Source organism: Paenibacillus sp. S02 (assembly GCF_019454065.1).
GTDB lineage: Bacteria > Bacillota > Bacilli > Paenibacillales > Paenibacillaceae > Paenibacillus > Paenibacillus polymyxa_B.
Map to the genome: position 1 here is coordinate 3,933,216 of NZ_CP073682.1, position 57,671 is coordinate 3,990,886.

Genomic DNA, 57,671 nt, shown 5'->3' on the forward strand with positions numbered 1-57,671 from the left:
AAGTAACGTACAAACGTCGAGAAAATGGCGACTTCCTCATTGCCCCGAATCCATTGCCTTAAAATACTAAGCATAGCAACAGTCGCAGGTCCGACACCTATAAAACCCAAGCCTAGAATCGTCGCAACCGTCCAAAGCAAATTAAGGTAGACCAGGCGCAGCAGGCGCATGCACCATTTGTTCATGTTTTCTACAAACCGTACCATTTTGCATCCTTCCCGTCGTCATTAGTAAACGCCGTCTTCACCAAATTTCTTGGCCAGTCGATTGGAGCCCATAATCAGGATTAAACCTACTACACCTTTAAAAAGTCCTACCGTCGTACTGAAACTTAATTGTCCATTCTTTAAGCCCGCAGTATAAATGTAGGTGTCAAAGATTTCGGCAACCTCGCGGTTTAATGAGTTCAATAGCAGATACATATGCTCAAAGCCCAAATCCAACGTGCTACCGATCTTCAAAATTAATAATGTAATAATGACTGGGCGGATCGCAGGCAAGGTAACGTGCCATGTCTTTCTCAGGCGTCCAGCTCCGTCCATCTCTGCTGCCTCATACAATTGCGTATCTACCACTGTAATCGCAGATAGATAAATGATGGTAGACCAGCCGAGTTCCTTCCAAATCACTTGCCCGATGTAGACGGTTCGCAGCCATTGCGGAGAAGTTAAGAAGCTGATCTTCTCACCGCCCAGCGCGGCAATCATTTCATTCAGCACCCCACCGTCTACGGTTAGGAATACATAGGAAATCGAAACAATGATAACCCATGACATAAAGTGCGGGATGTAGATAATGGTTTGAATAATGTTTTTAAAAAACATCTTCCTAACCTCGTTCAGCATGAGTGCCAAAATGATGGGCAATGGAAAAAAGATTACAATGTTCAATGCGAACAAAACCAGCGTATTGCGAAGCAGCATAAAAAACGTAGGCTCGGTAAACAAACGAATAAAATGCTTCATTCCTACCCATGGACTGCCCGTGATTCCCTGAAAAGCTTGATAATCCTGAAATGCAATCACCAATCCCCCCATAGGAAAATACTTAAAAATAATGAAGTACACCAGTCCGGGTAAAACCATTAAATAGAGCAACTTGTGTTTCTGCATTCGTAAAAGGCTTTCCGTCGTTCTTTTGTTCTTTTTCATTTTCATGTTTGGTGCGGGGACACTTGAAACTTTCATTAGTTCGACCTCCTTCAAACGTTCCTGTATACGTTTTCAAGAGTACGCGATTTTCGGCATTCCGCATATAATCATCAAATGATAGCGTTTACAAAATGGGTGTGCAGCCTACTTTTCAACCTTTTCACCTTAGCTAATGATTACAACACAACCTAATGATCATCCGCTTTTCTCCATGATTAGAGAACACCTCAAGATTTGATTATATACGGAATTCTTTCCTCTTGATAAGGTTGACATGTAAACGATTACGAGGAGGTCAACCACATTGACACAACCATTACGAAAACAAAAATTACGAAAAAAAGAATCGCTGGGTAGCCGTATTTTCAACATTGTAAACAGTACACTATTGATTCTCATTGCCCTCACTTGTCTCTTACCTTTTTTGAATATCATCGCCAGCTCTTTTGCCTCAACTGAAGAAGTGATAGCCAAGAAGTTTATTTTATTCCCAGTTACTTTTTCCTTGGATGCCTACCGCTATATTCTGTCGACTCCCACCATTTTTAGAGGTCTCGGGGTTTCGGTCGGAGTAACGATCGTCGGTACAGTTGTAAGTATGATATTTACTGCTTTTATGGCTTATGGATTATCCCGAAGATATCTACTCGGCCGCAATACGATTAACTTCATTGTAGTGTTTTCTATGTTGTTTAGTGGGGGGATGATTCCGACATTCCTGGTTGTAAAAAGCATGGGGCTTATCAATTCGTATTGGTCCTTGATTCTTCCCGTGGCCATTAATGCGTTTAACCTGATTATCATGCGTAACTTCTTTCAGGCGCTGCCAGATGATTTGGAGGAATCAGCCAAGATGGACGGGTGCAACGATTTTGGTATCTTCTTTAAAATTATGTTGCCGTTAGCCCTGCCTTCTATTGCAACCATCTCTCTATTCTACGCTGTTGCCTACTGGAATACGTATATGCACGCCATTCTCTATATTAATGATTCTGCCAAATGGCCGATTCAAGTCTTGCTACGTCAAATTGTAATCGTTTCCAGTGGTATGCAGGCAGAAGGAACTGCTGTGGATGTCATCCCGCCTGCGCAGACGATTAAGATGGCGGTCATTGTCATTGCGACCGTTCCGATGTTAATCGTGTATCCATTTGTGCAAAAGCACTTTGTCAAAGGAGCTTTATTAGGAGCAGTTAAAGGCTAATTGGCTTGCTTCATCTTTCGGTAAGCTCCCGGTGTAACCTGTTCCTTTTTCCGAAAAGAGCGGATAAAGTTTTGCGAATTATGATATTGCAGTCGCTCAGCGATTTCTTTAATCGTCATATCTGTCTCAACGAGCCATTTCTTGCCCATTTGTAACCGGTAGCCCATTAGATATTCACTAAACGTCGTTCCGTATTCTTTTTTGAAAATGCTGCTTAAATAATTCGGATTGTAATGAAGTCGGTCTCCAATGAGTTCTAATGATAATTCCTGGTCATATTCAGCACGGATAATAGCAGCAATTTTCTCCGAGAGACAGCGGAATTGCTGGTTGGTCTTCTCCTTCATGCTTTTTACCATGGGGAAAATAACTTGCTCTATCAGCATACGTTCTATCTCTTCCGGGTTACGGATGTCCAGCAAACGATGATACAAGGCATGATTGTCTTGCGTCAGCAGCACTTCAATCCCTAATAGCTGCTCCAATTGGATGAGGTTATTCACAAACCGTACCAACAGCACTTCAAAGTTCATGGAATGATTGTTTTTTATCATCATTTCCTCCAATAAAGAGTGCACGGTATGGTATACCTGCTCTTCGTCCCCTATTCGGATGGCATCAAACAGTTTTGATTCCAATTCCGTAGGATAATGAAGCAGCACCGGACCTGAAATGACCATGGAAATATCTTCATAAAAAATAATCGACTCTTTGCCTAAATTTAAACGGTGATGCAAAGCTTGCTTGCTCATCTCACAGGCTTCTTTACTTTCTAATAAGTTATCATACGCCGTACTAATGCCGATGCTGATGGATACATTCAAATACTCTTTTACGTTTCGAACCAAAAGGGTCGCATCATCTAGGACTTGCTTTCTCATTTCCTGTTCGCTCTTACCTGTCAAAATTAATATAGTGGCCTGAGTGTTATCGTTCAAAATGATGGGAAGCATTCGCTGCTGCTCTGGAATCGTTTCTTCTACGATTTTATTAATAGCCAGCAGCAAAACATCTTTATCCGAGGGCTCTCGATCTCCCAGATTATCCAGCTGGACTAACAAGGTAATATACATTTGATTCTCGATCTGCGGATAACCCAAGCGTGGCATTTTTCGTGCCAATTCCTCTGCAGAAATACGTTTGCGGAACAGGTTGAGAATCAATTGGGTTTCCAACTGTGGCATTTCGGACTGAATGAGACTTTCCAAGCTTTCCTTCTCGGTTACAATGTTGTCGATGGAACTAATAATCCATTCAATTTCATTTTTAGAAGGTTCATTTTTGAAAGCGAAATTAGGATTTTTAGGCAAGCTGCGTTTTATTTGCTGAAATGGCTTTGTAAAGTAAATGGCAATGAAGTACGCCACTACCACCATTAAGAGCGTTAATACAAGTCCCATCATGATGATCCCAAATTTGGTCGTTTGAAAGGCATCCGCAATTTCTTTCTTATCTAATACCGTTAAATAAGTCCAATTGTTATAGGCAGATTTGGCATAAATGACTTGTCGCGCAGGCTGCTGATCCGTTTTCTCCAAAGTTAACATACCTGTGTTGTTCGGCTTCACTGCAGCTTCTGAAATGTGCTGAAGCTGTTGGGTGGACAATAATTGTTCAGCAGGCTGGGTTTCATACATTAAATCGCCTTGTTTATTCAAAATAAAAACAGCCATATGATCCTCGGTTTGAATCGTATGATTTAACGTTTGCAGCGAAATATCCGACAACGCAATGGCTTGCTTCTTCTTAGAGAATACAGGCAAGGTATTAACAAAACGAATTCCTTTATCTGTTTTAACCCAGAATAGTCCCTTCTCTTGGTGGTCGATATAGGTACTAATCAGCTTTTCTCGTTCCGTTTTCGTCAAATAGGACAGGCTTCCATTGGAGATTCTCCAATTCTGATTTAGACTGATTAGCGAATATTCCGTTCCCTCTAATCCCATCGTAGCAATATAATTGAGCTGAGTATTCACATTCCGATACGCTATAAAATCTTTTTCTGTAATGGGATTTTTCACAACATCATTAAAGGAACTGGTCGTGCTATACGTATTAAAAGCATATTCAATCGTTTGAATTTTCTGCTCCAGACTATTTCTGATCTGTGCCATGTAGCTTTGCTTGGTATTGGAAACTCTCTCCACAACGGAGCTAATTGTTGTAAAATAGATGTAGCTGCCAAAACTGGCCACCAATCCTATTCCCAAAACCAGAATCGTAATAAAAATAGTATAGAACATTCTTCCTTTTTTCATTGCGCTCCCCCTCTGGCTCTTTGCATCACAACAAAATTATAGCGCTTTCATAACAAGGTTTAAATCATTTTTTTCACGTGTGCATTATTTTTTACATCCGTATCATTCCAATTTAAGTCGATTTTGTTTGGTTTGCGGCAGTTAAAAAGAAATTTGGAGGAATTACTTATGTTACATGTTGTTAGTCCTAAAGAACCGATTGTAAAAGAAGAATTTCCGTCAGACACTTCCTTTCTCTCCCTCTATCCCGTAGCAGTTCGTGAAGCTCGTCCTTTTATATTGGTATTACCTGGCGGTGGCTACGAGCATTTGGCCTCACATGAAGGAGAACCTATAGCTCGGTGGTTGAATGATCTAGGTATTCATGCGGGTGTGCTGGAGTATCAAGTCGGCAATTTCGAGATTACTTCCTTGTTGGAGGATGTAGAACATGCTCTGCAATGGATTCGCCAAACACCGCATGATTGGCTAGTCATTCCTGATCAAGTGGGGCTCATCGGTTTTTCTGCAGGCGGTCACTTGGCCTCCATTGTCTCCACTATAGGGACGGTAAAGCCAGATCTTCTGTTGTTGGGATACCCTGTAATTTCATTTCATGAGCCTTATACACATATTGGAAGCCGTACACATTTTTTAGGGGAACAGCCGACGCTGGAGCAGCTTCAAGCCTTTTCATCCGATCGACAAGTAACTTCACAGACACCTCCAACTTTGATGTGGACTACAGCCAATGATGGCGCTGTACCGGTAGAAAATAGTCTGTTGTTCGCTTTTTCATTATCCAGAGAACGTATTCCGTTTGAACTGCATGTATTTGAGGAAGGGCGACACGGCTTGGGACTGTCAGAGGACAACCATGAATGCCATCAATGGCTTGATCTAACGGAAACTTGGCTTCAAAAACATGGATATGCTCCGGCAAGGCAACAGATGACAACTCGACTGTTTATCGCTGGGGACTCCACTGCAGCTCAAAAAGGGGCTAGCGAAAAACCGATGACAGGCTGGGGCGAACACTTGCAAAGCTACTTGGCACCGTCTGTTCATGTGGACAATCGTGCTGTCAATGGACGAAGCACCAAATCTTTTATAGCAGAAGGCCGGTTAGCTGATATTGAAAAAGATATTCAAGCTGGAGATTATCTGTTTATTCAATTTGGACACAACGATGAGAAAAAAGAAGACCCCACTCGCTATACCGATCCTGATGGAGAGTATCGTCAAAACTTAATTCAATACATTCAGTCCGCTCGGGAGCGTGGTGGAATTCCAGTGCTATTGACCTCTGTAAGCCGCCGCCGATTCACCGCAGACGGTGAACCTGATCCGCTGGCTGTAGGAGCCTATCCTGCTGCCATGAAACAAGTAGCCGCGGAAACTAAGACACCCCTGCTCGATATTTTTGAAGCTTCTCAGCAGCTGTATCGTTCAATGGGTGAAAAAGAGTCACAGCAGCTATTTATGCATTTGCCTGAAAAAGCGCATCCTAATTACCCCGCTGGTGTAACGGATAATACCCATTTTTCTGACGAAGGAGCCAAACAGGTCGCCCAGCTTGTAGCAGAAGCAATTCGACAGTGTGCGGAACTGTCTGCATTAAAACAGCGTATGGTAGAAAGGAATCTAGACAGCGATGAGAGGCTTGCACACCAACTTGTCAACTGATATCAAGAACTAAATAGATACAAACACGAAAAACGGACTTGGAGCTAATCACTCTGACGTCCGCTTTTTATTCCGTGTGGATCAAAGACTATACAGCTAGGAGAATGGTTCAAAAGTATGGTAAGTTAAAAAGTAAATACTTAAATTGTTATATTTTAATTCTTTTGTATTTTATAGGACTTTAGAATTGTTTTGTTGTATTATTTTGACAACATTTGTCGAATGAAGTGAAATCCATAACTTTACATGGTATATTTTAGGAGCTCATATCATACATAAGGAGGTTTTTTTTATGAATACTAAGAAAATATTATTATCAACAGCTATGTCTCTGGGACTTATTGGGAGTATTATCGTCCCTAGCGCGTCCGCATCTGTAGGCCCTTCTCCGGTAATTACGCCTGTCGTAGAAGTTAACGGAGTATACTACAGAACGGCTACGTTGCCACGTAATTATTCCTATGCGTTGTCAAATTACCCAGGGGATACTTATAAAGTGGCGAGCGGAAATATCACCGTCTCCGCTTCCGGGGTGGTAACCACCACTACTGCAACGAATGCAAGAGTTGAGATTTACGGCGGTAACGGTAAATTGAGAATGGTATACACCGTTAAGGTGTCCTAAGATAAAAGCAGTATAAATAGCACTGTCCGTTTATTCGGGCAGTGCTATTTTTATGGACGGGCTGATGTCACCCCATCCTCATAGATATTCAATGCCCTGTTTCTTTGAACTCTAAAGATCATATTTAGACCGATTCCAATTAAAACGAGATCCGTAACTTTATCAATAATATTTTGTACTCTCGGAGACATTAACCATCTCCTTACATAACCCAGCAATAATACGATTGTGGCAAACTAAATAATGGAAACAACTGCACAAAGCAAAAAATGAAGGCTTAATTGTAGCCAGGCTTAATAAATTAGAAAAAATAGTGAAATTAGTTATCCTTTATATGTGCTTACGGACCATTAGAGAAACTTTATTCTTATATTTATTGTTGGTTACAAGGTTCACTATCTTGAGTTAGCCTATTAGTAAATATTTATAGAAAAATATATCTAGTTCTGATAGACTATTGCTACTATATTTTTATACTGGAGGATATTGGGTTCATGAAAAATAAAGCTTTTTTCTCTCTTTTGGGTGCTTTTATTATTTTTATATCGGGATTAACAGCATGTGGAGTATCATCAAGTAAAGATCATTCATTATTATCTAAAGAAGAATTTGAACAAATGTACGTCAATGCTGATCAGTTTGAAGACCGCTCTATTGATTTTTATGGACAAATCACTAATGGTCCTAAGGAGAATAGAAATGGAATTTATGTTCAAGTGAATGCTGATCCGAAAAATAATGAAAAAAACACTTTTGTTTACGGAGATAGTTTCTCCAGCTTCTCTAATGCAAAAGAGAATGATTTTATCCACGTAACCGGTACTGTCATAGAAAAATATCGTTATAGAACGACCCACGGCAACTACACCTCGGCTCCTGCCATCTCGGCAAATAAAATAGAAAAATCTATGTTTATCGATCCTACATTGAGCACTATAGAAGTAAATAAGTCAATAAAACAAAAGGGCTATATCATGACTCTTCAAAAAGTCGAGTTTGCTGAAGAGGAAACACGGATTTATATGGCAATCGAAAACAAATCTAAAAACACGATAAATTATTATGACTTCTATACTAAATTGGCTCAAGGAAACAAACAATACGAACCAGTGACTGATAGTGTAAGTTATACTTATCCTGCGCTACAGTCTGAAATACTACCTGGTATGAAGACAGAAGGAATTCTGACATTCTCAAAAGTAGACTCTTCTACGGACTTAACCTTAATTGTAAAGGGGTCTGCAGAGGATTTTTCCATTGAATATAATCCGTTCAAGTTTAAAATCTCAAAAAAATAGTCTTTTGGGAGCTTCTCCTAGCGTATAGATTGCATCCCCTAGAATAGATATTGTTCCCCACTGGGTAGTTTAATATATTCTATTCTAAGGGGGCATTCTTCATGGCAATGAAAGATTAAAAAAATCAAATCACATTTAGAAGAAGTGAAGAAAGAGAAGGTTCGCTGCAAATTATAATCGTTCCCTCATAAAGGGGCTATTTCTCTCCATTTTCTCACCCTCTATAAACGACAAAAAACCCTTGCTACGCAAGGGTTTTTGAGGAAATGGGCCCTGAGGGACTCGAACCCCCGACCAATCGGTTATGAGCCGACCGCTCTAACCAACTGAGCTAAGGGCCCTCAAAAAAATATGTATATTCACGTTACATATTCATAACAGCAACGTTAATTAATATACAACATTTTCTTGTGTTTCGTCAATAGCCTTTCGAAAATTTTCTTTTTAAAAAATATTTTCGTGGACTTACGGAATAAATCGGACACCATAACGACCTTTGCGCGAGCGGTACACCTCCACTGCGCGGGGATCATTGTAGCCATACATCCAGCCGTCGTGCTCCAACCTTTTTGCCAGACATCCTGCCTGAAATTTAGTCGTGTACAGTCTGCCATAGTAAATCCAATACATCCGAGCTCCCTCTTTTCACATGATGGTAGGAGTTAGTGTAACCGGATCGAATTCGATTTACACGGCCTGAGCCATAACAATCTACAATGGTTAGCAACGAGTACGAATCGCTCTAATCATTAGCTCTGTTGGCCCCTATAGCTCATCTTATTTGCCAAAGGAAGCCGGATCCTGACGCCAGGAACGCAGCAGTTCCATCTCTTCTTCCTGAATAGTTCCTTCACGCAAGGCAACGTTCATCAGGGCTGTATAATTGGACAGGCTTTGCAGCTCCACACCTGCTTCTTCAAAGGCTTGAGTCGCTTTATCTAGCTGGTAGCTGAAAATAGCTAGTACCGCTAACGGCTGAGCGCCTGCTTGTGCTACGGCCTGTGCTGCTTTAATGGAGCTGCCTCCTGTAGAAATGAGATCCTCGATGACCATAACCTTTTGTCCTGCGCTGATGCGGCCTTCAATTTGGTTCTCTTTCCCATGTCCTTTGGCTTTGTCCCTCACATAGGCCATTGGCAGATTTAGCTTTTGCGCCACCCAGGCCGCATGAGGAATCCCTGCTGTAGCTGTCCCTGCAATGACTTCGGTTTCGGGATATTGCTCACGAATGAGGGCAGCAAATGAGTCTGCGATCAGCTCGCGTACCTCCGGGTAGGACATGGTCAGACGATTGTCACAGTAGATTGGCGATTTAATGCCGGATGTCCATGTAAAAGGCTGTTGCGGGCGCAATGCCACCGCCTGAATACGTAACAGATGGGATGCGATTTGCTCGGGGATACTATTGAATGTGGTCATACTTGTATCATCTCCTCAATAATGTGTTCCGCTGCGGCACGTGGGTCTGCTGCTGCAGTGATAGGACGTCCAACAACAATGTAGCTACTGCCTTGGGCAATGGCTTGCCCAGGTGTAAGCACACGCGACTGATCGCCTGCAGCACTACCTGCAGGGCGTATGCCAGGAGTTATCGTCTTAAAGTCTGATCCACATACAGCACGAATGGCAGGCACTTCCAAAGGTGAAGCTACCACACCATCCAGTCCCGCCTCACGCGTCAGTTGTGCGTAACGAACCACTGTATCCTGTACCGTGCCAGGAATACCCAACTCCTTATTCATAGTCGTCTGATCCGTGCTGGTCAGCTGTGTGACTGCAATAATGAGCGGCATGGAAAGCGAGCTGTCTGCGGAAATAGCTGCTTCTGCACCTGCTTTAGCGGCTGACATCATATTAACGCCCCCAGCAGCATGTACGTTGAACATATCCACACCTAGGCGGGTAATGCTTTCTGCCCCTCCCCGCACCGTGTTAGGGATATCATGCATTTTCAAATCCAAAAATACGGAGTATCCTCTGGACTTTAGCTGTTCTACAAAAGCTGGCCCTGCATTATAAAACAGTTGCATACCTACTTTTATATAACAGGGAATCCCCTCTAGCTGCCGAATTAACTGCTCAGCCTGTTGTGCATTGGGATAATCTAGTGCAACCATCAGCCGTCCTGCCATCTGCTGAAATGCTCCATTCACCGTTCTACATCCCCTTTTCACGTCAATTCGGGTACATTTGCCCGTGATAAAGGACATCCGTCAGCCGAAGCTGATGAATGTCCTTCCCTGTGCTACTTATTTCCCCACATCTATTCGTAACGCATTAGTTACTCAGGACCGGCATGGATTCGGATGTGAAATTGATCGTTTCCAGCATTCTTAGCAAAGCGCGTACTGTATCCAGTGAGGTCATGCAGACAATGCCATTCTCAACCGCTTCGCGGCGGATACGGAATCCATCACGTTCTGGCGTTTTGCCTTTGGTCAGCGTATTGAAGACAAAGTTGGCTTCACCCGTACGGATCATATCCAGGATGTTCGGGTTACCTTCGCTCAGCTTGTTGATCGTGTTCACTGGAATATTGGCCTGCTTCATAGCAGCCGCCGTTCCACCTGTTGCAATAATTTTATAGCCCAGTCTGTAAAAGCCCTGCATCAACTCAACAGCTTCTTCTTTGTCCTTATCTGCCACTGTAATGATGATTGCTCCAGTGGACGGAATTTTCATGCCAGCCCCCACAAGTCCTTTGTACAGTGCTTTGGCATACTGAATATCGCGTCCCATGACTTCACCTGTCGATTTCATTTCCGGACCCAGCGTCGGCTCTACACGGCGCAGTTTGGCAAAGGAGAATACCGGAACCTTAACCGAGACATAATTACTTTCAGGCCATAGACCTTCTGAATAACCTGCATCTTTAAGCTTACCGCCCAAAATAGCCTGTGTGGCCAGATTCGCCATCGGGATATTTGTTACTTTACTCAAGAAAGGAACCGTCCGCGAGGAACGAGGGTTAACCTCGATCACGTACACCTGGTCTTGATGAATGACAAACTGGATATTTACCAAACCGATCGTTTTTAATTCTTTGGCGATGCTGATTGTAATTTCCACAATTTTTTGTTTCAGCTCGGCAGACAAGTGCTGTGGTGGATACACCGCGATCGAGTCACCTGAGTGAACCCCGGCCCGTTCTACATGCTCCATTATGCCTGGTACCAGTACTGTCTTGCCGTCGCAGATAGCGTCGACCTCAACTTCTTTACCCAGCATATAACGGTCGATGAGCACCGGATGCTCTGGATTGATTTTAACTGCTTCTTCCATGTACCGCAGCAATTCCGTATCTGAGTACACGATTTCCATAGCGCGCCCGCCCAGAACGTAGGATGGACGTACCAGGACTGGATAGCCTAGCGCCTGTGCGGTTCCTACTGCTTCATCTACCGATGTGACCGTGTTGCCTTTAGGCTGTGCGATAGCCAGACGAGACAAAAGTTGCTCGAACTTTTTCCGGTCTTCCGCTTCATCGATACTTTCCAGACTCGTACCCAAAATATTCACGCCTGCCGCACTCAGCGGAGCTGCAAGATTAATGGCCGTTTGACCACCGAACTGGACGATAACCCCAATCGGTTTTTCCTGCTCGATGACATTCATTACATCTTCGAAGAAGAGCGGTTCAAAGTAGAGGCGGTCGGATGTGTTAAAGTCCGTAGATACCGTCTCCGGGTTGTTATTGATAATCACTGCTTCGTAGCCCGCTTTTTGAATAGCCCATACCGCATGTACGGTGGAGTAATCAAATTCAATCCCTTGCCCGATCCGAATCGGTCCGGAGCCGAGTACGATAACTTTCTCTTTGTTAGATGGAATCACTTCATTTTCCACCTCGTAAGAGGAGTAGTAGTACGGAGTTGTGGCTTCAAACTCGGCTGCGCACGTATCTACCATTTTGTAGACCGGACGCAGGTTTTGAGCTAGACGGAATTCACGTACCTCACGCTCGGTTGTCATACTGTCTTTTTGGCCCATACTGCGAATCTCGGCGATAGAGCGGTCGGTAAAACCTTTACGTTTGGCCTGATAGAGTGTTTCGTAGGTCAGCTCAGACTCTCCAGCGATGATGGCTTCGAACTTGACGATTCCCTCTACCTTATCGAGGAACCACCAGTCAATTTTCGTCAAATCTTGAATCTCCTGCTGCTGCCAGCCGCGACGGAACGCCTCAGCTACCAAGAACAAACGCTCATCATCTGCTTTAATCAGGCGATCCTTGAGCACGTCATCAGACAGCTGTTCGGCTCCCTTAAGATGCAGACGGTTTACACCGATTTCCAACGACCGTACCGCTTTATGGATGGACTCTTCGAATGTGCGTCCGATGGCCATGACTTCACCTGTTGCTTTCATTTGCGTGCCCAGCTTGCGGTTGGCAGAAATGAATTTGTCAAATGGCCAGCGTGGTATTTTGCTCACGATGTAATCCAGTGTTGGCTCAAAGCAAGCATACGTTTGTCCCGTTACCGGATTCACAATTTCATCCAACGTATAGCCCAGTGCAATTTTGGCAGCCATTTTAGCAATCGGATATCCGGTTGCCTTAGAAGCCAGCGCCGAGGAGCGGCTTACGCGCGGATTTACTTCAATTACATAGTATTGATAGCTGTGCGGATCAAGCGCAAACTGTACATTACAGCCGCCTTCGATATTGAGGGCGCGGATAATTTTCAGAGAAGCGGAGCGCAGCATTTGGTATTCGCGATCTGACAGCGTCTGACTCGGAGCTACGACGATACTGTCACCAGTATGCACGCCGACTGGATCAAAGTTCTCCATATTACAAACAACGATGCAGTTATCATTGCCGTCACGCATGACCTCATACTCGACTTCCTTCATACCTGCGATACTTTTTTCCACCAAACATTGTCCGATTGGACTGTATCTTAAGCCAGAGCTGACGGTTTCACGCAGTTCTTCTTCTGTAGAGCAGATACCACCGCCTGTTCCCCCTAGTGTATAAGCAGGGCGAACGATAATTGGATAACCGATTTCATTAGCAAATTCTAACGATTCTTCTAAGGTTGTTACAATTACACTCTCTGGTACAGGCTGTTCCAACTCGCGCATCAAATCACGGAACAGATCACGATCTTCAGCTTGTTCTATCGAATTCAGTTGAGTTCCCAGCAGCTTGACGTTTTCACGCTCCAGCACTCCGGCGCGAGCCAGTTCCACTGCCATATTCAGACCTGTCTGTCCTCCCAGCGTAGGAAGCAGACCATCTGGACGCTCTTGACGGATAATCTGTGTTACAAAATCAAGTGTAATCGGCTCGATGTATACTTTGTCTGCCATGTTGGTGTCTGTCATGATGGTTGCCGGATTACTGTTGATCAGTACTACCTCGACGCCTTCTTCTTTGAGCGCTTGACAAGCTTGTGTACCAGCGTAATCAAATTCTGCTGCCTGACCAATAACGATAGGACCGGAACCGATCACAAGTATTTTTTTAAGTTCTGTATTTTTCGGCATATTAGCGCTCTCCTCTCACTGCGGCGGCGATAGCAGCCTGACGCGGTTGCTTTGGATGATTTCTTTTGTGCTCACGGATCATGTCCAGAAAACGGTCAAACAGGTAGCCATTGTCGTAAGGTCCTGGTGCAGCCTCTGGATGATATTGAACCGAAAACGCGGGATACTTGGTATGTTTAAGACCTTCAATCGTTTTATCGTTGTTATTAATATGCGTCACTTCAAGCTCAGTTCCTTGGATCGAATCCTCATTTACCGTGTAGCCGTGATTTTGCGATGTGATAAAGCAGCGTCCGCTCTCCAGTTCTTTCACCGGATGGTTACCACCGCGATGTCCGAATTTCAGCTTTTCCGTATCCGCTCCCGAAGCTAAAGCAAACAACTGGTGTCCCAAGCAAATTCCGAAAATCGGGTATTCCCCTAACAGTTCAGCTACCGTACGAACGGCATGGGGTACGTCTTTTGGATCTCCAGGGCCGTTAGACAGCTGGATACCGTCCGGGTCCAAGCGGCGAATTTCCTCAGCCGTCGTATCATGTGGTACGACAACCACATCGCAGTCCCGTTTATTCAGTTCGCGCAAAATGCCGCTTTTTGCACCGTAGTCAATCAATACAATCCGCTCTCCGTTGCCAGGACTGCTGTACGGATGAGGTGTGGAAGTCATAGGAACCTGATTACGCAATTCTTCAATGGTAAGGTCAGACATCATTTCTTTCAGTTCTTCCAGCGGCTGGGAACCAGTCGTCAAAATGCCCTTCATTGTGCCGTGATGGCGAATAATCCGGGTAAGCATGCGGGTGTCGATGTCGCTAATGCCAATGATGCCATATTCCTTCAGCAAATCGCCCACGCTGTATTGTGCACGCCAGTTGCTTGGCGCCGGCTCGTAATGTCGAACAGCAAAGCCATGGACATAAGGCCTTACCGATTCAAAGTCATCCCGAGTAATTCCGTAATTGCCAATCAGCGGGTAAGTCATCGTTACGATTTGTCCGCAATAAGAGGGATCAGTCAGCACCTCTTGATAGCCTGTAATCCCTGTGTTGAAAACGACCTCGCCTGTTTTTTCACCTTCCGCACCAAATGATGTGCCTGTAAACAGCGTGCCGTCCTGAAGTAACAATCTTGCCTGCATCCCGTCTCACTCCTCTATATTGTTTCCTGCTATTAGGTTCTATTTTTTTAGTGGTTCTATTTATTTTGCTTCGTCAGCAGACCATACCAGTTTGCCGTCTACCCAAGTTTTCACGGGCCAGCCTTTGAGCTTCCAGCCTGTAAAAGGAGTGTTGCGCCCTTTGCTGGCAAACGTTTGCGGATCAACTGCCTGCTCCTGCTCCAGATCAATCATGGTCAGGTCAGCTGGAGCCCCTTCTTCCAGGCGTCCCGTATCAAGGCGGAAGACACGCGCTGGATCAGCAGTCATACGACGCACTAGAAAGTCCAGCGTCCACTGTCCGGTAGCTACGAATTTTGTGTACAACAGCGGGAAGGCCGTCTCAAATCCAACGATTCCGAATGGCGCCAGTTCCATACCTCTTGCCTTCTCTTCCTCACTGTGCGCTGCATGGTCGGTTACGACGATGTCAATCGTACCGTCTTCCAGTCCCTCGATGCATGCCTGCACATCACGTGGGGAGCGGAGCGGAGGATTCATTTTCCAGTTCGCATCCAGCCCAGGGATGTCCTCATCTGACAATACCAAGTGATGTGGGCATACCTCAGCCGTTACCTTGATGCCAAAAGATTTCGCGTGGCGGATTAACCGCACTGACTGCTCCGTGCTGACATGGCATACATGATAGTGTGCCCCGGTTGCCTCGGATAGTAAAATGTCTCGTCCGACGTGAATGGCTTCGGATTCGTTCGGAATGCCTTTAAGTCCGTGGCGCTTGGCAAATTCGCCGTCCGTCACCGCCGCTCCTTCAACAAGCGTATTATCCTCACAGTGTGCAATAACCGGCATATCCAGTGCTTTGGCCCGCGCCATGGCATCCTTCATCATTTGCGCGCTTTGCACCCCGACACCATCGTCAGTAAAGCCGATTGCACCCGCTGCTTTGAGCGCTTCAAAATCTGTCAGCTCACGCCCCAGTTCGTTTTTCGTAATGGCTGCGTAAGGAAGAACCTTGGCAAGCCCGGCTTCCTGTCCCTTTTTCAATACCAGCTGGACTGTGTCCACATTGTCAGTCACTGGACGTGTGTTTGGCATGCAGGCAATCGTCGTAAATCCGCCTTTCACCGCCGCACGGCTGCCCGTTTCAATCGTTTCTTTATATTCAAAGCCAGGTTCTCTCAGATGCACATGCATGTCGATTAAACCGGGGATGACCAGTTTTCCATGGGCGTCGATTTTTTCAACTTCGCGTTCCTGCTCAGATGCCCCTTCTTCTATAAGTAGGCTGACTCCAGCATCTGCATTTGCGATAGCCAAAATTTTTCCGTCGGCGATTAGGATGGATTTCAATTCAGCCTCGCCCTGCTCGTTCAATACGCTTGCATTCATTATTAATTGTTTCATCTGAAATATTCCTCCGCTCAGTTTTCTGCAACTTTTTCCCACGATCCTACTGACAGCTTCTACAGCTTCATTGCCCGTTCCATAACCGCCATGCGGATTGGAACCCCGTTTGCCATTTGCGGAAAAATTCGCGATTGTTCGCTTTCCACAACTGCACTATCAATTTCCACATTCCGATTCACTGGAGCTGGATGCATGATAATCGTTCCGGGCTTCAGGTTCGCTGCTCTTTTCTCTGTCAAACCGTACTGCTCTCGATACTCATCCGCTGAGCGCAACATCCCTTCAGCATGCCGTTCCAGTTGTACCCGAAGCATCATGACCACGTCCGCCTGTAGTGCCTCTTGCATCGGAACATAAGGCGCGTACGCCGCAAGATCAGGTGCTTGCATATTATCAGGAGCGCAGAAGCTAACCTTGGCTCCGAATTTTTGCAAGGCCCACAGATTCGAGCGAGCGACACGGCTGTGCAGAATGTCTCCTATGATGGATACTCTCAAGCCTTTAAGCTCACCGAAAGTTTTGCGCATGGTGTACAGGTCCAGCAGAGCCTGCGTTGGATGCTCATTGTTGCCGTCCCCCGCATTAACCAGTGGGACACTGACCTTCTCAGCGAGCTCTTGCAGCACCCCGGCTGGCTTTAACCGGATGACTCCTGCATCAATGCCCATGGATTCGAGCGTACGTACTGTATCGTAAATGGACTCCCCTTTTTCCACACTGGAAGCCGCAGCGGAAAAGTTCAAAACCTGGGCGCCCAGCCGCTTCTCTGCCATTTCAAAAGAAAAGCGGGTGCGAGTGCTGTTTTCAAAAAACATGTTGGCCGCAAAGCGTGATTGCAGTACTGGAACCAGTTTTTCTGGTTGAGACTCCCAATAATGAGCGCGATCCAGAATGGACTCGATTTCATTTCGACTAAGTTCCTTTAACCCGAGCAGGCTACGTTCTTTAAGTTGACTGGCTGTTGTGATCATAGCTGTTCCCCCCGGTTCTGAATGATTGTCACTTCGTCCTTACCGTCCGTCTCTTGAAGGGCTACTACGATTTCCTCAGATTTGGAGGTCGGGATGTTCTTGCCGATGTAATCCGGACGAATCGGAAGCTCACGGTGTCCGCGATCCGCTAGCACTGCCAGCTGAATCATTTGCGGTCGTCCGCAGTGCATCAATGCATCCATCGCCGCGCGGATGGTGCGGCCTGTATACAGCACATCGTCAAAGAGAATGACTTTCTTATCATGAACCGATACGTCAGCAGGATTCATCAAAAGCTCTTTTCCATTTCCTTTAGCTTCGGCTACGCTACTCCGGTCATCCCGGTAAGCTGTGACATCCAGCTCTCCCCATGGAATTGGCGCGCCTTCAATCTCAGCAATTTTTTCAGCCAGGCGTTCTGCCAGATGAACTCCGCGTGTTCGAATACCAACTAGCACACAATCGTCAATACCTTTGTTTTTCTCCAAAATTTCATGTGCAATCCGTGTCAATGCCCGACGAATCGCAATTTCATCCATCAGTACATGTGTTTCATTACTCATGCTTCCAGCCTCCTCAGGTGATGTTCCCTTCAGACCTGGTCCCGTGTTCGGATACAAAAAAGACTCCTTGCCCAAGTTTGGCAAGGAGTCTCGTGTGAACAGTCTTCTACTGTTCTCCGATCTCTCGGACACACTGAAGACATACCGCCGCAGCGGATGCACTGATCAGTGATCCATTCACGTTACCTTGCCAGCCTCACGGGACTGATTTAAAGGTGCTATTCAGGATTTCCTTTGTCCTGCTTCTCATAGTGTGAGATGGTTAGCCATCTCTTGGACAAAGTTCATCGCAACTACAAGAAGTATGACAGATTGAAAATCGTGTGTCAACACCCGTTCAACCGGAACCACCGGAAGCACTCTAATAATTATACAACTTCATTGTATAATTATCCATAGTTGTTTTTACCCATACCTTATCCCACAATAAAAAAACCGCCATTTAGGCGGTTTAACTTAATAATTTATTCAGGTTTGTGAATAGGAATGCAAATTATCATTGTTTTAGCGACTACGCAAGGATGCTAACACATCCTCCATATCAGGAGGGATCGGTCTGTTGAATTCCATGTATTCTCCAGTGGATGGATGCTTAAAGCCCAGTACCGCCGCATGCAGCGCCTGACCATCCATACGAACCCCTTTGCTACGCCCATACATAGGGTCGCCAACCAATGGGTGTCCAATAAATTTCATGTGAACACGAATTTGGTGTGTGCGTCCTGTTTCCAATTGAAGTTCAAGCAGGGTATAATCCCCCAAGCGTTCAATGACGAGAAAATGGGTGACTGCATGCTTGCTGTTACGTTCCGTCACTGTGAACAATTTGCGATCACCCGAATCGCGGCCAATCGGAGCATCTATCGTTCCCTGATCGTGGCTCAAATGACCGTGAACTAAGGCTATATATTTCCGAGTCACACTATGATCCTTAAGCTGTGCTGCAAGTGATGCGTGAGCCTGATCATTTTTAGCCGCCATCAGCAGTCCTGATGTATCCTTATCAATACGGTGAACAATACCAGGACGTAATTCCCCGTTGATGCCGGAAAGATCGTGGCAGTGGTACATCAGTGCGTTAACCAATGTTCCCGAAGAGTGTCCCGGTGCAGGATGCACAACCAGACCACGTTGCTTGTTAATAACAATAACATCCGAGTCCTCGTAAACGACATCCAACGGAATATTTTCCGGTACAATATCTACACTTTCTGGCTCCGGTACCGATAATACAATACGATCTCCTTCAGCCAGCTTGTAGTTCGCCTTGATCGCCGTACCGTTCACCAGCACCCGACCATTTCCGATCCACAGCTGTATCTGAGAACGAGACACTTCCTTCATTTCTTCAGCGATATATTTGTCTATACGTGTTTTGGCATCCCCGGAATCCGCTGTCCATTCCAGAGATTCACTCTCCAGTTCGTCCTCATAAGACAGACCTGCGGCTTCGCCGTTTTCATTCACTTCGCTCATGCTATGACTTCCCTTCAATGCTATCATTGCCATTTCCCTTTTCCCGACGCGATTCCAGCAATGTATCCAAAATAATCAGTGCTACACCGATGACAATCGCCGAATCTGCCACATTAAAAATGGGGAACGTATAGCTTCCAAAATTAAATTGTGCAAAATCAACTACTTCCCCTGAAATAGCTCGATCCAAAAAGTTACCGACTGCTCCCCCCAGCACCAAACTTAGCGCAACAGGAAGTAGCTTTTGTCCAGCCTTGACTGTTTTTCGCAGGTACCAGATGATACCAATCACCACTACAATTGTAATCACGATAAAAAGCCAACGTTGACCTTCCAAAATCCCAAAAGCGGCTCCACGATTACGATGGGAGGTGATTAAAAAGAAATTGCCGATGACTGGTATTTGCTCGTACAATTCCATCCGTGTAGCCACCAAATATTTAACTCCCTGATCAATCAAAAAAATAATTAGCGCAATACCAAAATAAATCACAGTCCTTCGTCACTCCGATCCGCTTATATCCGTTGTTGAACCCATTTATTGTAGCATAAGCGTTCTCAGATCGTCCACGAAACCCGCAAGCTATCAAGCACTGATCATCCATAAAATGAACTCCTTCGCATTTGATTAGAATTTCCTATGTAAAAGAGGTCTTCCCGGTGCAAACTACAAGGAGCATACTCGACACAACGCATGCGCATGTAAACCTAGAACAAGGAGAGGATTCCATGTCCCCATTGACGGAACAACAATTGCAGGGCTTGCGTAACGAACTGCTGGAACGCAAAAAAGAAATTGAGCATCGTTTGCAGGACAACGGCCATTACGGACTCGGCGATTCCCAACGCGATCAAACCGGCGAGCTTTCTCCTATTGATAACCACCCAGGAGATCTGGCTACCGAAACCTACGAGCGAGCCAAGGATATTTCCTTGCTGGAGCACGACGAATTCCAATTAGAACGCATCGAATCAGCTCTGATGGCCATGGAAAAGGGGACGTATGGCATTTGTGCCGCCAGCGGTAAACCCATTCCCTATGAGCGCCTACTGGCTGTTCCCTATACCATTTACTGCAAAGAGTACAGTCCCGAAACAGAAGTGTCTAACCGCCGCCCAGTAGAGGAAGAATTTCTCGCTCCCTCGTTCGGCAGAACGAGTCTGGATGAGCGGGATGATCAAAACGGCTTCGACGGTGAAGATGCTTGGCAGATAGTCGAAAATTGGGGCACCTCTAACACACCAGCCATGGCCGAAAGTGGAGAAATCCACAGTTATGATGATATGGAAATTGAAGCAGGCGACGATAATATGGGCTTCGTAGAACCATACGAAAGCTTTGTTGCTACTGACATTTATGGACAAAATGTTTCCGTTATTCGTAGTTCCATTTATCAGCGTTATATCGAAGATGGCGAGGGCGAAGGTCTACTGGAGCCGGATACGCACGAAGACGAATCGTGAACATCAAAGTGGAGATCGCTGCCTAATAGGTAGTAAGCTCCAATTGTCGTTGTACAATCCGTACAATATCAGCGATATAATCACCGATAATCGGCAAATTCAACGCTCCGAGCACTTGCAGCACATAAATAATGGTAGCGGCAAAAAAAGTAAAACCTAGCGCGATGCCGATTCCCCGGGAAACGCCTGATATTAGATTTAGCCAGAGTAATCGCCAAGGCTTATTCAGCAGCAAAGCATAATCTGCAATACGTGTCCGTTCCATCTGCTCTGACACAGCACGTATCAGCTTTTCAACACGACTTAATTGCTCTGCCTGATTACCTGTTTTGCTTTTATCTGCGGCTACGGCAGCTCCCTCTCCGTTCATCCCTCGGAGACTTCTCCCCTGTCTACGCCTTGATCGTGCCGTCATATGCACAATCCCCCTTTTCCCATGGCTGCCCTGAACGCAGCAAACGAGCCGAAGCACGTAACGGAGAAAAACCGTTTTCGATGCTTAGGCTCGTTTTTATATGCTGCCTGTTATTGTATTATGGGACAGGGGGCTTGTAATTATTCTCCAATATGAACGCCGATGGTTTTACCGTTCACATCCACATGTTCTGCCGGTTCGGCTTGACCAAATGTCACAGTAGTAACCAATACGTTCTCACGCAACACAGAGTCGAAGCTTTCGATGGCCTGACGCAGCTCGTTATCTACATCCAACGTCAACGCCACATATTTTTCAATCGGCAGATCCAGTTTTTTACGATAATCCTGTACCGCACGAACTACTTCACGTACCCAGCCCTCTTGCTCCAGCTCCGGCGTAATGTCTGTGTTCAACGCTACCGTTAAGCCATAACCGGAAGCAGAAGCGAAGCCTTCTTTCGCTTTTTTCTCCACCAGCAGTTCTTCGGCCGTAACTTGCAGCTCTTCACCTTCTGGAGAAGCGACGTTTAACACTCCTTTTTCTACAACAGAACGGGTATCCTCAGCAGACATTCCTTTGAAAAAGTTTTGTAGGAAACCGACATTTTTGCCGTATTTCTTGCCTGCTACTTTCAAATTCAGTTTCAGTGTAAAATCTACAAAGCCGCTATCGTCCGTCTCAACATGAATATGCTTCACGTTAATCTCATCTTTGATGATTTCCTCATAGCCACTCAGTTCAAAATCCTGATCCATGGACAGAATCAACTCGGACAACGGTTGACGCGTTTTCAAACCCGTTTCGTTGCGGACGTTACGCGCCAATTCGACGACACGACGTGCCGTTTCCATGTCTCGTTCCAGTTCCAGATCGATCAAGGACTCATTGGCAGTCGGATAATCATCCAAATGAACACTTTCCCCGTTGCTCAGATTGAGGTAAATATCCTCTGCAAGCAGTGGTGTAAACGGCGCAAGTAGTTTGGCAGTCGTTAACAGCACTTCGGTCAGTGTACGGTATGCATCCAGCTTATCTTCTGTAAGACCATTGCCCCAGAATCGGTCGCGTGAACGACGGATATACCAGTTGCTCAGCTCATCTACAAAGGACTCAATCGCTTTGGATGAGTTCAAGAAGTCATTTACAGCCAGCGCTTTGTCCACTACCAAAATCAGGCTGTTCAGACGGGACAAAATCCAGCGATCCAACTTATGAGCCGATGGTTTGAACGGATGCTGTGCCGGATCAAATCCGTCGATATCCGCATACAAGGTCAGAAAAGCGTGTGTATTGACAAGCGTATCCACCAGCTTCGATTTAGCCTCACCTACAATGCCTTTGGAAAAACGTTTGCTATTCCATGGTGCACTATCAGACAGCAATGCCCAGCGGAAAGCATCTGTACCGTACTCGTCAATCACTTCCCACGGATCAATAACATTACCCTTGGATTTAGACATTTTCTGTCCCTGCTCATCCAGTACATGGCCTGTCGCCATGACAGCTTTATAAGGAGCTTTGCCAGTCAGCATAGTCGAAACCGCAAGCAAGCTATAGAACCAGCCACGAGTCTGGTCAATCCCTTCGCAGATCATATCTGCCGGAAATTGCTGCTCGAACGTTTCATTATTTTCAAAAGGATAATGATGCTGTGCAAACGGCATGGAGCCACTATCGAACCATACGTCGATTACTTCCGGTGTACGAGTCATTTCGTATTTACCGCATTGGCTACGTACCTTAATATCATCTACATATGGTTTGTGCAGCTCGATGTCCGCTGGTACATCGCCAATCGCACGTTCCCTCAATTCAGCAATACTATGTGGAGCGAACTGTTCTCCAGTTTCCTCACAAACCCAGATGTTTAGCGGTGTACCCCAATAGCGATCGCGACTGATGTTCCAATCCACCAGTTCCTCCAAAAACTTGCCAAAACGTCCTTCACGTATATGCCCTGGGTACCATTCGACTTCGCTGTTGTTGGCAATCAATTGATCCTTGATCGCAGTTGTTTTGATAAACCAGCTGTCCATAGCATAGTACAATAATGGAGTATCGCAGCGCCAGCAGAACGGATAGCTATGCTCGTATTTTTCCTTGCTGTACAGCAAGCCTTTTTCGGACAGCATTTTCACAATATCTACATCACAGTCTTTCACAAAACGGCCTGCAAAATCAGTGATTTCCTCTACATAGTTACCTTGGAGATCCACCACGTTGATGAACTCAACACCATTTTCACGACATACCCGGTAATCATCCTCACCATGCGCCGGAGCCATATGAACGATACCTGTACCGCTGGAGTCTGTTACGAACTTCGCACCCAGAATCTGATTACCCTTCTCAACCTGAAAATACGTAAATGGCGGGGTATACGTTTGGCCAACCAGTTCTGAACCGGATAGTGTGCCAATCACTTCATGATCGCCTTTAATTACGTCCTCAACCAGATTTTTAGCAACGATGTATACACCGTCTTCCTGCTTCACACGTGCATATTCCAGTTCAGGGTTGACAGCGAGCGCCACGTGACTCGGCAAGGTCCAAGGAGTTGTCGTCCAAGCCAGTACATATTCACCACTGCTATGCAACTTGAATTTCGCCGTGGCACTCAGATCCTTCACATCTTTGTAGCCCTGCGCTACTTCATGAGAACTTAGCGTCGTCTGACAATCCGGGCAATACGGACTCACACGATGACCACGATACAACAGATCTTTTTCATGAATTGTCGCCAAAATGTTCCATACGCTCTCGATATAGTTATTATCCAATGTAATGTACGGGTTATCGAGGTCTGTCCAGTATCCGATCGCTTCGGTTAGATCACGCCATTGTTGCTCATACTCAAACACGCTTGCCTTACATTTTTTAATAAACTTTTCAACGCCATATTCTTCAATTTCAGGTTTGTGGGAGATTCCCAGTTGCTTTTGTACACCCAATTCTACCGGCAAGCCATGCGTGTCCCAGCCTGCCTTACGTACGACGCGGTACCCCTTCATTGTCTGATAGCGGCCTACAAAATCCTTAATTACACGGCCCAGCACGTGACCGATATGCGGTTTACCGTTAGCTGTTGGTGGGCCCTCATAAAATACAAAATTTGGCTTTCCTTCACGATTTGTGATGGATTTGCGGAATGTGTCCTCTTGTTTCCATTTGCTCAGGATGCGCAGGTCACGGGACCGTGCTTTTTCTTTAACATCCACTCTGTTCATACTGTCATACTCCCTCTCTGCTCATCATTGATTTCCATAGCATTTCCTAAAAAAAGCAACAAAAAAAGCCCCATCCCTGTAAAGGGACGAGACTGTGCTCGCGTTACCACCCTGATTCCGTAAAAACAGACCATTCTAAAAATACAGTCTCATCACGGCTCTCTGAGCCCCACTCAACTACAGCAGGGCGCCATTATAACGCATGGCAAACGGTGATTGCTTACACACGCCATAAATCTTAAGCGCTTCAGCTCACTTCTCCGGGAGGATCTTCGGTCATGTTCTGAACGTTGGCTTGCACCGGAAGGCCAACTCTCTGAGGGACAAATCATGACGTACTCGTTCCCATCAACGAATTAAACATGTTAAATTCATCGAATATTAAATCAGCAACATCGTTGCCTTGAATAACAATCATCAGCCGACAGACGGATAATCATTGAATTCAGTATAGTATTTACAGTTATAGCCTGTTTAAAGATAAAAGTCAACCCTAACAAAGCCTAATAAAAGCTTGTCAGAAATGAAATTAGTAAATTTCTTTCATCTCACGCTCGCGCTCCAGTACTTCCCGTTCCCGGTTTTCAAGGGCTTCCCAGCCGTCTTGACTTAACAAGTCAAGCTGTGCTTCCACCAGTGTACGAAACCGTGCTCGGTAAATCGATGCCTGCTTCTTCAGTTCTTCAACCTCCAACGCGATCTTGCGGGATTTAGACAATGCTTCGTTCACAATACGGTCCGCATTTTTTTCCGCTTCCTTCACGATCAGTTGGGATTCTTTCTTGGCGTTGTTACGAACTTCATCAGCCGCTTCCTGCGCCACGATAATCGTCTTACTCAGCGTATCCTCAATCGTCGCGAAATGATCGAGCTTCTCCTGTACGTTCAACAACTCGGTGCTCAGTTCTTTATTTTCACGAATAACGCCCTCGTAATCTTTGATCACCTGATCCAAAAATTCATTAACCTGATCCTCATCATAACCGCGAAGCCGGCGGGCAAATTCCTTGTTATGTATATCCAATGGCGTTAATGGCATGCCGTCCACCTCCTATAAGATTGACAAAAAATACATTTTCCGCGTCACGACGCTCACTATCATCTATCGGTCATCATACCCCGTTTTGTGAATACTGTACAGAGCAAAATCGTTCCAGTTCTTCGCTATAGCTTAATTCTTTCGACAGAAAGCTCGTGATTCCTGCCTACAGCTATACAAACTTACCAATTTTGACACGGAATCTTCCCTTTTTTGTCATCCCGTCTGTTTCAAGCACTTTGAAACGCCCAAAACCCTGCATGGAAATAACGTCCCCAGCTTTAAGTGGAGTGGATGGATTCTCCTCCACCTTCCAATTTACCCGGCACCGTCCCGCCCGAATCGGTGTTAATATTTTACTGCGGCTTAGCTTGTACACGTCGCTGGCAATACCGTCCAGGCGCAAAGAAGCGACCGTCAGATCTAGCACCTCTAATGCAACTTCCTTCGTTCGCAGACTCGCTACAGGCAACAGTTCTGTCCATACATGAACACGATGTACCTGCTGCAAATGCATTGTCATAAAATCACCGATCTCTGAAGCTACCAATACATGGCACCCATCATCAAGTACATGAATGTCCCCGATTTTCCCACGTTTGATTCCAAGCCCCAGTAGGGCACCTAGATAGTCACCGTGCTCAAGGGTACCTATTTTATGATCGTCAGATGTGATGGAAAGGACCTGAATCCCCATCTCCTCACCGTCCAAATACGAATAATCGGGCGCAATAAGCGCCCGCTTTCGTTCTGAAGCCATGTATCCTCCATCAATCCTAATCGTGACCTTGTCTTCCTTCGAAGCAAGTGTCTCCAATATGTACTGCTGGCGCGGGTCCAAAAAATCAGTCAGCTTCTGCTCATGATAAGCTCCCGCATGACTGATCCATTCGGAAGCGCGATCCACATAATCCCGTTCATCCGGGTGAAAATGCTCATAAATCTCAGTTCGCATAACTCCTCCTAGACGAGATTACCAATTAAAGAAATCAAACCGTATGACGCAAAACGCAGAGCGATCAGCGCAACGATGGGAGAAATATCAATCATCCCGAAGATTGGCGGTATAAACCTGCGAAAAGGAGACAAATACGGCTCCACAAACTTGGCAAGTAAATCACCAATTACACTCTCTCTGGCATTAGGAAGCCATGACAGCAGAACATATGCAATGATCATGTACGAATAAATCTGAAATAGCCAGTAAATTACCTCGATCAAGAAAAGTTCACCTCATTCTGTTAAGTTCTTGTTCAGTATCAGCCAGTATTTCCGTAATAGAGCCTTGAATCTCAACCGTATCTGGTGTACACAGAAAAATATTGTTCCCGACCTTGGAAATTCCACCACCCAGTGCATACACAGTACCACTCAAAAAATCAATAATGCGCAGCGCCTGATCCTTGCGAATTCGTTGTAAATTAACTACGACGGTGCGATGGGAACGGATATGGTCGGCAATTTCCTGTGCTTCATCATAAGAACGCGGCTCATACAGGACAACTTTCACATTTTTCTGTGAATGGATGCTGACAACATTAGTGCCCTTCTGGTTCTTACGTTTATCAAAGCTTGGGGTTTCAATTTCTTGATCTTCTGGCGTATTCATAACCTCTCGCTCTATAACTTCCTCTTCTTCCTGAAGCCCCAGAAAGTTCATGAACTTATTCATTACGCCCAATGGAAATCCTCCTCTCGTCCGACCAGTACGGAACCAAGCCGTAGCCAGGTCGCTCCCTCTTCAACCGCCACTTCAAAATCATTGGACATTCCCATAGACAAGTGAACGATGGGTTCTCTGGTCAAGGCTTGTCCATTTAACCTATCCCGTAATTCACGCAATCCCCGAAACACAGGCCGAGTTTTTTCCGGGTCTTCCTCATGAGGAGCCATCGTCATCAAGCCAATCACGTCCACATGCTCCAACTCGCGAATTTCTTCCAAAAAGGGGACAACCGCCTCAGAGGACAAGCCATATTTGGATATTTCCCCAGAAATATTGACTTGCACAAAAGCCTTAACTCTCAGTCCCAGAGCGGCTGCCTTCTTGTCCAATTCCTGAGCGAGCGATAAGCGGTCAAGCGAATGTATAAATTTAAATTTTCCAATCACATCTTTAACCTTATTCGTTTGGAGATGACCAATAAAATGCCACGTTCCCCGGTCACCCAACTTGCTCCATTTATCCGCAGCATCCTGCCAGCGATTTTCGCCCACATGCTCTAAGTCGCTATCCAATACCGATGTCATTGTCGCCGCCGAAACATATTTCGTGACAGCGATCACATTAACTTCATCACGCGAACGTCCGCTTCGGACACATGCCGCTTCTACACGGGCATTCACTTCTTTAATTCGTTCCTCCAAAGACACGGGAGGACTCACCTCTCTTCCAGACCAATCCAACTCGCCATTCTTCCTGTGACGCCGCCTTCTTTGCGATATGAAAAAAACAAATCGCTACGGCTACTCGTGCATAAGGTAGTACATTCGATATGGCTCGGCAATATTCCTGCTTTCATCATAATGTGTCGATTGCATTGTTTCAAGTCAAGTAGTGTTTTTCCGTCGGTTAAGGGGAAGTAAACAGAACCTTCCCATTTATCATTACCCGGGCAATCATGCTCCAAAACCCGAATTTGGCTCATCACGTGCTCATCCACCTCATAGGATTCAGAACCAATGGAAGGACCAATAGCTGCTAGTATATCAGACGGAAGAGATCCATATTCGTTTTGCATGGTCTGTACCATTTTCAATGCGATTTCCGCAACGGTTCCCTTCCAGCCTGCATGCGCCAACCCAATCACACGGCGGACTGGATCACAAAAATATAATGGTACACAGTCTGCATAAAAGGACGTCAGCAAAATGCCAGGTACATTCGTCAAAAGTCCATCTGTGTCCTGAAAAGCGGATGCACGATCCATAAAGCCCCGCCCGCGATCAGCAGCCTTGACCACAGCAACATGATGACCATGAACCTGTTCACCGCACGTCCACGCTTCAGCAGCAAAGCCAAGCTGCTCAGCAATGAGCCGACGGTTACGAATAACTTGCTCGGGGTCATCCCCTACATGAAACGCACAGTTCAGACTAGCGTAGGGCACCTCACTGACACCGCCATGACGACCTGTAAAACCCGCTGTTAATCCCTGAACCTGCCGCTCCCAAGATTGTATATATAACAACTCCGGTACGGGACGTCCGCCATTTTGCATTAGCGTAGCCCCCGTAGCCTCGGTGTTCACTACAAATGGTTCCATTCATTCTCACCTCTACTGCCCAGTGTACCAAAAAGCCGCCGCCGTGTCTTCACAACACACTAAAATACGTAGATCTGCAAGTTCATAAGCCCCGTCGGTCACTCCGCTCTTGACGTTCGATATACAACTTTTCCTCCCCTTCACCCGGCGGCTCATGCAATCCTTCCAGTCGCACAAGCACAACATCCGAACCAATTTTCACAATGTTGCGCCACGGAATGACCAACTCGCTTCCGCCTCCAAACCAGCCCATAAAACGGCTGCTGCCTGGAACCACAATGGCTTCAATTTTCCCCTGCCGCACGTCAATCTCCAAATCACTGATTTGTCCCAGACGTCGTCCATCTACAATGTTTATGACATCCTTGGTCTGAAACTCGGAAATTTTCATTGCTCTTACTGACGTTTCAGGTGCACTCACACGCATCACATCCTTTATTTCACTATATGAGCGGAAGAGCCTAAAAAATGTCCTGTAAACGCAAAAACGATCCGGGTAGGATCGTTTTTATCGCTGAATCATTCAAGCATTCATTTCATTAGGACTTTACATGTTTTTGCATTTGCTGTATAGCCGACTTCTCTAATCTTGAAACCTGGGCTTGAGAGATACCGATCTCGTCGGCAACCTCCATTTGCGTCTTTCCTTCATAAAAACGCATAGACAATATCATCTTTTCACGCTGGCCCAGGCGATGCATCGCTTCCCGCAGAGCGATTTCCTCAATCCATGAGACGTCTTTATTTCTGTCATCACTGATCTGATCCATCACATAGATTGGGTCGCCCCCGTCGTGATATATCGGCTCGAACAGCGAAACCGGATCCTGAATCGCATCCAACGCGAACACAACGTCTTCTTTAGGCACATTCAGTGCCTCTGAAATTTCAAAAATCGTTGGTTCTCGCGAGTTCAGATTCGTCAGACTGTCCCGCACCTGAAGCGCCTTATATGCAATATCCCGTAACGAACGAGATACACGGATCGGATTGTTATCCCGCAAATAACGGCGGATCTCTCCGATAATCATCGGCACCGCATAAGTGGAGAACTTTACGTTTTGCGAAAGGTCAAAATTATCAATCGCCTTCATTAGGCCGATACATCCTACCTGAAACAAATCGTCCACAAACTCTCCCCGATTGTTAAATCGTTGAATCACACTCAGGACGAGTCGGAGATTGCCGTTGACCAATTTTTCTCTGGCTGATCGTTCATTATTTTGCTGAAGTGATGTGAACAACTCACGCATTTCTGCATTGGTTAATACCGGCAGTTTGGCGGTATCCACACCGCAAATTTCCACTTTATTTCGGGTCATCGTGTCTTACCTCCCAAGGAGCAACATTAATGTACATTATCTCCTGAGGGCATTTTTTTATTCGCTGTTTCCATCGCTTCCGGATATACCCATGCATTATACCATTTTATTAAATTCTTTTCGTAAGCGCTTTATAATTCGCTTTTCCAGACGCGAAATATACGATTGCGAGATACCCAACAGGTCAGCAACATCCTTCTGTGTCTTCTCTTCTCCGTCTTGTAAGCCGAAGCGCAGCTCCATAATCAAACGCTCTCGATCCGTCAACTTATCCAGTGCCTTATGCAATAATTTACGGTCCACCTGCTCCTCAATATTACGGTAAATGGTATCATTTTCCGTCCCCATCACATCGGAAAGCAATAATTCATTACCGTCCCAATCAATATTCAGAGGCTCATCAAAAGAAACTTCCGTTCTCGTTTTACTATTGCGACGCAAATACATCAAAATCTCGTTCTCAATGCATCGAGACGCATATGTCGCAAGTTTGATTTTCTTCTCTGGATCAAAAGTGTTAACCGCTTTGATTAGTCCAATAGCACCGATGGATACGAGATCCTCAATGTTGATTCCCGTATTCTCAAATTTACGGGCAATATATACGACTAACCGCAAATTTCTTTCGATTAGCATCGACCGTACTGCTGCATCTCCAGAAGAAAGTTTCCCCAGCAAATATTCTTCTTCGTCTCTCGTCAGCGGTGGGGGGAGCGCCTCGCTGCCGCCAATATAATAAATTTCTTCACTTTTCAGCCCAAATAAAAATAAAATACGATAATATTGCAATTGCAACGCTAGCCTAATTTTCATCTTCAATTTCATCTGTTCCCGCATATCATTCTCCCCCTTTTGAAAATAGTGCAATTCCAGCTGTGCTCCGCCCATTTCACCATTGGATATTTCTCGTCGTCTTCAAACATCATTTTGTGTTTATGCTCCGTCATCCTGATTCCGTAAAATGCTCACTAAACTGTGCATCTCGTTTCTGGTTGGTATCAGCACTGCCCTCTTCTTGTGCCGTCACATCCGGGTGGATGATGGCGCGATACTTACCCTCTGCTGACAATGTTCCCCCATCCAAGCCAATCAACACTCGATGATGTACAAAATGAACCCCATTCATCACCACCTCTACCCGGTCTGGTTTAATGGCTAGCATAAAGGAATGATTGCGGTTAATTCCACGATAAGGGACGAGACGAACACGATCCTGCCAGCTAAACGATTCGTCCCCCAGTTCCATCACCAGTTGGTCAGCATTCCCCTCAGAACATTTTCGGAGCCAGGAGGCGGGCAAATACGATTCCCACAAGGCCGCCTCCATGACCATCACGGGGGTTCGGGTCAAAGGATCATAGAGCTGGTTACCTGTATCCAACAAGCCTGTACACTCAATATGATCCTGCCCAATCCACACCTGCACTTGTCCCAGAAACCCACTCATCCTTTCTGTGCGCTGCTTTGAGGACTGCACAATACGAAAGAAAAGCATCACTCCGCCAAATGCGCATAAAATAAACCAGAATGCGATTTTCAGTTCAAAAGACATTCCTCCCGAAGCGGTGTACCAGATACCATTAAACAATTCCCCCGTATTTTGGAGAAAATAATGCATCCCCAAAATGCCACCTGCAGCTACAAAATTGATCATGTAAAAAGCACCCATTGTACGAAGATACTTTTGCATGCTGCCAAATCCAAAAGCCACCAGCAGCATTATGACCGATAATGCCAGTTTGATCAGGAACGTAAATAAAAAGGACAGTTCCGGCACAAACATCATGACCACATACATTGCGCCGATTCCAGCTGAAGCCATCAACCTCCACCACACTGGACGAATTTTTCTCATCCAGGCGGTGACCATCAGCAGCACAGCATCAATGAACAAATTGGCCAAAAAAATCAAGTCGATATAAACAACCAAGGCTTCACCCGCCCAGCGTTTGCAGGATAGGCTTAAGTATAGTAGTCATGCTGTTCAAAGTCTGTCTAACGGTGGGGACGGTGACCGACTAATTTTGTCGGAAAGAGGAGAAGCACCTGAACTGGAGGATACGGAAAACAGAAAGAAGCCCGCATCTCCTGGGAGAATGCGGGCAGTCCGAATTGAAACTAGTTATCGTTATTATTATTGCGCGAACGGTTACGTAAGAATGTAGGAATGTCTAATTGGTCACTGCTTTGAGTGTTACCAAATGGACGCAAGTTAGGAGAGCCTTTTTCCGCCGATTCGGAAGTAGCCGGGTTGGCTGCCGGTTTACGTCCCGGTGCCGGTTGACTTGGCTTGCCTTCAAAGCCAGTGGCAATGACGGTAACCTTGATCTCTTCTTTCAACTCTTCGTCAATGATAGCACCGAAAATCATGTTTACTTCCGGATCGGAAGCCGATGTTACAATTTCAGCTGCCTCATTAACCTCATACAGAGACAGGTTGTTGCCACCAGTGATGTTCATAATCACACCACGAGCACCTTCAATGGATGTCTCCAACAACGGGCTCATGATAGCCTTGCGTGCTGCTTCAGCCGCACGATTTTCACCAGTTGCTTCGCCAATCCCCATCAAAGCGGAGCCACGCTCCGTCATGATCGTCTTAACGTCAGCAAAGTCGAGGTTGATTAGACCCGGTACAGCGATCAAATCTGAAATACCTTGTACCGCCTGACGCAGAACATTGTCTGCTTCACGGAATGCTTCCAACATTGGGGTTTTCTTGTCCACAATTTCAAGCAAACGGTCATTCGGGATTACTATCAAAGTGTCTACTTTTTCTTTTAATCCCTCAATACCAAGTTCAGCTTGATTGGAACGCTTACGCCCTTCAAACGTGAATGGTCGGGTTACCACGCCTACAGTCAGCGCGCCGCATTCCTTGGCAATTTCAGCAATGACAGGAGCCGCTCCGGTTCCAGTACCGCCACCCATTCCCGCCGTTACGAATACCATATCCGCACCTTTGAGCGTATTCATAATGAGCTCACGCGATTCTTCAGCCGCTTTTTTACCCACATCGGGGTTAGCGCCGGCACCCAGACCGCGAGTCAGCTTATCCCCAATTTGAAGCTTATGCTCAGACTTCGCTAAATGAAGTGCCTGGGCATCTGTATTGACTGTGATGAACTCCACACCCTGAACACCATTTTCGATCATTCGGTTAACCGCATTGCTGCCGCCGCCTCCGACGCCGATCACTTTAATTTGAGCCAAGCTCTCCATTTCAAAATCAAATTCCAACATACTATTCCATCTCCCCCTCAATGTGCATGGATGGCCCGTCCATGATTGGCATAATTAGCAATGAACGTTATATAAATTCACTGAACATATTTTTTAAGCGTTCAATCAACCCCTGCTTTTGCTCGCCTTCCGCAGCGGGACTACTGCTTTTGGTTCGGTTAGTCGGCTTCTTGGTACTTCCGCCACTGTTGCTAACGCTAGTCGATCTTCCGCGATAGTAACGAATAGCATTATGCAAGATTCCAACTCCGCTCGTGTAACCCGGATCCCTTACACCGATAAAATCAGGTACGGCGATCCTTACGGAAGCGGCCAGTTCGCTTTGTGCCACCTGAAGTACACCAGGCATGGAGACGGTGCCTCCGGTAAGTATATAACCTCCCGGAAGCTCTGTGTAACCCAAGCGCTTAACTTCCGCCTGAATGAGTTGAAAAATTTCCTGCACTCTCGGCTCAATAATAGCAGCCAAATCCTGCTGGTTGAACTCCTTATCCACATTACTGCCGATACGCGTCACTTTAAAGACGACATCGGCTGCCGCATCATCATACCATGCGCAGCCGTATTTAAGCTTTACTTTTTCGGCTTGATCGGTAAGGGTTCTCAGTCCGTAGGCAATATCATTGGTTACAAATTCTCCACCAATCGGAAGTGTAGATGTGGCAACAATCGTTCCTTCCTGGAAAATGGCAACATTCGTAGAACCTGCACCAATATCCACCAGCACCGAACCCATCACCTTTTCATCCTTCGAAAGAGACAATTGTCCGGCTCCAAGAGGTAGCAAGACCAGATCTTTAATCCTCAAGCCGGCTTTCTCAACGCAGCGCAACAGATTATGTATCGGGGTCTTGCCTCCAGTAACAATCGTAGCCTCTACTTCGAGACGAACTCCAATCATACCGCGAGGGTCCTGAATGCCTTCAAGGCCATCCACGACATACTGCTTGGCTACCACGTCAATAATTTCTCTCTCCGGTGGTACGGCAATAACCTCAGCTGCCTTCAGTACACGCTCAATGTCCTCCTCACCGATTTCACGGTCCTCGTTGGACACGGCTACTACGCCATGACTATTTTGCAGGCCAATATGATTGCCTGAAATCCCCACATACACTTCTGTTATTTGAATACCAACCATGCGTTCTGCGTGATCCACGGCGTTACGGATTGATTGCACGGTTTGATCAATGTCTACAATTGCACCTTTGCGAATCCCTTCCGAGTCGGCAGATCCAACTCCAATAATATTAAAGGTTCCATTATTCATTTCCCCAATAATAGCCCGAACTTTGGATGTACCGATGTCCAAACTAACAATGATGTCATTGTTGCTCAAGTCTGTGGCACCTCCTGACTCCAAAATGAATTTCGTTCTTTAAACACACTCTGTACATATTCAACAAACTCCATGCTTTCCCTCTTTTTTCTACAAATTTTTTAGAAGCCAATTTATGGTTGCAGTCACATAAAAATTTGAAGAAAAAAGAAGGAGGCAAGTCTATTACCCATAAAATCAATTCTAGCATTTTTTCACATCACTGAGTAGTATCTTTTTCTTGGCCCTCTTCACTCGTATCAGGTTTGAACGGAACGTACGAATCCGCCTCCAACATGGTGATCAAACCTGGATCTTCTGTTTCTAGCACCTGGTTCAAATAGCTGATTTTAGAATTCAGTAGAGAAACGGTTGTAATAACCTCAAACTGGGAACGTGTGTACATTTTGATACGGTCCGGAAAAGAAGGAATCGGCGCGGGAATGATTTCCGAAATATCGGCTGTCCATTCCCCCGGAATGCGCGATAAAGCATCACACAGCTTCGCTTTGTACGGATCATCAGATTTCCATTTGGTCAAAATAGGCTTCTCAACGGCTATTCCGCTACTCCCCACGCCCACGCTTGTCCCGTTCGCTAGAATAGCACGAAGGCTCCCGTCACTCTGCAACTCGTAAGCGACCGTAGCAAACTCTTTAATGTGAATAGCAATAATCCCCGGAAACTGCTTGTCCACTGTGACTTGCTGTATCGATTGAATTTCCCGCAGTTTCTCAGAGATGTCGGATGAACTGACTCCGAAATACTGATCTCCAACAGCCAGACCGCTTCGATTAAGAAGCTGATCTCGGGTCGAAAATACATTACCATCAAAACGAATTTCAGAAACCCGACTCAACGAAGAACGGAAAAAGAGAACAGCGAGCAGTACGATAAACAACAAAATGAGAAGAATAGCAATCTTCCGGCTTGTTCTTTTTTTCGTTCTGTTCTTTTTAAGAACAGGTATTTGAGCATTTGGCATAGCTTCTCTCCACAAAAGCCTTTCGTCCCCCCGATAACGGAGGGACATTACAGGCATTAATTTACGAAATCCAGCTGCTCCGGCACCGGAGACTGACGGCTCATTCGGGCACCCAGTCCCTGGAAAAGACATTCGATTCGGTCATACCCTCTGTCAATATGATGAACCTGCTCGACAATGGTACGTCCTTGAGCCGCTAGACCCGCTATGACCAGCGCAGCCCCTGCCCGCAGATCGGTAGCCTCTACCGTAGCCCCGTACAGACGAGAAACTCCTCTTATAAAAGCAGCATTTGCATCAACCGTAATATCAGCACCCATTACATTTAGTTCATCCACATGTTTGAATCGGCTTTCGAAGACGGTCTCTTTCATGACACTGAATCCGTCCGCCAAGGAAAGCAGAACCATGACCTGAGATTGTAAATCCGTCGGAAAAGACGGGTAAGGGGAGGTAACGATCCTCTCCACTGCTTTGGGACGACTCATACAACTTACGGTCATTATATCATTCAAGATGCCGATTTGAACACCAGCCCGCCTGAGGACGTGAATCAGAGCAGACAAGTGGGATGGATTGCAGTGGGTCAGCGACACACTTCCTCGTGTAGCTGCAGCTGCGATCATAACCGTTCCAGCTACTATGCGGTCAGGAATGACCTCATACGTACACGGATTGAGGCGACTGACCCCCGTAATTGTAATTGTGTCGGTTCCAGCACCGATAATGCGGGCTCCCATGGCATTCAAGAAGTTTTGTAGATCCTGAATCTCTGGTTCCCTCGCTGCATTAGTGATCGTTGTTCGTCCTTCAGCCAACGCAGCGGCCATCATAATATTTTCCGTTGCACCTACACTCGGGAAATCCATGTGGATGTCCGAGCCGATTAGCTTGTGGGCACGAAATGTAATTTGCTCGTCTTTTTCCTCTATCTCTGCGCCAAGAGCTTTTAAGCCCTCTAGGTGAAGATCAATTTTGCGCTCGCCTATGGCGCAGCCTCCGGGCTGGTAAATGGAAACTTCTCCATATCTGGCGAGCAGCGGTCCCATCAGAAAGATAGATGAGCGCATTTGCTTCATCAAATCTTCCGGAATTTGGAACGTTCGGACGGACGACGTATCCACGTATACCGTTTCCTCTTCATGTCGGCATGTACAGCCGAGTCTTTCAAGGATGTGCAGCATGACCTTAATGTCTAAAAGATGGGGCACATTCCGAATTTCTACCTTACCTTGTGCTAGTAAGCTCGCTGCAAGAATAGGTAGTGCCGCATTTTTTGCCCCATGGATACGTATGGTGCCTGACAGGGGACGGCCTCCCTCAATCACCAATTTGTCCAATGTATCACCTCCGAGTTTACCGCTCACCCACTACGAAAACCTCCGGAACTAGCTTGATGCCGGTTTGAGATGATATTGTACTTTGAATATGCTTCATTAGGGTAAGCACGTCCTCTGCTGTCGCTTGACCGGTATTTACAATGAAATTGGCATGCTGTACAGATACCTCTGCGCCTCCCGCCTTCAAGCCCTTGAGACCTGCGCTCTCAATAAGACGAGCAGCATAGTCTCCTGGAGGATTACGGAATACGCTTCCTGCACAAGCTAACTGTAGCGGCTGGGTCAGCCGACGGCGGTCTTTAAAAGCCGCAAGCGCTACTGAAATTTCCTCGCGGTCGCCCCGCTTCATCCGAAACACTGCCTCTGTCACCATTCCACGTTGCTCATGCAACACGGAGTGACGATAGCTGAAATGCATATTCTCGGCATCGTACACAGCCAATTCCCCTGTATCCAGCACAATCTCAGCGGACTGGAATATTTGTGACACATCAGACCCATGGGCACCGGCGTTCATGTAGACAGCCCCACCGACTGATCCTGGGATACCACCAGCAAATTCAAGGCCGGACAGGCCCTGCTTGCTGGCCATAACGCACAGTTTGACCAGTGAAACGCCTCCTCCAGCAACGATATGTTCATCTTCAAAATGAACATAATCAAATCCTGGCCCCAGCTTGATCACAAGTCCCCGTATCCCTTTGTCAGAGACGAGCATGTTGGAGCCCCGACCCAACTGCATCCAGGGAATTCCGTGCTCGCTAGCCAGCTTCAATACTCTTGCCAGCTGCTCTTTGGTATCCGGGATGACAAGTGCATCCGCAGGGCCTCCAATCCTCCATGTCGTATATTTGGACAGCGGCTCATGCTCCAGCACTTTTCCGATATCATGCTCCGCTAATAATGGCATCCATTGCTGCATTGTACTGAAACCTCCTTGTTGCTTGCCCCGCATGGTTATAAGGCTCTCACCTGACAACCGGCAGCCTGAGTGATGGTCACAATCTATAGGGTATCCTATGTAAATACCATCCGGTGTGTGACAACCGCCCAATTCTGCGCTGCAGACTACCTTTTATGGGCAAGACGTTCCATTTCTTTTACTAAAATATCTGCTGAGTCAGGCTTGCCAAGCGCAGACGCCGACTCTGCCATGCGACTCCGCCATGCCTCATCCTTCATAATTCCCGCTATAGATTGAAACAGGGCCGGGCCACTCAGTTCCTTTTCTACAATCATGACGGATGCGCCTGCCTTTTCAAGTGTACGAGCATTAGCCTCCTGATGGTTATTCGTCACATTAGGTGATGGGATCAGAATGGACGGAATGCCCAACGATGTGATCTCTGCCAAGAAGGACGCACCTGCGCGATTAACAATTAATGAGGTACAAGCCAGCACCTCTGGCATATTGTGAATATAGGGAAGCACGTGTAGATGATTGGGCAATGAGCCGATCTGATTCCGTATGCTATCCAGCGTTTGCTCATAATAAGATTCACCAGTTACATATACAAAATGGACGTCTTTCAGTTGCGAAAGTTGCGGAGCCATTGCAATCATGGCGTCATTAATGGCCTTTGCTCCCCTGCTGCCACCGACCACAAGGACGACCGAGCTGTTCATCGGAACCCCAATAGTAGCAAATCCCCGATCCCGGTTAGCCAAACGAACTGTTGTAGCACGCGGGTTCCCGGTGTACAGTACATTTTTAGCTTTGGGGAAAGCTCCTTCTGAGCCTTCAAAGCTAACAGCCACTGTATCCACATAGCGACTCAGAAATGTATTAGTCAGCCCTGGAATTGCATTTTGCTCATGAATAATGCTGGGAATTCCCAACTTGGAAGCTGCATAAACGACGGGGCCGCATACATATCCCCCAGTGCCAATAACGACATCTGGCTTAAATTTCTTTAATAATGCTTTGGATCTGCGAACCCCTTTGAAAAAGCGCATGATCGTTTTTATATTTTCCACAGACAAGCTGCGGCGAAATCCTGTGATATCAATAGCCTCAAATGGAATTTTTTCCTGAGGAACCAACTTGCTTTCGAGTCCTCGTTGACCGCCAATGTATAAAAATTCAGCGTCCGGATCAATCTCTTCGCACTGTCTGGCTACGGCCAGCGCCGGATAAATATGCCCTCCGGTGCCGCCGCCGCTCAACACGACGCGCATAAACGTTCACCTCGCATAACGTGATAAATTTAGTAAAATGCCCAGAGCAGTTAGCATTAAGGTCAGAGAAGAACCTCCATAGCTGATTAAGGGCAGTGTTATTCCTGTCACCGGCATTAAACCGATAACGACACCAATATTAATGACGACCTGTACGGCGACCATTGCGACAATACCCACCGCAAGCAGACTACCATAGGTATCCGGAATGGTTATAGCGACACGCATTCCTCTCCACACGAGAACCAAAAAGAGCCCCAACACCGCCATTCCACCGATAAAGCCAAGCTCCTCCGCCAAAATGGAAAAAATAAAATCAGTCTGCGGCTCAGGAACGTAGCTATATTTTTGTCGACTCATGCCAAGCCCCAAGCCTGCCAGGCCGCCTGGACCAATCGCATATAGCGATTGAATAATTTGATAACCTGCGCCAAGCGGATCGGACCAAGGGTCCAGAAAAGCGGTGATGCGCTGGAGCCGATAAGGCGCAGCTGCAATCAGTGCAGCAAACCCTGCTGCTCCCGACAATGCCAGCAGACCGAGATGCTTCATACGCGCGCCTGCCGTAAATACGATGAGCATGGACGCTCCCATCATTACCGTGCCAGTGCCCAAATCGGGCTGGAGCATAATAAGCCCAAAAGCCAGTCCCATGAGTCCAAGCGGGGGCAACAGGCCGCGCGTAAAAGAGCTAATATCATAGTCAGGACGACTGAGCCAACGAGCGAGAAAAAGAATCATACCCAACTTCATAAACTCGGAAGGCTGAATGCCGAAAGAGCTAATACCGAGCCAGCTTCGTGCCCCGCCTCTTACTACACCAATGCCGGGAATTAATACGGCAACCAGCAACGCTAGACAGATCAACAACACGACCTTGGCATATTTCTGCCAGATCCGGTAGTCCGTTCTGGCAGTAAAGTACATCGCTACAAGGCCGAGCCCTGCAAACAGCAATTGCCGCTTTACAAAATAGTAGGAGTCCCCGTACTCGTGAAAAGCGAGGACGGCGCCCGCACTGTATACCATAACCATGCCGATGGCTAATAAGCTTATGATACAAACGAAAAGCCATAGATCCGGCGCTGGACGAGATTGCTTCATCAGGAGGCCACCCCTTGCATAAAAGTAGGGGCTTATCCAACCCCCCTACTTACAATTTATGCGCCGCCTCTTTAAAAATACGTCCACGCTCTTCATAGGATCGGAACATATCCCAGCTTGCACAGGCGGGTGAGAGTAATACTATATCTCCCGTCTCAGCAAATTCAGCAGCCTTGTTCACAGCCTCCACGAGCGTAGCGGCGGCATCCTCCCCATTATCGACGACCTTGACATGCTCTATTCCGGCCTGCTGGGCCCGCTCAGCCAACTTATGCCGTGTCTCACCCAAGAGCACAACGGCTTTCACACCTTCCTGCAAGGAAGGTACGAGCTCTGTATAATCAGAACCGCGATCCAATCCACCGGCAATGAGTACAATGGGTTGCTTAAAGGAAGATAAGGCCATCATTGTTGCTTTCGAATTGGTTGCTTTGGAGTTATTGTAATAAGCTACACCAGCGTGTTCTAAAACATATTCAAGCCGATGTTCGACACCGCGAAAAGTACTTAATGGTTCCGCCAAATTCGCTGGTTCTGCGCCTGCAGCAATGGCGATTGCGCAAGCAGCAAGAGCATTTTCTACGTTAAAACGACCCGGAAGTCCAATCTCAGCTACGCCTATAATGGGATGCAACACACCATTTCCATCACGGTATACAATGCTACGTTCAATATCGTCCGTCACATCCGGTATGTATGGCGGGTCAGCGAACAACCCTTCCTGCAAACGTTCTGTCATAGAGAACGGAAGCAGCTTCGCTTTTATATAGGGTACGAGTTCCCGGCAGACGGGGTCATCCCAGTTCACCACCGCAGTATCCGCCGCCGTTTGATTGGCAAATAGACGCGCCTTGGATGCAACGTAGTCCTCCATGCCTCCGTGGTAGTCCAAATGGGTCTCAGCTACATTGAGCAAGCAGGCCACAGTGGGCTTGAAATCTTTTGTTCCTTTTAACTGAAAGCTGCTCAGCTCCACAACCATCCACTCGTCCGACTTGGCATCCACAGCCGCCTCACATACGGGCGTACCGATATTCCCAGCCACGATTGGCTTCATGCCGGATGCCTCCAACAGCTTGCCTACCCAAGTGGTCGTGGTCGTCTTTCCGTTGGAGCCAGTAATTCCGATGATCGGAGCTTTACATAGATGGTAGGCGACCTCAACCTCGGTCACGACCTCAATGCCGAGCTCGACAGCTTTCTGTACGGGAGGGGCCGTATAAGGAATCCCTGGATTTTTGACAACCAGCTTCACTCCAGGATGAATTAGCCCCTCTGGGTGACCCCCGCATAAAACGGAAATTCCCAAAGCCTCTAATTCAGAAGCTTCGGGACATTGTTCCCTATCTTTTTTATCATTGACTGTCAGCTTGGCTCCGGCCTGGTGCAGCACCTTGGCAACTTGCACGCCGCTTTTAGCCAGACCGATAATGACGACTTCCTGATCTCTGTATGCGTCTGGATGGTTCATTTGTCTACAACCCCTTGTTGAGATAAAGTCCGAGTCCTGCCAACAACAGTCCTACAGCCCAGAATGTAATAACTACGCGCCATTCGGACCAGCCGGACAGCTCGAAATGATGATGAATCGGGCTCATTTTGAAAATACGCTTGCCACGTGTTTTAAAGGAAGCTACTTGCAAGACCACGGACAGCATTTCAATTACGAATACACCACCGATAATGAGGAACAAAATTTCGCTTTTCGTAACGATGGCAATGGCACCTATGGCGCCGCCAATTCCCAGCGAGCCTGTGTCACCCATAAACACCTTGGCAGGATGAGCATTATATACGAGAAATCCGAGTACAGCGCCAATCATAGCCGCTGAGCATACTGCTGCCGGAAGCGAGGTTGCCTGAATCGCGACAATGGCATAAGCAGCAAAGGCAATGGCACTTGTACCGGACAGCAGCCCGTCCAGCCCATCCGTGAAATTGACAGCATTGCTAATCGCCAGCATCATAATAATGATGAATGGATAATAAAACCAGCCGCCCCAATCAAATGACCATGACGTTCCAGGGATGCCGATCGCAGTACTATGATCATTGCTAAGCAGAAGCCAGCACATGATCGCGCCAAACAATAATTGCCCAAACAGCTTTTGACGCGCCGTCAGACCTAACGAGCGTTTGAATACAATTTTGATGTAGTCGTCCAAAAAGCCGATCAGCCCAAAACCGAGCGTAGCAACCAGCAGAACGTAAAAGTCCGTATTTTTGATAGCTGAAAACTTAAGAAAGGTCAGCGTAAAAGCCACCAGAATCACGATACCGCCCATTGTAGGCGTACCTATTTTTTTAAGATGGCTCTGTGGCCCGTCATCCCGGACCTGCTGGCCGAATTTCATTCGCCGCAGCAGCGGAATGAGCAGTGGAGCGGCAATGACCGCCAATATAAACGATACGACGATCGTCAGCAGTAATAATTGAATATCCATGGGAGTCTCCCTCTCGTCAACATCAGTTCTGTAGCGGACCGTTTTTCAGCGCATCCACAATTTCTTCTAGTCGCATCCCTCTGGATGCCTTAACCAGCACAATATCATTGGCGTGTAGATGAACCAGCAAATACTGGATCAGCTCTTGCTTATCTGTATAAGCGTGCACGTTAGCAGTTGGCATCAACCCTTGCGCACCCTGCGCAATCAAAGTGCCTAACGCACCGTAGGTAAAGAGTACCTCTACGTCGTGCTTTGCCGCGAAAATTCCAATTTCCTCATGGAATTGCTTTTCCTCAGGTCCCAGCTCCAGCATATCACCAAGCACGGCGATTTTACGTCCGTCCGTTTTATACGCAGACAACGTCTGAATCGCAGCCTTCATTGAAGCCGGACTGGCATTATAAGCGTCGTTTAGCACGGTAAGTCCATTAGGACAGTTCACGACCTCAATGCGCATGCCCGTCAGCTTTAAAGACGACAACCCTTTACGTATATGGTCTGCATCGACATTGAAATGACGCGCTACCGCCAGTGCCGCCAAACCATTTACAACATTGTGCTGTCCAAGCAAGGGAAGCCGGAAAGCCTCTTTGCCAGATTGGGCTGTTATAAATAAGCTACCTTCTCCATCCGAAGTGATTTCAGTTGGATAGTCATCGTTGCCTGCAGCTAGCCCGAACGCAAACAATTTTAAACCTTCAGGCTTGACCGTTTCAGACTCCTCCAACACTTGTGAAAGCAGTGGTTCATCCCCGTTGTAGATCAGCAAACCACCGGGCTTAAGGCCACTTGTGATCTCCAACTTTGCACGAGCGATTTCCGCACGAGAACCAAGCTGCAGCAAGTGCGATTCGCCTATGTTCGTTATGATAGCTACATCTGGTTGGGCAATATTAGCCAGCAGACGAATCTCTCCACGTCCACTCATGCCCATCTCCAGAATGAGAATATCTGTATCCTGCGGCATGGACAGTACAGTTAAGGGCAAACCGATATGATTGTTATAATTCCCCTCGGTTTTGTGTACTTTAAAAGTCGTGCCCAGCAGAGCGTTTACGATGTCTTTCGTTGTCGTCTTGCCGTTGCTTCCCGTGATCCCAACGACAGAAACGCCGGTTTCGCGTAAGTATGCAGCTGCTAGATGCTGAAGGGCTTCTAACGTATCCTCTACCTCAATAGCGTTCTCAGCCGGAGGTGCTCCATGATCCTTTTGCCATAAAAATGCAGCTGCACCTGCCTCGCTTACGATCTGCTGCACATAATTATGCCCATCAAACCGTTCGCCCACGAGTGGAACAAACAACCCTTGGCTTTGCGGCCTGCGAGAATCTGTAAAAACGCCTTCGACCATCTGTTCGGTGTCCGCTTCTCCGTGAAGTATTCCTCCACACATAGATGCAATCTGACCGATTGTTCTTTTCATCACTTGGATAAACCCCTTATCGCTTCTTTGGCTACGATGCGGTCATCGAATTCATGCACCGTCTTTCCGATCAACTGGTAAGTCTCATGACCTTTTCCCGCAATCAATACTACATCGTCAGAGCTTGCCATTTCAACAGCTTTATGAATTGCAGTTCTGCGATCCACGATCAATTCGTATCGTTCTGCGGGTACACCTTCGTCAATCAGCCCTTGTTCGATATCTTTCAAAATCACTTTCGGGTCCTCTGTTCGCGGATTGTCGGAAGTAATAAACGAGTGATCGCTGTAACGCGCAGCAATTTTCCCCATCAATGGACGTTTCGTACGATCTCGGTCACCGCCGCATCCAAATACACACCATACTTTACCGACCGCAAATTCCTTTACGGTGCGAAGGACATTTTCCAATCCGTCCGGTGTATGGGCATAATCTACAATAACAGCAAAGGGCTGACCCGCATCTACAGGCTCTACTCGCCCATCTACGCCTGCGATAGACTCTAGACTGCGCTTGATATCCACCAGCGAGATTCCTTCCAGCAAAGCAGCGGTAATGGCCGCCAGTGCGTTGTACACATTGAACTTGCCCACCATTCGAAGCTCAATATCGGTATCCCCTTTAAAAGTAGACACATGGAAGGAGGTTCCCTTGGAACCTATAGTGATACGAGATGCCTGCACATCAGACTCCTTTTCTACGCCGTATGTTATCACTTGGGCCGCAGTTTGAGCCTGCAAATAGGAAGAAGCCGGATCGTCTGCATTCAGAACAGCATATTTGCTATCTGATGCATCCCGCGAGAAAGCATTTCCCAACCTAGAGAATAAAAGTCCTTTTGCAGCACGGTACTCCTCCATTGTGTTGTGGTAGTCCAGGTGGTCCTGCGTCAGGTTTGTAAATATAGCGGTGCGAAAATCAGTTCCTTTGACGCGGCCCTGCTCCAACGCATGTGAGGATACTTCCATGACACAGCATTGAACCCCCTGCTCTGCCATATTTCCGAGATAACGTTGCAGTTCCACCGCTTCGGGCGTAGTGCCAGACATTGGGTAAGACTGACCACCGTAACGCATTTGAATCGTACCAATCAGTCCGGTGTTCACCCCCGCATCCTTCATGATCTTTTCAATCAGATAAGTTATCGTTGTTTTACCATTGGTTCCGGTTATGCCGATCATGCGCATGCGTCGGCTCGGTGAATCAAACATATAATCTGCCAAAACCGCCATGGCATGTCGTGCATCCTTAACTACAAGCTGCGGAACAGGCACATCCAGTTCCCGTTCAACGACCAAAGCTGCCGCCCCGGACGCAATTGCCTGCTCAGCATAGTCATGTCCGTCCACTGTAAAACCTGGCAGACACAGAAATAAATCCCCCTGTTGCACTCGACGTGAATCCGCCCCGATTCCTCGGCAATCCACTGTACCATCACCCACCACACGGGAGACGGCCAGCAGTGAAGCCAATTGTTGAAGCTGCATCTTTCATTCCTCCATTGCTCTCTCGTTATTCATAGTATGGTATAAAATGAACCTATCAATCCCCCATGTAAATACGGATCGTTGATCCCCGCTCCAATCTGGAGCCCGGCTTCGGCGCCTGACTCACGACCGTCTTGCCTGACCCAGATTTCACGAGCATAAAGTTCATATTCATATCTTCGTACAAATCAGCTGCAGTAGCACCTACCAGATCAGGTACCGTTTCGATCGGATTTTCTCCATATTTGTACTCTTTGGCAATTTGATTGGTGCGAGGCGGTATTTTCAAGGCAATCAGCGCGTCCTTTAAAATATTTTGCACGATTGGCGCAGCAACCACCCCGCCGAATTGAATGCCCTTCGGGTTATCGACAGCGGTATAGACGACGATTTGTGGATCATCCGCCGGCGCAAAACCAATAAAGGATACAATATGCTCCGAGGAAGAATAACGCCCGTTAATGACCTTTTGTGCTGTCCCCGTTTTACCTCCCACCCGGTAGCCTTCAATAAAAGCAGGACGACCTGTACCTTTAGCAACGACGCTTTCCAGCGCTTCCCTTACCTGTCGGGAGGTGTCCTCTGAAATAACCCTACGTACCAGTTCTGGTTCTACTTTTTCCAGCACTTTTCCGGTTCCCGGCTGAACCCAACCTTTTGTAATGTGAGGCTTATAAAGATTACCGCCATTAATTGCCGCTGATACTGCCGTAACCTGCTGGATCGGAGTGACAGACACCCCTTGACCAAAAGCGGTTGTCGCCAGCTCTACAGGACCGACCTGAGGTAGCTTGAACAAAATGCCGTTGCCCTCACCAATCATGTCGATCCCCGTTTTGCTGCCGAAGCCAAAATTGCGAATGTATTTGAACAGTGTTTCTTTACCTAATCGCTGCCCCAATGTTACAAAACCGGGGTTGCAAGAATTCTCCACTACTTGAAGGAAAGTCTGGCTTCCATGTCCGCCTTTCTTCCAGCAACGCAGGCGTGCTCCACCGACTTCAATATATCCCGGATCAAAAAAACGGTCATTTTTGAGATTGACCTTCTTTTCTTCCAAGGCAGCCGCCAGTGTAATAATTTTGAAAGTAGACCCAGGTTCATATGTCATCCAGATAGGCAGATTTCGATTATAGATTTCAGGCGCATATTGCTTGTATAGCGCTGGCTCATAGCTTGGTCGTCCAGCCATGCCTAATATTTCACCCGTCTTGGGGTTCATAGCTATAGACAACGCCGACTTCGCCTGAAATTTGACCATGGCTTGGTCAAGCTCCCGTTCCATAATGGACTGCACAGACTTATCAATGGTTAATTGTAAATTCAGTCCATCCTTCGGTTCAATGTATTTTTCAGAAGAACCAGGCATCAGACGACCACCTGCATCTGATAAATACGCAATGCTTCCGTCGATTCCCCGAAGCTTACTGTTTTGCTGCTTCTCTACGCCTGTCAGCCCTTGATTATCAATTCCTGTAAACCCAAGAATATGAGCCGCTAGATCACCATAAGGATAATAACGTTTGTTGTCTTCAGCAACAACGATACCCGGCAGCTTCAAATCACGAATTTGCTGCGCTTTCTCCATCGTAATTTTTCGTCCGCCGGGCTGAAGTTTTTGGCTTGCTGTTCGTTTGGTAATCAGCTTGAGCACTTTATCCTCACTCATATCCAGCAAGGGCGCCAGCCTGCGTGCCGTTTCTTCCGGCTTCTTAATTTGCACTGGTATCGCCATGACTGTCGGCGAACTGACATTGTAGGTCAGCGCCGTACCCTGCCGATCCAAAATTTCGCCGCGCTTGGCGGCAAATGGAATATTGCGGCGCCACGAATCCTCAGCCTTGGCCGAGAGCTCGCCTCCTTTACCCAATTGAACATAGGCGAGCCGGATCGACAAGGCCGCAAACAGTACAAATAATCCCATTAGCCCCCATACCAGCCTCCGCCGCATGGTCACGTTAGATTTTTTCAAACGCGCTCCCTCCGTTCCTCAAATACTCATGACATGTCTTACCTCATGAATATTCAAAAGAACGGACATTAGAACAAGCTATCAGTTATCCTCACCTTTAATCGCAGCAGCACTTTTCTCATCTGCAACAGCAGATATTCCTCCCTTAGGAGCTCCCGCGTCTGTTCCAGCATCAGCAGTAGTACCGGATTCGGTTTTAGTATCGACCTCCGTTTTTGTTGCACTGCCGGTCTGATTAGCTGCAACTCCATTGGTCGAGTCCTGTGTTTCCTCTGGTTTCACTCCGGTCACCGTTTCTTTGGCTGGCTGAAGCGTCACGCTGACGATCCGCTTTCCATTTACCATTTGCGCCTTTTGAGAGACAACATAACCTTCGCCGCTTACCTGCACACCAACCTTCATAAGGGTCAGAACTTGAAGTGTGTCACGCAACGAAACACCTGTAAAATCAGGAATAGTCATGTTGGCACTATCCTCAGTCAGCAAGTAAATGCGTTGTCCGGGTTTCATTTTGACGCCTGCTTCAGGATATTGGCGAACAATTTTGGAGCCTTTGCCTACCGTTTCATAGGCAATTCCCTGTTTGAGCAATGCATTTTGCGCATCTTTTTTCACCTGACCAGTTAATGTTGGTACCGTTGGCAAATTCACTGTTTTTACAACAGCGCCACCTGATTTATTCGTTTTAGTTCCTGTTTTTGGAACCCCCATATATTGCAACGATTGGGATACGATTTTTTTAAATACAGGCGCTGCTGCTGTACCGCCGCCTACTGATTTGTTAGGTTCATCCATAACAACCAAAACAGCTATTTTCGGATCATTTACTGGTGCAAAACCTATAAAGGACACGACATCCTTCGAATGGTCATATACTTTTCCGACGACCTTCGTCGCTGTACCTGTTTTACCAGCTACACGATATCCGTCAATATAAGCAAGGCGTCCTGTACCAATTTCTTGGTCAGATACGACCTGCTCCAGATAGCTGCTTGTCTGGACTGCCGATTCCCGAGTAATCACTTGGCGGACTTCCTTCGGTTGAATCGTCTTAACTTCGCCTGTATCTGGGTTTATGATTTCTTTCACCAGATGAGGTTGCATCAGCTTCCCCCCGTTAGCAATTGCCGAGATGGCAGCTACCTGCTGGATTGGCGTTACCTGGACACGTCCGTGTCCATATGAAGCCGTTGCGACCTCCGATTTGTACTGGGTATGGAATGTAATAGCTCCAGTAGACTCACTCGGAAGATCAATGCCCGTTTTCACGCCGAATCCAAAATTATTAATATATTTTTTCAGTCTCTCGCCACCCAACTTATCCAGTCCCAGATGGACGAAACCGACGTTACTTGAGCGCTTGACTCCCTGAAGATAGGTTAACGTTCCCCAGTTACGGCTTACATCACGAATATCCCAGCCTCCGACCCGAATCATACCAGATTGGTAAGATTCATTTGGATTGAACACCTTTTCTTGGACCGCAGCTGCCAAGGTGACAATCTTAAACGTGGAGCCAGGCTCGTAGATAGATTGAGTAGCATTATTACGGAAATATTCCAAGGGTGTACTCCCATATGTATTGGGATTAAAATTCGGATAAGTTGCCATACCGAGAACATCCATCGTCTGAGGATCAGCAGCTACAACAGTCATCGTTTTCGGGTTGTATTTTGCAATAGCTTCCTGCATGGCATCCTCTATATAATACTGAATCGTATCGTCAATCGTCAGCTTTAAATTTTTACCATTTTGTGCCGGCTCATAGACACTTTCCGATCCTTGAAGAGGAACTCCCTTCCGATCCCGCTGATACAGAAGCTTTCCAGCCGTCCCCGAGAGCTCTTTATTATAATAAGCTTCCAACCCCATACCTGCTGTGCCATCTTTTCTTTGATAGCCAAGAACATGGGAAGCCAGCTTATTTTCCGGATAATAGCGTTTGGATTCTTGAACGGTGTCCACAGCTCCAATTACTTCATACTTATCCTTCAAATACTCTTTGAACGTATCCACTTGTGCCTTGACCTCAGGATCTACCTTCCAGCCCCCATTACGAATCTCGCGATTTTTTAAGTAGTTCCCCTTTTTATCCTTTGCAGAAAGATGTCCTCTCAGCTCATCCTCAGGCGTTTTGAGTAACTGGTGCAGCTTAGCTACAACCTCATTCTCCAAATCATACTCCTGAATGATGCTAGGATTGACAACTACCGTATAAGCCGGTGCATCCGTAGCCAATACGTTTCCTTTACGGTCCGTAATGGTTCCACGCTTGGGCTGAATCACCTGATCTCTTTCTACTTGACTAACTACCAGGTTATGCCAGTACTCCCCACTCACAACTTGAATCCAAAATACCTTAAGTAGCAGAACAAGAAAAAAGAGGGTAATACATCCCCCTATTAGCAGTGTGCGAAGCTTTATTCTTTTGACCATAGCTCAAACCTCTCTGCAAAAAAATGTACGTCAGAGCATAGCTTGATGCTATGCCCTTAACTATTTGGCAGCCTGCTTTTCCACACGAATGGGCTCTCTTGTTGGTTCGATATATCCCTGTTGCTTTGCAGTCGGCACGATCTGATTTTCCAGCCGCTCCTTTTGAATCTTCAGTTGGGCGATATTGGTCTGTAATTTGGAAATGTCCTTGCTTGCCGTATTAATCGAATAATTGATTTGATAAATGTGAGCGTACCTGCTAATCAACATACCAGCAATGACAATGCACGCTACAAGTGTCAATAGATACAGCAGCTTTTCTCGAATCGGCAGCTCTCTGCGGCGTGTAACGACTTTGGTGGTCTCACGATACCGTTGTTGCTGAACCTGTTCCTGACGGGCTCTTTCTTTTACAGCCAAATTACCGCGTGTATAAGCCATGTCGCCTCTCCTTCTCCATTAAATTTACAATTTCTCGGCAACTCTCAGCTTAGCTGACCGGGACCGTGGATTAAGCACCAGTTCCTGCTCTGACGCCATAATCGGCTTACGATTCACCAGCTTCAGATCGCCTTCCATTTTGTCCTCCAAAATAGGCAAATCAGACGGATAGATGCTTTTCGCCAAATACTCCTTGAAAATATGCTTGCATATCCGATCCTCCAGAGAATGGAATGTAATGACCGAAATTCTGCCTCCTGGAGCCAGACATCTTATTGCCTGATGCAAAGTATCTTCCAGTGCACCCAACTCATCATTCACAGCAATCCGCAAAGCCTGGAAACTGCGTTTAGCCGGATGTCCCCCGGTTCTGCGTGCCGCAGCCGGAATTCCTTCTTTGATAATATCGACAAGTTCCCCTGTTGTGTGAATAGGCTTGTTCAATCGACGTTCAATCATGATCTTTGCGATCCGCCGTGAAAACTTCTCTTCTCCGTAATGAAACAAAATACGCGCAATCTCTGCTTCTGACCATTCATTGACAATTTCGTAAGCCGTAAGCGAGCTACTCTGATCCATCCGCATATCAAGCGGCGCATCATGATTGTAGCTAAATCCCCGTTCCCCCTCATCGAACTGGGGCGAGGATACACCCAGATCGAACAAAATACCCTGGACTTGCGGGACGCCGTCTTTTTCGGGCAATCCCAGCTCGGTCAGCTTGTCCTGCAAGTGGCGGAAGTTGGATTTCACTAATGAAATCTTTCCTTCATAGGCTGACAGCTTCTCTCGCGCATTGTTCAATGCCCAGTCGTCCTGATCAAAGGCAATGAGCCTTCCCTCAGGGCCAAGCTGTGATGCAATGACGGAACTGTGTCCTGCCCCTCCCAACGTGCAGTCCACATAAATCCCGTCCTGCCTGATGTTTAGTGCCTGTGTTGCTTCTTCTTTGAGTACGGTAATGTGGTGAAACAAACGGCTGACCTCCTAAATTACAATTCAAAGTTGAAATCAACCAATTTCTCAGCAATGTCGTTAAATGCTTCTTCTGATTGGTTGAAATATTGCTCCCAAGTATGCTTGCTCCAAATCTCTACACGGGTGGACACTCCCAATACGACGCACTCTTTAGTAAGCTTGGCGTATTCGCACAAATTCCCCGGTAAATTTACCCTGCCCTGTTTGTCCAATTCGCATTCAGTCGCCCCCGAGAAAAAAAAACGGGTAAACGCCCGCGCATCGGCCTTCATCAGAGGCAGTGCTTTAAGTTTTTTCTCCATGACAGCCCACTCATCCATGGGATACACGAAGAGGCATTGGTCCAGCCCGCGGGTAACCACGAACGAGGCACCGAGAAGTTCACGAAACTTGGCCGGTACAGTAAGCCGACCCTTCTCATCAATGCTATGTTGGAACTCCCCCATAAACATTGGTTTCGTCACCCCTTACCCCATTCTCCCACTTTGGCCCACTTTCCACCACCTAAGCATAATAGATTCGCTTTAAAAAATCAAAGACCTCTTTTTCATTACCAAAAAGTGATAGAAGCCGGATCCATACCCTTATGTCTGTTATTGTAGCCCTGCGTCACAAGATGCAAAAAAGCCCCTTATCCCATGAAGCCGGCCCCCGACAATATGCATCAGGTTTCGAAACAACACGGAATAAAGGGCTTACTCTCTGTCCATTATGTCAACCTAAACAAATACTTGCATTAAAAACGCAACACTTTGCAGCGAAAATCGTGATGAAAAAATCCGATTACGCGTTCCAGCTGTCCAAATAGATCTTTTGGTCTTCAGTTAACGTGTCAATTTGGATTCCCAGACTATCAAGCTTGAATCGAGCTACCTGCTCATCAATTTCATAAGGTACATTAATAACGGCTTTGCCTAGCTCATTGTAACGATCATTCACATATTTCAAGCCAAGCGCCTGAAGCGCAAATGTCGTATCCATAATTTCCGCAGGATGACCATCAGCAGCAGCCAGATTCACGAGGCGTCCTTCTGCCAGCAAATACATTTTACGTCCATCTTTAAAGCGATATTCCTCGATATTACGACGCACCGTACGAATGGATTCGGAACGTTTAGCAAGCTCAGGCTTACTAACCTCCACATCAAAATGCCCTGCGTTACACAGCACAGCTCCATCCTTCATCACATCAAAGTGTTCTCCTGTAATTACAGCCTTGTTTCCAGTTACTGTAATAAAGAAGTCACCCAGTTTGGCAGCCTCTACCATCGGTAAGACATGGAAACCATCCATATGGGCTTCTACTGCCTTGATCGGATCAACTTCGGTTACAACAACGTTGGCTCCCAGCCCTTTCGCACGCATTGCAACTCCTTTGCCACACCAGCCATAACCTACCACAACCACTGTACTTCCGGCTACAACCAGATTAGTCGTACGAATAATGCCGTCGAAAGCTGACTGTCCTGTACCATAGCGGTTATCAAACAAATATTTGCAGTAAGCATCATTAACAGCCACCATCGGAAAGTGAAGTTGCCCTTCTTTTTCCAAAGCCTTCAAACGAATAATCCCAGTAGTTGTCTCCTCTGCTCCCCCACGGATCGTAGAAATCAGATCAGGCCGTTCGGATTGCAACAGAGTAACCAAGTCACCACCATCATCTATAATGAGATCCGGCTTTGTTTCCAGTGCCTTGATTTGCAAATTTTTGAATTCTTCTGGGTCCGGATTGTATTTAGCTAATACTGTAACGCCATCTTCAACTAATGCGGCGCAAACATCATCTTGTGTGGACAATGGATTACTACCCGTAATAGTTACCTGCGCTCCACCTGCTTGTACCACTTTAGCCAGATAAGCCGTTTTGGCCTCCAGATGTAGACAGATGGTTACCTTCAGACCAGCAAAAGGCTGCTCTTGCTCGAATTGTTGACGTATACGGTTCAATACCGGCATATGGGCTTCTACCCAATCAATTTTTAAATGACCTTCAGGGGCCAATTTAAGATCGTGAACTATGCTATTTTGCAGAGAATGGGAAGTCATACTTTGTTTCCTCCTTCATATTGGTTAAATTTAAACCATGATAAATCCTAATTAAAATAATAAATCATACATAAATAACGCGATGCGTACCCATCAGATCCAATGGTACACTCATAATCATATCAATCAGGCTGAGACCATGACGGTTCAGAAAATGATAGATCGTATACGCCCGCTCCTGCGGCTGTCCAAACGGAAAAAGCGACCATTCAATACGGTCCCACTGGCGAAGTGCTGTTTCATTTTGCCGAAGCAACGCTTCCTGAACTTTTGCCTCCAGATAGGCGATCTGTGCCAGAATCTTATCGCGGTTGGTTTCTCCGAGCCGTAGCAAACCTTTTTCAATCAAACCTGTCTGCTGCACAAGCGGTTCGTACATGCGGACAAAAGCTTCCTTAGCACCGGAAAATTGATCCTGCATTCCAAGCTGATCTTGAGTGGCGATCCATTGCTTTTTCCGTTCCTCAAGTCCGTCTCTAACTTGACCAAAACTCAATTCATACTTAAGCATATGCTTCTCCACACCTGGCTCTACCAACGTAAAAGACATTCGTGGCAGCAGTATCGGCATCTGCATCTCCAACACCCCGAAAGCATCCCGTGTAATCGCCCAGTAAGCAATCTCTCCTAGACCCAGCACAGATGCCAGCACCGGAAACAGTGAATCCTGCATTAGAGGACGAGTTAGTACATTGTTACTAAAACGTTCGGGATGTCTATCTATCTCTTCAAGCAGTTCATCCACAGTAAACGCCACTAGACCGTGTCGATCCGTGAATAGCCCATCTTTTTTGAAAAGCAGCAGGCGTTCATCTTCATGGATATAAAAGAGATTCGCGCCACCTTCATGCACATCGGCTTGTAAATGATATCCATAATCTACGATCCGCGCAGCAGTCGTCCGGTAAGCCTGCTCCAACTCATCATTGTGCTGAACCAGTTGCTTAAAAACGGATGCTTCCAGCTTGCGTAGCGAAGGATCTGCTGAATCCAAGAGCACTAATCCATAGGTGCCGAACAAAAGGCCCAGCAACTTGGCAAAGGCTTCACTCAGTCCATATGAATCCGTTAGCCCGTTCTCAATCATGCGCATTATATCAGCCTTATGTTCTGAATCTGGCAAGCTTTGCTCTATATCCGCTATCGCTTGCTTCCACTCAACAGCGTCAACTTTAATGGCACTAACCGAAGAACGGCGTTCAGGTTGCTTATTCAGCTTGATTTTGACGGCTTGTGGGTCATTTGCCATTACGTATGTATGATTGACCTCGTCCCAGTCATGATCTTCGCCAGCAATCCAGAAGACGGGAATAACCGGACGTCCAAGCCGTTCCTCAGCTTCTCTCGCCGCCTTAATTAGGGTAGCAGCTTTGTAAATGACCAGCATCGGACCTGTGAACAATCCGCTTTGCTGCCCGCCAGCTACTACTAAGGCATCTGGACTTTCCAGACGGTCCAATGAAGCACGAACCGCCTCATACGAATTGTATTTCTCATTGTATATACGAAGACATGCTACGACATCCTTACGGTTTAATCGCAGATGCCCCGTCTTATCCAGCCACTTCGCCCGTTGGGCATAAGCATCGGCGTGCAGCACATTATATTCATACAAGTCGCTTGCGCGTCCTGTACCCTGTATATAATCTTCTGCCAAAGCCGACCCTACGCGAAGCGTTTCCGGAATTATCTTCATGGGTCTGCCTCCTGTCTCCACCAAAACCTTACTGCTTGATTGTACCGAAAGCCCATGTCCACGTCAAAGCTTCCTACAAAAAAAACCGCCGAATAACTCGGCGGTTGGTGCAAAAAACAAGATCAGGCGTAAGGCTCAGCTACAAAATGTCCTTTAGACACTTCGATGAGCGTGGCATTTTCCAGGTTATATGCCCCTGTCTTACTGCCAGATGCATCATGAATCGGGCCTGCTTGGTCGCCTGGCATAATAATCCGTTTTTTGTTGGCTTCTACTTCTGGATCAGGAAGTGGGATCGCCGACAAAAGCATTTTTGTATAAGGATGGATCGGATTTGCATACAATTCAGCACTTTCTGCAAGCTCGACCATTCTACCCATATACATTACAGCTACCCGATCACTGATGTGCTTGACCATCGACAGATCATGCGCAATGAACAGGTATGTCAGACCCAAACGTTCTTGAAGCTCTTTTAACAGGTTGACAACCTGAGCCTGAATAGATACGTCAAGAGCTGAAATCGGCTCATCACAAATGATGAATTTAGGATTAACCGCTAGTGCGCGTGCAATACCGATCCGTTGACGTTGACCACCAGAAAACTCATGCGGATAGCGTGTTGCATGGTCAGGGTTCAAACCAACCAGATCAAGTAACTCTTCAATCCGTTTCTTACGTTCTGCACGGCTACCCGCCATATTGTGAATATCCAGGGCCTCACCAATAATATCAGAAACGGTAAAACGCGGGTTCAATGATGCATACGGATCTTGAAAGATCATCTGCATATCACGGCGCATTGCTTTCATTTTACTTGGTGATAATTTGTAAATATCCGTACCGTTAAAACGTACGCTACCTGCTGTAGGTTCATACAAGCGCAAAATCGTACGACCCGCTGTAGACTTACCACAGCCGGATTCACCAACCATACCCAGCGTTTCACCCTCGCGAATATAGAAATTCAGGTTGTCCACCGCTTTGAGCACACGGTTTTTGCCAACATTAAAATACTTTTTAAGACCTTCAACCTCAATTAAATTGTTGCTACTCACCATGATCTCACCTCCTATTTCTTCAACTTCGGATCAAGCGCATCACGCAAGCCGTCGCCAAAAAGGTTGAACGCAAGCATAATCAAACTGATCAAACCTGCTGGGAAAAGCATCCGCCACGGGTAATACATCCACCCAGTCAGAGCTGATTCAATCATTGAACCCAGCGACGCCTGAGGAGCCTGTACCCCTAATCCAAGGAAGCTCAGGAATGCCTCAGAGAAAATAGCACTTGGAACTGTCAGAGTCAAAGTGACAATGATCGGTCCTACCGCATTAGGCAACAAGTGACGGAACAGCAAACGACCTGCACCTGCACCCATTGAACGGGAAGCGAGTACGAATTCTCGGTTTTTAAGTTGTAACATCTCACCACGTACAATCCACGACATGTTAATCCACCCCGTTACACAGAGCGCAATAATAATTGTAGTGATACTTGGCTCCAGTACAACCAGCAACAGGATCGTAACAAGCAAGTAAGGAATGGAGTACAAGATTTCAGAAAATTTATTCATGATTTCATCAACGCGGCCACCAAAGTAACCCATAATCCCACCATAAATAACTCCAATCATCAAGTCAATCATTGCAGCAGCCAAACCAATAATCAAGGAAATCCGAGCGCCCATCCAAGTACGTACAAACATATCACGCCCCAGATCATCTGTTCCGAACCAATGTTCCGCCGAAGGAGGAAGATTGGTGCTCAACAAATCATTCGTGCGGTCATCATATGGGGACAGCATCGGCCCAACAATTGAAGCAAGCACAATGAGAACCAAAACACTCAAGCTCGTCATTGCCAGTTTATTTTTACGAAGTCGCTCCCAAGCATCTCGCCAAGCGGATAGGCTTTCGCGCTGAATAACTTCAGACTGCTTTTCATCCGCCCCGACCTTCTGGAAATCTTCCGGTTTCACCTGAAGCTTATCCAAGTTCACAGCATTATCTTTAACAGACATAAAGTTATCCCTCCTTCCCGCCAGTAAGCTTAATCCGCGGATCAATAAATCCATATGCAATATCTGTAATAAAACGCGCCACCATCAGCAAAATACCGTAAAAAATAGTAACTCCCATAATCATGGTATAATCGCGGGTTGTAATACTATCTACGAATACCTTACCAATACCGCCAATCCCGAAGATACGTTCAATAACAACTGAACCCGTAATAATATTGGCCGTCATGGGTCCCACATAGGTAACAACCGGCAAAATAGCATTACGTACAACGTGTTTGAACATAATTGTAATGGATTTCAAGCCTTTAGCTTTGGCAGTCTTAATGTAATCCGCATGAAGCACTTCCAGCATGCTGGAACGCGTTAGTCGAGCGATAAACGCAATTGGGGAAGCAGATAAAGCTGCAACAGGCAGAACGTAGTCCATCGGACCGTCAAAGCCCATAACATTAAACCAACCTAACTGTTGAGCGAAGAAAAATTGAATCAACGATGCTAGAACGAAGCTGGGAACCGCAATCCCCATGATAGCTAATACCATTGCAACGTTATCTATTAGCCTACGATGATACAAAGCTGCCAGC

The 57,671-nt window shown here is 46.5% G+C and carries 51 protein-coding genes, 1 tRNA gene and 1 other annotated feature (2 of these 53 cut by a window edge); of the genes, 5 read left to right on the forward strand and 47 right to left on the reverse strand.

Features of this window, described 5'->3' with window-relative positions; all coding sequences use genetic code 11:
• Positions 1–206: the beginning of a YesL family protein gene (locus KAI36_RS17435; protein WP_013311055.1), read on the reverse strand. 418 nt of this gene lie to the left of the window's left edge; 206 of the gene's 624 nt are visible here — the first part of the coding sequence; its start codon is at positions 204–206; its stop codon lies off the left edge, out of view.
• 21 nt (positions 207–227) lie between these two features.
• Positions 228–1,187, reverse strand: coding sequence for an ABC transporter permease (locus KAI36_RS17440; RefSeq protein ID WP_023989418.1), 960 nt, complete (start codon positions 1,185–1,187; stop codon positions 228–230).
• Between the two features lie 268 nt (positions 1,188–1,455).
• On the opposite strand from KAI36_RS17440, the gene KAI36_RS17445 reads away from it, so the two are divergent.
• Positions 1,456–2,355 (forward strand): carbohydrate ABC transporter permease, encoded by a 900-nt coding sequence (locus KAI36_RS17445; RefSeq protein WP_013311057.1) that lies wholly within the window; start codon positions 1,456–1,458, stop codon positions 2,353–2,355.
• Here KAI36_RS17445 and KAI36_RS17450 read toward each other — a convergent pair.
• Positions 2,352–4,613, reverse strand: a complete 2,262-nt coding sequence (locus tag KAI36_RS17450; RefSeq protein ID WP_025718614.1) for a helix-turn-helix domain-containing protein — start codon at positions 4,611–4,613, stop codon at positions 2,352–2,354. The genes KAI36_RS17445 and KAI36_RS17450 overlap by 4 nt on opposite strands.
• Positions 4,614–4,781: 168 nt before the next feature.
• Between KAI36_RS17450 and KAI36_RS17455 the strand changes: the two genes are divergently transcribed.
• The 3 genes from KAI36_RS17455 (at position 4,782) to KAI36_RS17465 (ending at position 8,201) form a co-directional block, all read left to right on the forward strand.
• A complete protein-coding gene (locus KAI36_RS17455; RefSeq protein ID WP_220025569.1) occupies positions 4,782–6,278 on the forward strand; it encodes a GDSL-type esterase/lipase family protein in 1,497 nt (498 codons plus the stop codon).
• A 292-nt stretch (positions 6,279–6,570) separates the two neighbouring features.
• Positions 6,571–6,903: a hypothetical protein gene (locus tag KAI36_RS17460; protein WP_220025570.1), complete on the forward strand. Its 333-nt coding sequence runs from the start codon at positions 6,571–6,573 to the stop codon at positions 6,901–6,903.
• Positions 6,904–7,397: 494 nt separating this feature from the next.
• Complete coding sequence (locus tag KAI36_RS17465) at positions 7,398–8,201, forward strand: DUF4352 domain-containing protein (protein WP_220025571.1); 804 nt, start codon at positions 7,398–7,400, stop codon at positions 8,199–8,201.
• A gap of 267 nt (positions 8,202–8,468) precedes the next feature.
• On the opposite strand, the gene KAI36_RS17470 is transcribed toward KAI36_RS17465, so the two are convergent.
• The 11 genes from KAI36_RS17470 to lspA all read right to left on the reverse strand — a co-directional run bounded on the left by KAI36_RS17470 (position 8,469) and on the right by lspA (position 19,721).
• Positions 8,469–8,542 (reverse strand) — tRNA-Ile (locus tag KAI36_RS17470).
• Between the two features lie 124 nt (positions 8,543–8,666).
• Entirely contained in the window at positions 8,667–8,831 is a 165-nt protein-coding gene (locus tag KAI36_RS17475) for a hypothetical protein (RefSeq protein WP_014282411.1), read from the reverse strand.
• 147 nt (positions 8,832–8,978) lie between these two features.
• Positions 8,979–9,620, reverse strand: a complete 642-nt coding sequence (pyrE, locus tag KAI36_RS17480; protein WP_013311063.1) for an orotate phosphoribosyltransferase — start codon at positions 9,618–9,620, stop codon at positions 8,979–8,981.
• Positions 9,617–10,411 carry an orotidine-5'-phosphate decarboxylase gene (gene pyrF, locus KAI36_RS17485; RefSeq protein WP_276572448.1) on the reverse strand — a complete coding sequence of 265 codons (795 nt, stop codon included), beginning with the start codon at positions 10,409–10,411 and terminating at the stop codon, positions 9,617–9,619. The genes pyrE and pyrF overlap by 4 nt, the downstream gene beginning before the upstream one ends.
• Positions 10,412–10,478: 67 nt before the next feature.
• Positions 10,479–13,694, reverse strand: coding sequence for a carbamoyl-phosphate synthase large subunit (gene carB / locus KAI36_RS17490; RefSeq protein ID WP_220025572.1), 3,216 nt, complete (start codon positions 13,692–13,694; stop codon positions 10,479–10,481).
• A gap of 1 nt (position 13,695) precedes the next feature.
• A complete protein-coding gene (gene carA, locus KAI36_RS17495) occupies positions 13,696–14,832 on the reverse strand; it encodes a glutamine-hydrolyzing carbamoyl-phosphate synthase small subunit (protein ID WP_071641736.1) in 1,137 nt (378 codons plus the stop codon).
• Between the two features lie 60 nt (positions 14,833–14,892).
• Complete coding sequence (locus KAI36_RS17500) at positions 14,893–16,215, reverse strand: dihydroorotase (RefSeq protein ID WP_220025573.1); 1,323 nt, start codon at positions 16,213–16,215, stop codon at positions 14,893–14,895.
• Positions 16,216–16,274: 59 nt separating this feature from the next.
• A complete protein-coding gene (locus tag KAI36_RS17505) occupies positions 16,275–17,189 on the reverse strand; it encodes an aspartate carbamoyltransferase catalytic subunit (protein ID WP_023989427.1) in 915 nt (304 codons plus the stop codon).
• Entirely contained in the window at positions 17,186–17,752 is a 567-nt protein-coding gene (gene pyrR, locus KAI36_RS17510; protein ID WP_220025574.1) for a bifunctional pyr operon transcriptional regulator/uracil phosphoribosyltransferase PyrR, read from the reverse strand. The genes KAI36_RS17505 and pyrR overlap by 4 nt, the downstream gene beginning before the upstream one ends.
• A gap of 504 nt (positions 17,753–18,256) precedes the next feature.
• Positions 18,257–19,228: an RluA family pseudouridine synthase gene (locus KAI36_RS17515; RefSeq protein ID WP_220025575.1), complete on the reverse strand. Its 972-nt coding sequence runs from the start codon at positions 19,226–19,228 to the stop codon at positions 18,257–18,259.
• Between the two features lies 1 nt (position 19,229).
• Positions 19,230–19,721: a signal peptidase II gene (lspA, locus tag KAI36_RS17520; protein WP_220025576.1), complete on the reverse strand. Its 492-nt coding sequence runs from the start codon at positions 19,719–19,721 to the stop codon at positions 19,230–19,232.
• A 236-nt stretch (positions 19,722–19,957) separates the two neighbouring features.
• Here lspA and KAI36_RS17525 point away from each other — a divergent pair, with 236 nt between their 5' ends.
• Positions 19,958–20,692, forward strand: a complete 735-nt coding sequence (locus KAI36_RS17525; protein ID WP_025718631.1) for a TraR/DksA C4-type zinc finger protein — start codon at positions 19,958–19,960, stop codon at positions 20,690–20,692.
• A 22-nt stretch (positions 20,693–20,714) separates the two neighbouring features.
• Here the strand turns inward: KAI36_RS17525 and KAI36_RS17530 are convergent, their stop codons facing one another.
• From KAI36_RS17530 to KAI36_RS17690, 33 genes are all read right to left on the reverse strand, one after another.
• Positions 20,715–21,107, reverse strand: coding sequence for a DUF5665 domain-containing protein (locus KAI36_RS17530; RefSeq protein ID WP_230486204.1), 393 nt, complete (start codon positions 21,105–21,107; stop codon positions 20,715–20,717).
• A gap of 140 nt (positions 21,108–21,247) precedes the next feature.
• Positions 21,248–24,337 (reverse strand): isoleucine--tRNA ligase, encoded by a 3,090-nt coding sequence (ileS, locus tag KAI36_RS17535; RefSeq protein WP_069080397.1) that lies wholly within the window; start codon positions 24,335–24,337, stop codon positions 21,248–21,250.
• A 79-nt stretch (positions 24,338–24,416) separates the two neighbouring features.
• Positions 24,417–24,698: a binding site (T-box leader), on the reverse strand.
• Between the two features lie 168 nt (positions 24,699–24,866).
• Complete coding sequence (locus tag KAI36_RS17540) at positions 24,867–25,376, reverse strand: DivIVA domain-containing protein (RefSeq protein WP_023989434.1); 510 nt, start codon at positions 25,374–25,376, stop codon at positions 24,867–24,869.
• 172 nt (positions 25,377–25,548) lie between these two features.
• Positions 25,549–26,331: a YlmH family RNA-binding protein gene (locus KAI36_RS17545; protein WP_220025578.1), complete on the reverse strand. Its 783-nt coding sequence runs from the start codon at positions 26,329–26,331 to the stop codon at positions 25,549–25,551.
• A gap of 8 nt (positions 26,332–26,339) precedes the next feature.
• Positions 26,340–26,597, reverse strand: a complete 258-nt coding sequence (locus KAI36_RS17550) for a YggT family protein (RefSeq protein ID WP_220025579.1) — start codon at positions 26,595–26,597, stop codon at positions 26,340–26,342.
• Between the two features lie 7 nt (positions 26,598–26,604).
• Positions 26,605–27,057 (reverse strand): cell division protein SepF, encoded by a 453-nt coding sequence (locus KAI36_RS17555; protein ID WP_013311078.1) that lies wholly within the window; start codon positions 27,055–27,057, stop codon positions 26,605–26,607.
• Positions 27,048–27,749 carry a YggS family pyridoxal phosphate-dependent enzyme gene (locus tag KAI36_RS17560; protein ID WP_220025580.1) on the reverse strand — a complete coding sequence of 234 codons (702 nt, stop codon included), beginning with the start codon at positions 27,747–27,749 and terminating at the stop codon, positions 27,048–27,050. The genes KAI36_RS17555 and KAI36_RS17560 overlap by 10 nt, the downstream gene beginning before the upstream one ends.
• A gap of 8 nt (positions 27,750–27,757) precedes the next feature.
• On the reverse strand, positions 27,758–28,642 hold the full coding sequence (pgeF, locus tag KAI36_RS17565; RefSeq protein ID WP_025718639.1) for a peptidoglycan editing factor PgeF: 885 nt from the start codon (positions 28,640–28,642) through the stop codon (positions 27,758–27,760).
• Positions 28,643–28,724: 82 nt separating this feature from the next.
• On the reverse strand, positions 28,725–29,063 hold the full coding sequence (locus KAI36_RS17570; RefSeq protein ID WP_025718640.1) for a YlmC/YmxH family sporulation protein: 339 nt from the start codon (positions 29,061–29,063) through the stop codon (positions 28,725–28,727).
• Positions 29,064–29,181: 118 nt separating this feature from the next.
• Complete coding sequence (gene sigG / locus KAI36_RS17575) at positions 29,182–29,964, reverse strand: RNA polymerase sporulation sigma factor SigG (protein ID WP_007431182.1); 783 nt, start codon at positions 29,962–29,964, stop codon at positions 29,182–29,184.
• 96 nt (positions 29,965–30,060) lie between these two features.
• Positions 30,061–30,801, reverse strand: a complete 741-nt coding sequence (gene sigE / locus KAI36_RS17580) for an RNA polymerase sporulation sigma factor SigE (RefSeq protein ID WP_013311082.1) — start codon at positions 30,799–30,801, stop codon at positions 30,061–30,063.
• Between the two features lie 106 nt (positions 30,802–30,907).
• Entirely contained in the window at positions 30,908–31,894 is a 987-nt protein-coding gene (gene spoIIGA, locus KAI36_RS17585; RefSeq protein ID WP_220025581.1) for a sigma-E processing peptidase SpoIIGA, read from the reverse strand.
• Positions 31,895–32,082: 188 nt separating this feature from the next.
• Positions 32,083–33,207, reverse strand: coding sequence for a cell division protein FtsZ (gene ftsZ, locus KAI36_RS17590; RefSeq protein WP_013311084.1), 1,125 nt, complete (start codon positions 33,205–33,207; stop codon positions 32,083–32,085).
• Positions 33,208–33,274: 67 nt separating this feature from the next.
• Entirely contained in the window at positions 33,275–34,546 is a 1,272-nt protein-coding gene (gene ftsA / locus KAI36_RS17595) for a cell division protein FtsA (RefSeq protein WP_013311085.1), read from the reverse strand.
• Between the two features lie 199 nt (positions 34,547–34,745).
• Positions 34,746–35,510 carry a cell division protein FtsQ/DivIB gene (locus KAI36_RS17600; RefSeq protein WP_071641754.1) on the reverse strand — a complete coding sequence of 255 codons (765 nt, stop codon included), beginning with the start codon at positions 35,508–35,510 and terminating at the stop codon, positions 34,746–34,748.
• 56 nt (positions 35,511–35,566) lie between these two features.
• Entirely contained in the window at positions 35,567–36,877 is a 1,311-nt protein-coding gene (gene murA / locus KAI36_RS17605; RefSeq protein ID WP_220025583.1) for a UDP-N-acetylglucosamine 1-carboxyvinyltransferase, read from the reverse strand.
• Positions 36,867–37,772: a UDP-N-acetylmuramate dehydrogenase gene (gene murB, locus KAI36_RS17610; RefSeq protein ID WP_220025584.1), complete on the reverse strand. Its 906-nt coding sequence runs from the start codon at positions 37,770–37,772 to the stop codon at positions 36,867–36,869. Before murB ends, murA begins: the two co-directional genes overlap by 11 nt.
• Before the next feature lie 146 nt (positions 37,773–37,918).
• Positions 37,919–39,028, reverse strand: a complete 1,110-nt coding sequence (gene murG, locus KAI36_RS17615) for an undecaprenyldiphospho-muramoylpentapeptide beta-N-acetylglucosaminyltransferase (protein WP_069080394.1) — start codon at positions 39,026–39,028, stop codon at positions 37,919–37,921.
• 6 nt (positions 39,029–39,034) lie between these two features.
• Entirely contained in the window at positions 39,035–40,132 is a 1,098-nt protein-coding gene (gene spoVE / locus KAI36_RS17620; protein WP_013311090.1) for a stage V sporulation protein E, read from the reverse strand.
• Between the two features lie 49 nt (positions 40,133–40,181).
• A complete protein-coding gene (gene murD, locus KAI36_RS17625) occupies positions 40,182–41,603 on the reverse strand; it encodes a UDP-N-acetylmuramoyl-L-alanine--D-glutamate ligase (RefSeq protein ID WP_220025585.1) in 1,422 nt (473 codons plus the stop codon).
• A gap of 4 nt (positions 41,604–41,607) precedes the next feature.
• The gene (mraY, locus tag KAI36_RS17630; RefSeq protein ID WP_013311092.1) at positions 41,608–42,576 is read right to left on the reverse strand and encodes a phospho-N-acetylmuramoyl-pentapeptide-transferase; all 969 of its coding nucleotides are present in this window, start codon (positions 42,574–42,576) and stop codon (positions 41,608–41,610) included.
• 22 nt (positions 42,577–42,598) lie between these two features.
• Complete coding sequence (locus tag KAI36_RS17635) at positions 42,599–44,002, reverse strand: UDP-N-acetylmuramoyl-tripeptide--D-alanyl-D-alanine ligase (protein ID WP_220028160.1); 1,404 nt, start codon at positions 44,000–44,002, stop codon at positions 42,599–42,601.
• A complete protein-coding gene (locus KAI36_RS17640; RefSeq protein ID WP_220025586.1) occupies positions 44,002–45,489 on the reverse strand; it encodes a UDP-N-acetylmuramoyl-L-alanyl-D-glutamate--2,6-diaminopimelate ligase in 1,488 nt (495 codons plus the stop codon). Before KAI36_RS17640 ends, KAI36_RS17635 begins: the two co-directional genes overlap by 1 nt.
• Before the next feature lie 55 nt (positions 45,490–45,544).
• Entirely contained in the window at positions 45,545–47,461 is a 1,917-nt protein-coding gene (locus tag KAI36_RS17645) for a stage V sporulation protein D (RefSeq protein WP_025721601.1), read from the reverse strand.
• Between the two features lie 81 nt (positions 47,462–47,542).
• A complete protein-coding gene (locus KAI36_RS17650) occupies positions 47,543–49,897 on the reverse strand; it encodes a penicillin-binding transpeptidase domain-containing protein (protein WP_220025587.1) in 2,355 nt (784 codons plus the stop codon).
• A 60-nt stretch (positions 49,898–49,957) separates the two neighbouring features.
• Positions 49,958–50,338 carry a hypothetical protein gene (locus KAI36_RS17655; RefSeq protein ID WP_025721604.1) on the reverse strand — a complete coding sequence of 127 codons (381 nt, stop codon included), beginning with the start codon at positions 50,336–50,338 and terminating at the stop codon, positions 49,958–49,960.
• A 24-nt stretch (positions 50,339–50,362) separates the two neighbouring features.
• Positions 50,363–51,313: a 16S rRNA (cytosine(1402)-N(4))-methyltransferase RsmH gene (gene rsmH, locus KAI36_RS17660; protein ID WP_220025590.1), complete on the reverse strand. Its 951-nt coding sequence runs from the start codon at positions 51,311–51,313 to the stop codon at positions 50,363–50,365.
• A gap of 17 nt (positions 51,314–51,330) precedes the next feature.
• A complete protein-coding gene (gene mraZ / locus KAI36_RS17665) occupies positions 51,331–51,768 on the reverse strand; it encodes a division/cell wall cluster transcriptional repressor MraZ (RefSeq protein WP_013311099.1) in 438 nt (145 codons plus the stop codon).
• 331 nt (positions 51,769–52,099) lie between these two features.
• Entirely contained in the window at positions 52,100–53,365 is a 1,266-nt protein-coding gene (locus KAI36_RS17670; protein WP_013311100.1) for an adenosylhomocysteinase, read from the reverse strand.
• A gap of 64 nt (positions 53,366–53,429) precedes the next feature.
• Positions 53,430–55,061, reverse strand: coding sequence for a bacillithiol biosynthesis cysteine-adding enzyme BshC (gene bshC, locus KAI36_RS17675; RefSeq protein ID WP_220025591.1), 1,632 nt, complete (start codon positions 55,059–55,061; stop codon positions 53,430–53,432).
• Between the two features lie 122 nt (positions 55,062–55,183).
• Complete coding sequence (locus tag KAI36_RS17680) at positions 55,184–56,122, reverse strand: ABC transporter ATP-binding protein (RefSeq protein ID WP_013311102.1); 939 nt, start codon at positions 56,120–56,122, stop codon at positions 55,184–55,186.
• 11 nt (positions 56,123–56,133) lie between these two features.
• On the reverse strand, positions 56,134–57,084 hold the full coding sequence (locus KAI36_RS17685) for an ABC transporter permease (protein WP_013311103.1): 951 nt from the start codon (positions 57,082–57,084) through the stop codon (positions 56,134–56,136).
• A gap of 4 nt (positions 57,085–57,088) precedes the next feature.
• Positions 57,089–57,671, reverse strand: the 3' portion of a protein-coding gene (locus KAI36_RS17690) for an ABC transporter permease (RefSeq protein WP_023989458.1). The gene runs 350 nt beyond the window's last position; 583 of the gene's 933 nt are visible here — the last part of the coding sequence; the start codon falls outside the window, past its right edge; the stop codon is at positions 57,089–57,091.

What these genes read in the sequence shown, in the direction of transcription:
- KAI36_RS17440 (WP_023989418.1), bottom strand. Translation starts at nt 1,187, where the DNA reads ATGAAAGTTTCAAGTGTCCCCGCACCAAACATGAAAATGAAAAAGAAC.
- KAI36_RS17450 (WP_025718614.1), bottom strand. Translation starts at nt 4,613, where the DNA reads ATGAAAAAAGGAAGAATGTTCTATACTATTTTTATTACGATTCTGGTT.
- KAI36_RS17455 (WP_220025569.1), top strand. Translation starts at nt 4,782, where the DNA reads ATGTTACATGTTGTTAGTCCTAAAGAACCGATTGTAAAAGAAGAATTT.
- KAI36_RS17460 (WP_220025570.1), top strand. Translation starts at nt 6,571, where the DNA reads ATGAATACTAAGAAAATATTATTATCAACAGCTATGTCTCTGGGACTT.
- KAI36_RS17465 (WP_220025571.1), top strand. Translation starts at nt 7,398, where the DNA reads ATGAAAAATAAAGCTTTTTTCTCTCTTTTGGGTGCTTTTATTATTTTT.
- KAI36_RS17475 (WP_014282411.1), bottom strand. Translation starts at nt 8,831, where the DNA reads ATGTATTGGATTTACTATGGCAGACTGTACACGACTAAATTTCAGGCA.
- pyrE (WP_013311063.1), bottom strand. Translation starts at nt 9,620, where the DNA reads ATGACCACATTCAATAGTATCCCCGAGCAAATCGCATCCCATCTGTTA.
- pyrF (WP_276572448.1), bottom strand. Translation starts at nt 10,411, where the DNA reads ATGTCCTTTATCACGGGCAAATGTACCCGAATTGACGTGAAAAGGGGA.
- carB (WP_220025572.1), bottom strand. Translation starts at nt 13,694, where the DNA reads ATGCCGAAAAATACAGAACTTAAAAAAATACTTGTGATCGGTTCCGGT.
- carA (WP_071641736.1), bottom strand. Translation starts at nt 14,832, where the DNA reads ATGCAGGCAAGATTGTTACTTCAGGACGGCACGCTGTTTACAGGCACA.
- KAI36_RS17500 (WP_220025573.1), bottom strand. Translation starts at nt 16,215, where the DNA reads ATGAAACAATTAATAATGAATGCAAGCGTATTGAACGAGCAGGGCGAG.
- KAI36_RS17505 (WP_023989427.1), bottom strand. Translation starts at nt 17,189, where the DNA reads ATGATCACAACAGCCAGTCAACTTAAAGAACGTAGCCTGCTCGGGTTA.
- pyrR (WP_220025574.1), bottom strand. Translation starts at nt 17,752, where the DNA reads ATGAGTAATGAAACACATGTACTGATGGATGAAATTGCGATTCGTCGG.
- KAI36_RS17515 (WP_220025575.1), bottom strand. Translation starts at nt 19,228, where the DNA reads ATGAGCGAAGTGAATGAAAACGGCGAAGCCGCAGGTCTGTCTTATGAG.
- KAI36_RS17525 (WP_025718631.1), top strand. Translation starts at nt 19,958, where the DNA reads ATGTCCCCATTGACGGAACAACAATTGCAGGGCTTGCGTAACGAACTG.
- KAI36_RS17530 (WP_230486204.1), bottom strand. Translation starts at nt 21,107, where the DNA reads ATGACGGCACGATCAAGGCGTAGACAGGGGAGAAGTCTCCGAGGGATG.
- ileS (WP_069080397.1), bottom strand. Translation starts at nt 24,337, where the DNA reads ATGAACAGAGTGGATGTTAAAGAAAAAGCACGGTCCCGTGACCTGCGC.
- KAI36_RS17540 (WP_023989434.1), bottom strand. Translation starts at nt 25,376, where the DNA reads ATGCCATTAACGCCATTGGATATACATAACAAGGAATTTGCCCGCCGG.
- KAI36_RS17545 (WP_220025578.1), bottom strand. Translation starts at nt 26,331, where the DNA reads ATGCGAACTGAGATTTATGAGCATTTTCACCCGGATGAACGGGATTAT.
- pgeF (WP_025718639.1), bottom strand. Translation starts at nt 28,642, where the DNA reads ATGGAACCATTTGTAGTGAACACCGAGGCTACGGGGGCTACGCTAATG.
- sigG (WP_007431182.1), bottom strand. Translation starts at nt 29,964, where the DNA reads ATGACCCGAAATAAAGTGGAAATTTGCGGTGTGGATACCGCCAAACTG.
- sigE (WP_013311082.1), bottom strand. Translation starts at nt 30,801, where the DNA reads ATGCGGGAACAGATGAAATTGAAGATGAAAATTAGGCTAGCGTTGCAA.
- ftsZ (WP_013311084.1), bottom strand. Translation starts at nt 33,207, where the DNA reads ATGTTGGAATTTGATTTTGAAATGGAGAGCTTGGCTCAAATTAAAGTG.
- KAI36_RS17600 (WP_071641754.1), bottom strand. Translation starts at nt 35,510, where the DNA reads ATGCCAAATGCTCAAATACCTGTTCTTAAAAAGAACAGAACGAAAAAA.
- murB (WP_220025584.1), bottom strand. Translation starts at nt 37,772, where the DNA reads ATGCAGCAATGGATGCCATTATTAGCGGAGCATGATATCGGAAAAGTG.
- murG (WP_069080394.1), bottom strand. Translation starts at nt 39,028, where the DNA reads ATGCGCGTCGTGTTGAGCGGCGGCGGCACCGGAGGGCATATTTATCCG.
- spoVE (WP_013311090.1), bottom strand. Translation starts at nt 40,132, where the DNA reads ATGAAGCAATCTCGTCCAGCGCCGGATCTATGGCTTTTCGTTTGTATC.
- murD (WP_220025585.1), bottom strand. Translation starts at nt 41,603, where the DNA reads ATGAACCATCCAGACGCATACAGAGATCAGGAAGTCGTCATTATCGGT.
- mraY (WP_013311092.1), bottom strand. Translation starts at nt 42,576, where the DNA reads ATGGATATTCAATTATTACTGCTGACGATCGTCGTATCGTTTATATTG.
- KAI36_RS17635 (WP_220028160.1), bottom strand. Translation starts at nt 44,002, where the DNA reads ATGAAAAGAACAATCGGTCAGATTGCATCTATGTGTGGAGGAATACTT.
- KAI36_RS17640 (WP_220025586.1), bottom strand. Translation starts at nt 45,489, where the DNA reads ATGCAGCTTCAACAATTGGCTTCACTGCTGGCCGTCTCCCGTGTGGTG.
- KAI36_RS17650 (WP_220025587.1), bottom strand. Translation starts at nt 49,897, where the DNA reads ATGGTCAAAAGAATAAAGCTTCGCACACTGCTAATAGGGGGATGTATT.
- KAI36_RS17655 (WP_025721604.1), bottom strand. Translation starts at nt 50,338, where the DNA reads ATGGCTTATACACGCGGTAATTTGGCTGTAAAAGAAAGAGCCCGTCAG.
- mraZ (WP_013311099.1), bottom strand. Translation starts at nt 51,768, where the DNA reads ATGTTTATGGGGGAGTTCCAACATAGCATTGATGAGAAGGGTCGGCTT.
- KAI36_RS17670 (WP_013311100.1), bottom strand. Translation starts at nt 53,365, where the DNA reads ATGACTTCCCATTCTCTGCAAAATAGCATAGTTCACGATCTTAAATTG.
- bshC (WP_220025591.1), bottom strand. Translation starts at nt 55,061, where the DNA reads ATGAAGATAATTCCGGAAACGCTTCGCGTAGGGTCGGCTTTGGCAGAA.
- KAI36_RS17680 (WP_013311102.1), bottom strand. Translation starts at nt 56,122, where the DNA reads ATGGTGAGTAGCAACAATTTAATTGAGGTTGAAGGTCTTAAAAAGTAT.
- KAI36_RS17685 (WP_013311103.1), bottom strand. Translation starts at nt 57,084, where the DNA reads ATGTCTGTTAAAGATAATGCTGTGAACTTGGATAAGCTTCAGGTGAAA.